Source organism: Enterobacter cloacae complex sp. 372C4 (assembly GCF_050030615.1).
Taxonomy (GTDB): Bacteria; Pseudomonadota; Gammaproteobacteria; order Enterobacterales; family Enterobacteriaceae; genus Enterobacter; species Enterobacter intestinihominis.
Map to the genome: position 1 here is coordinate 285,437 of NZ_JBLGUQ010000002.1, position 52,627 is coordinate 338,063.

The 52,627-nt window shown below is 49.6% G+C and carries 81 protein-coding genes and 1 pseudogene (2 of these 82 cut by a window edge); 27 read left to right on the forward strand and 55 right to left on the reverse strand.

The window, feature by feature from the left end; translation table 11 throughout:
- Both ACQG11_RS24485 and ACQG11_RS24490 read left to right on the forward strand, forming a co-directional pair.
- Positions 1–38 carry the end of a S49 family peptidase gene (locus tag ACQG11_RS24485; protein ID WP_032610470.1) on the forward strand. Its footprint begins 1,144 nt before the window's first position, so only the last 38 of its 1,182 coding nucleotides appear in the window; its start codon lies beyond the left edge, outside the window; its stop codon occupies positions 36–38.
- Position 39: 1 nt separating this feature from the next.
- Entirely contained in the window at positions 40–768 is a 729-nt protein-coding gene (locus tag ACQG11_RS24490; RefSeq protein WP_015063009.1) for a nuclease-related domain-containing protein, read from the forward strand.
- 32 nt (positions 769–800) lie between these two features.
- Here ACQG11_RS24490 and ACQG11_RS24495 read toward each other — a convergent pair whose 3' ends face one another.
- The 9 genes from ACQG11_RS24495 to ACQG11_RS24535 form a co-directional block, all read right to left on the reverse strand.
- A complete protein-coding gene (locus ACQG11_RS24495) occupies positions 801–1,160 on the reverse strand; it encodes a hypothetical protein (protein WP_015063010.1) in 360 nt (119 codons plus the stop codon).
- A gap of 87 nt (positions 1,161–1,247) precedes the next feature.
- Complete coding sequence (locus ACQG11_RS24500; protein WP_015063011.1) at positions 1,248–1,562, reverse strand: hypothetical protein; 315 nt, start codon at positions 1,560–1,562, stop codon at positions 1,248–1,250.
- Positions 1,563–1,828: 266 nt separating this feature from the next.
- Positions 1,829–1,969, reverse strand: coding sequence for a hypothetical protein (locus ACQG11_RS24505; protein WP_154591402.1), 141 nt, complete (start codon positions 1,967–1,969; stop codon positions 1,829–1,831).
- A gap of 537 nt (positions 1,970–2,506) precedes the next feature.
- Entirely contained in the window at positions 2,507–2,743 is a 237-nt protein-coding gene (locus ACQG11_RS24510) for a DUF905 family protein (RefSeq protein WP_032610472.1), read from the reverse strand.
- Positions 2,744–2,788: 45 nt separating this feature from the next.
- Complete coding sequence (locus ACQG11_RS24515; RefSeq protein ID WP_032610473.1) at positions 2,789–3,334, reverse strand: hypothetical protein; 546 nt, start codon at positions 3,332–3,334, stop codon at positions 2,789–2,791.
- Between the two features lie 81 nt (positions 3,335–3,415).
- Positions 3,416–3,853, reverse strand: a complete 438-nt coding sequence (locus ACQG11_RS24520; RefSeq protein ID WP_015063013.1) for a hypothetical protein — start codon at positions 3,851–3,853, stop codon at positions 3,416–3,418.
- A gap of 49 nt (positions 3,854–3,902) precedes the next feature.
- A complete protein-coding gene (locus ACQG11_RS24525) occupies positions 3,903–4,199 on the reverse strand; it encodes a hypothetical protein (RefSeq protein ID WP_032610474.1) in 297 nt (98 codons plus the stop codon).
- 378 nt (positions 4,200–4,577) lie between these two features.
- Positions 4,578–4,859, reverse strand: coding sequence for a hypothetical protein (locus tag ACQG11_RS24530; protein WP_032610475.1), 282 nt, complete (start codon positions 4,857–4,859; stop codon positions 4,578–4,580).
- Positions 4,860–4,923: 64 nt separating this feature from the next.
- Complete coding sequence (locus tag ACQG11_RS24535; protein ID WP_032610476.1) at positions 4,924–6,129, reverse strand: DNA-binding protein; 1,206 nt, start codon at positions 6,127–6,129, stop codon at positions 4,924–4,926.
- A 1,174-nt stretch (positions 6,130–7,303) separates the two neighbouring features.
- Between ACQG11_RS24535 and ACQG11_RS24540 the strand changes: the two genes are divergently transcribed.
- The 10 genes from ACQG11_RS24540 to ACQG11_RS24585 all read left to right on the forward strand — a co-directional run bounded on the left by ACQG11_RS24540 (position 7,304) and on the right by ACQG11_RS24585 (position 11,506).
- Positions 7,304–7,687, forward strand: a complete 384-nt coding sequence (locus ACQG11_RS24540; RefSeq protein WP_050596975.1) for a hypothetical protein — start codon at positions 7,304–7,306, stop codon at positions 7,685–7,687.
- A 10-nt stretch (positions 7,688–7,697) separates the two neighbouring features.
- The gene (locus ACQG11_RS24545; protein ID WP_032610479.1) at positions 7,698–7,952 is read left to right on the forward strand and encodes a hypothetical protein; all 255 of its coding nucleotides are present in this window, start codon (positions 7,698–7,700) and stop codon (positions 7,950–7,952) included.
- Positions 7,952–8,368 carry a hypothetical protein gene (locus ACQG11_RS24550; RefSeq protein WP_032610480.1) on the forward strand — a complete coding sequence of 139 codons (417 nt, stop codon included), beginning with the start codon at positions 7,952–7,954 and terminating at the stop codon, positions 8,366–8,368. The genes ACQG11_RS24545 and ACQG11_RS24550 overlap by 1 nt, the downstream gene beginning before the upstream one ends.
- Before the next feature lie 117 nt (positions 8,369–8,485).
- Positions 8,486–8,767, forward strand: a complete 282-nt coding sequence (locus ACQG11_RS24555; RefSeq protein ID WP_032610524.1) for a hypothetical protein — start codon at positions 8,486–8,488, stop codon at positions 8,765–8,767.
- A gap of 185 nt (positions 8,768–8,952) precedes the next feature.
- The gene (locus ACQG11_RS24560) at positions 8,953–9,507 is read left to right on the forward strand and encodes a hypothetical protein (protein ID WP_015063016.1); all 555 of its coding nucleotides are present in this window, start codon (positions 8,953–8,955) and stop codon (positions 9,505–9,507) included.
- Positions 9,508–9,566: 59 nt separating this feature from the next.
- Complete coding sequence (locus ACQG11_RS24565; RefSeq protein WP_050596976.1) at positions 9,567–9,815, forward strand: hypothetical protein; 249 nt, start codon at positions 9,567–9,569, stop codon at positions 9,813–9,815.
- Between the two features lie 124 nt (positions 9,816–9,939).
- Positions 9,940–10,272, forward strand: a complete 333-nt coding sequence (locus ACQG11_RS24570; protein ID WP_032610481.1) for a DUF5417 domain-containing protein — start codon at positions 9,940–9,942, stop codon at positions 10,270–10,272.
- 44 nt (positions 10,273–10,316) lie between these two features.
- Complete coding sequence (locus tag ACQG11_RS24575; RefSeq protein ID WP_032610483.1) at positions 10,317–10,886, forward strand: hypothetical protein; 570 nt, start codon at positions 10,317–10,319, stop codon at positions 10,884–10,886.
- 23 nt (positions 10,887–10,909) lie between these two features.
- Positions 10,910–11,260: a hypothetical protein gene (locus ACQG11_RS24580; protein ID WP_032610485.1), complete on the forward strand. Its 351-nt coding sequence runs from the start codon at positions 10,910–10,912 to the stop codon at positions 11,258–11,260.
- A gap of 39 nt (positions 11,261–11,299) precedes the next feature.
- On the forward strand, positions 11,300–11,506 hold the full coding sequence (locus ACQG11_RS24585; protein WP_044255297.1) for a hypothetical protein: 207 nt from the start codon (positions 11,300–11,302) through the stop codon (positions 11,504–11,506).
- 233 nt (positions 11,507–11,739) lie between these two features.
- Here the strand turns inward: ACQG11_RS24585 and ACQG11_RS24590 are convergent, their stop codons facing one another.
- The 3 genes from ACQG11_RS24590 to relB form a co-directional block, all read right to left on the reverse strand.
- Entirely contained in the window at positions 11,740–11,898 is a 159-nt protein-coding gene (locus ACQG11_RS24590) for a type I toxin-antitoxin system Hok family toxin (RefSeq protein ID WP_064758473.1), read from the reverse strand.
- Positions 11,899–11,968: 70 nt separating this feature from the next.
- Positions 11,969–12,256, reverse strand: coding sequence for a type II toxin-antitoxin system mRNA interferase RelE (relE, locus tag ACQG11_RS24595; RefSeq protein ID WP_000323025.1), 288 nt, complete (start codon positions 12,254–12,256; stop codon positions 11,969–11,971).
- On the reverse strand, positions 12,256–12,495 hold the full coding sequence (relB, locus tag ACQG11_RS24600; RefSeq protein WP_000534858.1) for a type II toxin-antitoxin system antitoxin RelB: 240 nt from the start codon (positions 12,493–12,495) through the stop codon (positions 12,256–12,258). Before relB ends, relE begins: the two co-directional genes overlap by 1 nt.
- A 24-nt stretch (positions 12,496–12,519) precedes the next feature.
- Here relB and ACQG11_RS24605 point away from each other — a divergent pair.
- Positions 12,520–12,636 (forward strand): annotated as a pseudogene (locus ACQG11_RS24605) (hypothetical protein); the annotation flags it as partial.
- Between the two features lie 121 nt (positions 12,637–12,757).
- Here the strand turns inward: ACQG11_RS24605 and ACQG11_RS24610 are convergent.
- The 40 genes from ACQG11_RS24610 to ACQG11_RS24805 form a co-directional block, all read right to left on the reverse strand.
- The gene (locus ACQG11_RS24610; protein ID WP_000167917.1) at positions 12,758–13,681 is read right to left on the reverse strand and encodes a cation diffusion facilitator family transporter; all 924 of its coding nucleotides are present in this window, start codon (positions 13,679–13,681) and stop codon (positions 12,758–12,760) included.
- 199 nt (positions 13,682–13,880) lie between these two features.
- On the reverse strand, positions 13,881–14,453 hold the full coding sequence (locus ACQG11_RS24615) for a cytochrome b/b6 domain-containing protein (protein ID WP_001515348.1): 573 nt from the start codon (positions 14,451–14,453) through the stop codon (positions 13,881–13,883).
- 475 nt (positions 14,454–14,928) lie between these two features.
- Complete coding sequence (locus ACQG11_RS24620) at positions 14,929–16,167, reverse strand: IS110 family transposase (RefSeq protein WP_003030308.1); 1,239 nt, start codon at positions 16,165–16,167, stop codon at positions 14,929–14,931.
- Between the two features lie 420 nt (positions 16,168–16,587).
- A complete protein-coding gene (locus ACQG11_RS24625; protein ID WP_000589001.1) occupies positions 16,588–17,928 on the reverse strand; it encodes an ISNCY family transposase in 1,341 nt (446 codons plus the stop codon).
- Between the two features lie 433 nt (positions 17,929–18,361).
- Entirely contained in the window at positions 18,362–18,967 is a 606-nt protein-coding gene (locus ACQG11_RS24630; RefSeq protein WP_015063019.1) for a hypothetical protein, read from the reverse strand.
- Positions 18,968–19,204: 237 nt separating this feature from the next.
- Complete coding sequence (locus tag ACQG11_RS24635; protein ID WP_022652345.1) at positions 19,205–19,486, reverse strand: hypothetical protein; 282 nt, start codon at positions 19,484–19,486, stop codon at positions 19,205–19,207.
- A gap of 120 nt (positions 19,487–19,606) precedes the next feature.
- The gene (locus tag ACQG11_RS24640; RefSeq protein WP_162859439.1) at positions 19,607–19,783 is read right to left on the reverse strand and encodes a hypothetical protein; all 177 of its coding nucleotides are present in this window, start codon (positions 19,781–19,783) and stop codon (positions 19,607–19,609) included.
- A 10-nt stretch (positions 19,784–19,793) separates the two neighbouring features.
- Entirely contained in the window at positions 19,794–20,147 is a 354-nt protein-coding gene (locus tag ACQG11_RS24645; RefSeq protein ID WP_022652347.1) for a hypothetical protein, read from the reverse strand.
- A gap of 229 nt (positions 20,148–20,376) precedes the next feature.
- Complete coding sequence (locus ACQG11_RS24650) at positions 20,377–20,583, reverse strand: hypothetical protein (RefSeq protein WP_426728918.1); 207 nt, start codon at positions 20,581–20,583, stop codon at positions 20,377–20,379.
- A gap of 34 nt (positions 20,584–20,617) precedes the next feature.
- Positions 20,618–20,842, reverse strand: a complete 225-nt coding sequence (locus tag ACQG11_RS24655; RefSeq protein WP_022652349.1) for a hypothetical protein — start codon at positions 20,840–20,842, stop codon at positions 20,618–20,620.
- 49 nt (positions 20,843–20,891) lie between these two features.
- Positions 20,892–21,095: a hypothetical protein gene (locus tag ACQG11_RS24660; RefSeq protein WP_022652350.1), complete on the reverse strand. Its 204-nt coding sequence runs from the start codon at positions 21,093–21,095 to the stop codon at positions 20,892–20,894.
- 569 nt (positions 21,096–21,664) lie between these two features.
- Positions 21,665–22,156 (reverse strand): DUF3085 domain-containing protein, encoded by a 492-nt coding sequence (locus tag ACQG11_RS24665; protein WP_015063020.1) that lies wholly within the window; start codon positions 22,154–22,156, stop codon positions 21,665–21,667.
- Positions 22,157–22,160: 4 nt separating this feature from the next.
- On the reverse strand, positions 22,161–22,472 hold the full coding sequence (locus tag ACQG11_RS24670) for a DUF957 domain-containing protein (RefSeq protein WP_022652352.1): 312 nt from the start codon (positions 22,470–22,472) through the stop codon (positions 22,161–22,163).
- 185 nt (positions 22,473–22,657) lie between these two features.
- The gene (locus ACQG11_RS24675; protein ID WP_022652353.1) at positions 22,658–23,059 is read right to left on the reverse strand and encodes a hypothetical protein; all 402 of its coding nucleotides are present in this window, start codon (positions 23,057–23,059) and stop codon (positions 22,658–22,660) included.
- A gap of 84 nt (positions 23,060–23,143) precedes the next feature.
- Positions 23,144–23,392, reverse strand: coding sequence for a hypothetical protein (locus ACQG11_RS24680; RefSeq protein ID WP_022652354.1), 249 nt, complete (start codon positions 23,390–23,392; stop codon positions 23,144–23,146).
- 33 nt (positions 23,393–23,425) lie between these two features.
- Entirely contained in the window at positions 23,426–23,662 is a 237-nt protein-coding gene (locus ACQG11_RS24685; RefSeq protein WP_022652355.1) for a hypothetical protein, read from the reverse strand.
- A gap of 155 nt (positions 23,663–23,817) precedes the next feature.
- Complete coding sequence (locus tag ACQG11_RS24690; RefSeq protein ID WP_022652356.1) at positions 23,818–24,426, reverse strand: DUF6012 family protein; 609 nt, start codon at positions 24,424–24,426, stop codon at positions 23,818–23,820.
- Positions 24,427–24,456: 30 nt separating this feature from the next.
- On the reverse strand, positions 24,457–24,981 hold the full coding sequence (locus ACQG11_RS24695) for an HNH endonuclease (RefSeq protein ID WP_022652357.1): 525 nt from the start codon (positions 24,979–24,981) through the stop codon (positions 24,457–24,459).
- A gap of 33 nt (positions 24,982–25,014) precedes the next feature.
- Entirely contained in the window at positions 25,015–25,323 is a 309-nt protein-coding gene (locus ACQG11_RS24700) for a hypothetical protein (protein ID WP_022652358.1), read from the reverse strand.
- A complete protein-coding gene (locus tag ACQG11_RS24705; RefSeq protein ID WP_022652359.1) occupies positions 25,320–26,018 on the reverse strand; it encodes a hypothetical protein in 699 nt (232 codons plus the stop codon). The genes ACQG11_RS24700 and ACQG11_RS24705 overlap by 4 nt, the downstream gene beginning before the upstream one ends.
- Positions 26,019–26,156: 138 nt before the next feature.
- Positions 26,157–26,381, reverse strand: coding sequence for a hypothetical protein (locus ACQG11_RS24710; RefSeq protein WP_022652360.1), 225 nt, complete (start codon positions 26,379–26,381; stop codon positions 26,157–26,159).
- 57 nt (positions 26,382–26,438) lie between these two features.
- Positions 26,439–26,933 (reverse strand): hypothetical protein, encoded by a 495-nt coding sequence (locus ACQG11_RS24715; RefSeq protein ID WP_015063025.1) that lies wholly within the window; start codon positions 26,931–26,933, stop codon positions 26,439–26,441.
- Between the two features lie 181 nt (positions 26,934–27,114).
- Positions 27,115–29,496, reverse strand: a complete 2,382-nt coding sequence (locus ACQG11_RS24720; RefSeq protein ID WP_044713534.1) for a phosphoadenosine phosphosulfate reductase family protein — start codon at positions 29,494–29,496, stop codon at positions 27,115–27,117.
- A 177-nt stretch (positions 29,497–29,673) separates the two neighbouring features.
- The gene (locus tag ACQG11_RS24725) at positions 29,674–30,120 is read right to left on the reverse strand and encodes a hypothetical protein (RefSeq protein WP_015063027.1); all 447 of its coding nucleotides are present in this window, start codon (positions 30,118–30,120) and stop codon (positions 29,674–29,676) included.
- Between the two features lie 46 nt (positions 30,121–30,166).
- Positions 30,167–30,973, reverse strand: a complete 807-nt coding sequence (locus ACQG11_RS24730; RefSeq protein WP_015063028.1) for a hypothetical protein — start codon at positions 30,971–30,973, stop codon at positions 30,167–30,169.
- A gap of 229 nt (positions 30,974–31,202) precedes the next feature.
- On the reverse strand, positions 31,203–31,466 hold the full coding sequence (locus ACQG11_RS24735) for a hypothetical protein (protein ID WP_032610382.1): 264 nt from the start codon (positions 31,464–31,466) through the stop codon (positions 31,203–31,205).
- Between the two features lie 56 nt (positions 31,467–31,522).
- Complete coding sequence (locus ACQG11_RS24740) at positions 31,523–31,855, reverse strand: hypothetical protein (protein ID WP_022652118.1); 333 nt, start codon at positions 31,853–31,855, stop codon at positions 31,523–31,525.
- A 334-nt stretch (positions 31,856–32,189) separates the two neighbouring features.
- Positions 32,190–32,420 carry a hypothetical protein gene (locus ACQG11_RS24745; RefSeq protein WP_022652119.1) on the reverse strand — a complete coding sequence of 77 codons (231 nt, stop codon included), beginning with the start codon at positions 32,418–32,420 and terminating at the stop codon, positions 32,190–32,192.
- Between the two features lie 37 nt (positions 32,421–32,457).
- A complete protein-coding gene (locus tag ACQG11_RS24750) occupies positions 32,458–32,916 on the reverse strand; it encodes an RES family NAD+ phosphorylase (protein WP_022652120.1) in 459 nt (152 codons plus the stop codon).
- Positions 32,913–33,353, reverse strand: coding sequence for a type II RES/Xre toxin-antitoxin system antitoxin (parS, locus tag ACQG11_RS24755; protein WP_032610495.1), 441 nt, complete (start codon positions 33,351–33,353; stop codon positions 32,913–32,915). Before parS ends, ACQG11_RS24750 begins: the two co-directional genes overlap by 4 nt.
- Positions 33,354–33,435: 82 nt before the next feature.
- On the reverse strand, positions 33,436–33,744 hold the full coding sequence (locus ACQG11_RS24760) for a hypothetical protein (protein WP_022652122.1): 309 nt from the start codon (positions 33,742–33,744) through the stop codon (positions 33,436–33,438).
- Positions 33,745–33,919: 175 nt separating this feature from the next.
- Positions 33,920–35,188, reverse strand: coding sequence for a DNA methyltransferase (locus ACQG11_RS24765; RefSeq protein WP_022652123.1), 1,269 nt, complete (start codon positions 35,186–35,188; stop codon positions 33,920–33,922).
- On the reverse strand, positions 35,175–35,786 hold the full coding sequence (locus ACQG11_RS24770; RefSeq protein ID WP_022652124.1) for a hypothetical protein: 612 nt from the start codon (positions 35,784–35,786) through the stop codon (positions 35,175–35,177). Before ACQG11_RS24770 ends, ACQG11_RS24765 begins: the two co-directional genes overlap by 14 nt.
- Positions 35,787–35,847: 61 nt before the next feature.
- Positions 35,848–36,483 carry a hypothetical protein gene (locus tag ACQG11_RS24775; RefSeq protein WP_022652125.1) on the reverse strand — a complete coding sequence of 212 codons (636 nt, stop codon included), beginning with the start codon at positions 36,481–36,483 and terminating at the stop codon, positions 35,848–35,850.
- Positions 36,484–36,598: 115 nt separating this feature from the next.
- Entirely contained in the window at positions 36,599–36,856 is a 258-nt protein-coding gene (locus ACQG11_RS24780; RefSeq protein WP_022652126.1) for a hypothetical protein, read from the reverse strand.
- A 63-nt stretch (positions 36,857–36,919) separates the two neighbouring features.
- On the reverse strand, positions 36,920–37,354 hold the full coding sequence (locus tag ACQG11_RS24785; protein WP_015063073.1) for a hypothetical protein: 435 nt from the start codon (positions 37,352–37,354) through the stop codon (positions 36,920–36,922).
- Between the two features lie 135 nt (positions 37,355–37,489).
- Positions 37,490–37,867, reverse strand: coding sequence for a hypothetical protein (locus tag ACQG11_RS24790; RefSeq protein WP_015063074.1), 378 nt, complete (start codon positions 37,865–37,867; stop codon positions 37,490–37,492).
- Positions 37,868–38,257: 390 nt separating this feature from the next.
- Positions 38,258–39,205 (reverse strand): flavin reductase, encoded by a 948-nt coding sequence (locus tag ACQG11_RS24795; RefSeq protein ID WP_224085232.1) that lies wholly within the window; start codon positions 39,203–39,205, stop codon positions 38,258–38,260.
- Positions 39,206–39,447: 242 nt separating this feature from the next.
- On the reverse strand, positions 39,448–39,744 hold the full coding sequence (locus ACQG11_RS24800; protein WP_015063076.1) for a type II toxin-antitoxin system RelE/ParE family toxin: 297 nt from the start codon (positions 39,742–39,744) through the stop codon (positions 39,448–39,450).
- A 63-nt stretch (positions 39,745–39,807) separates the two neighbouring features.
- Positions 39,808–40,275: a hypothetical protein gene (locus ACQG11_RS24805; protein ID WP_022652128.1), complete on the reverse strand. Its 468-nt coding sequence runs from the start codon at positions 40,273–40,275 to the stop codon at positions 39,808–39,810.
- Between the two features lie 813 nt (positions 40,276–41,088).
- On the opposite strand from ACQG11_RS24805, the gene ACQG11_RS24810 reads away from it, so the two are divergent.
- The 7 genes from ACQG11_RS24810 to ACQG11_RS24840 all read left to right on the forward strand — a co-directional run bounded on the left by ACQG11_RS24810 (position 41,089) and on the right by ACQG11_RS24840 (position 45,382).
- Positions 41,089–41,865, forward strand: a complete 777-nt coding sequence (locus tag ACQG11_RS24810) for a hypothetical protein (protein WP_022652129.1) — start codon at positions 41,089–41,091, stop codon at positions 41,863–41,865.
- A 148-nt stretch (positions 41,866–42,013) separates the two neighbouring features.
- Positions 42,014–42,790, forward strand: a complete 777-nt coding sequence (locus ACQG11_RS24815; RefSeq protein ID WP_022652130.1) for a hypothetical protein — start codon at positions 42,014–42,016, stop codon at positions 42,788–42,790.
- A gap of 462 nt (positions 42,791–43,252) precedes the next feature.
- Complete coding sequence (locus ACQG11_RS24820; RefSeq protein ID WP_032610383.1) at positions 43,253–43,594, forward strand: hypothetical protein; 342 nt, start codon at positions 43,253–43,255, stop codon at positions 43,592–43,594.
- Between the two features lie 100 nt (positions 43,595–43,694).
- On the forward strand, positions 43,695–43,958 hold the full coding sequence (locus ACQG11_RS24825; RefSeq protein WP_022652132.1) for a hypothetical protein: 264 nt from the start codon (positions 43,695–43,697) through the stop codon (positions 43,956–43,958).
- A gap of 51 nt (positions 43,959–44,009) precedes the next feature.
- Positions 44,010–44,264 (forward strand): hypothetical protein, encoded by a 255-nt coding sequence (locus ACQG11_RS24830; protein ID WP_022652133.1) that lies wholly within the window; start codon positions 44,010–44,012, stop codon positions 44,262–44,264.
- 35 nt (positions 44,265–44,299) lie between these two features.
- A complete protein-coding gene (locus ACQG11_RS24835; protein ID WP_032610385.1) occupies positions 44,300–44,599 on the forward strand; it encodes a hypothetical protein in 300 nt (99 codons plus the stop codon).
- An 84-nt stretch (positions 44,600–44,683) separates the two neighbouring features.
- Positions 44,684–45,382, forward strand: coding sequence for a hypothetical protein (locus ACQG11_RS24840; protein WP_022652135.1), 699 nt, complete (start codon positions 44,684–44,686; stop codon positions 45,380–45,382).
- A gap of 519 nt (positions 45,383–45,901) precedes the next feature.
- Here ACQG11_RS24840 and ACQG11_RS24845 read toward each other — a convergent pair.
- Positions 45,902–46,084 (reverse strand): hypothetical protein, encoded by a 183-nt coding sequence (locus ACQG11_RS24845; RefSeq protein ID WP_200442493.1) that lies wholly within the window; start codon positions 46,082–46,084, stop codon positions 45,902–45,904.
- 112 nt (positions 46,085–46,196) lie between these two features.
- Here ACQG11_RS24845 and ACQG11_RS24850 point away from each other — a divergent pair, with 112 nt between their 5' ends.
- From ACQG11_RS24850 to ACQG11_RS24865, 4 genes are all read left to right on the forward strand, one after another.
- Complete coding sequence (locus ACQG11_RS24850; protein ID WP_000957857.1) at positions 46,197–46,385, forward strand: hypothetical protein; 189 nt, start codon at positions 46,197–46,199, stop codon at positions 46,383–46,385.
- A 9-nt stretch (positions 46,386–46,394) separates the two neighbouring features.
- The gene (locus ACQG11_RS24855) at positions 46,395–47,594 is read left to right on the forward strand and encodes an IS91 family transposase (RefSeq protein WP_000948429.1); all 1,200 of its coding nucleotides are present in this window, start codon (positions 46,395–46,397) and stop codon (positions 47,592–47,594) included.
- 130 nt (positions 47,595–47,724) lie between these two features.
- Positions 47,725–48,756 (forward strand): Ig-like domain-containing protein, encoded by a 1,032-nt coding sequence (locus ACQG11_RS24860; RefSeq protein WP_259409762.1) that lies wholly within the window; start codon positions 47,725–47,727, stop codon positions 48,754–48,756.
- Between the two features lie 458 nt (positions 48,757–49,214).
- Entirely contained in the window at positions 49,215–50,096 is an 882-nt protein-coding gene (locus ACQG11_RS24865; RefSeq protein ID WP_015063085.1) for a RepB family plasmid replication initiator protein, read from the forward strand.
- A gap of 587 nt (positions 50,097–50,683) precedes the next feature.
- On the opposite strand, the gene ACQG11_RS24870 is transcribed toward ACQG11_RS24865, so the two are convergent.
- A complete protein-coding gene (locus ACQG11_RS24870; protein WP_015063086.1) occupies positions 50,684–51,199 on the reverse strand; it encodes a hypothetical protein in 516 nt (171 codons plus the stop codon).
- 188 nt (positions 51,200–51,387) lie between these two features.
- Between ACQG11_RS24870 and ACQG11_RS24875 the strand changes: the two genes are divergently transcribed.
- The gene (locus ACQG11_RS24875; protein ID WP_015063087.1) at positions 51,388–51,714 is read left to right on the forward strand and encodes a hypothetical protein; all 327 of its coding nucleotides are present in this window, start codon (positions 51,388–51,390) and stop codon (positions 51,712–51,714) included.
- Positions 51,715–51,760: 46 nt separating this feature from the next.
- Here ACQG11_RS24875 and ACQG11_RS24880 read toward each other — a convergent pair whose 3' ends face one another.
- On the reverse strand, positions 51,761–51,919 hold the full coding sequence (locus ACQG11_RS24880; RefSeq protein ID WP_022652137.1) for a hypothetical protein: 159 nt from the start codon (positions 51,917–51,919) through the stop codon (positions 51,761–51,763).
- A gap of 108 nt (positions 51,920–52,027) precedes the next feature.
- On the opposite strand from ACQG11_RS24880, the gene ACQG11_RS24885 reads away from it, so the two are divergent.
- Both ACQG11_RS24885 and ACQG11_RS24890 read left to right on the forward strand, forming a co-directional pair.
- Positions 52,028–52,300 carry a hypothetical protein gene (locus ACQG11_RS24885; protein ID WP_022652138.1) on the forward strand — a complete coding sequence of 91 codons (273 nt, stop codon included), beginning with the start codon at positions 52,028–52,030 and terminating at the stop codon, positions 52,298–52,300.
- Positions 52,290–52,627, forward strand: the 5' portion of a protein-coding gene (locus ACQG11_RS24890; RefSeq protein ID WP_223203170.1) for a DNA-binding protein. It continues 58 nt past the right edge of the window; only the first 338 of its 396 coding nucleotides appear in the window; it begins with the start codon at positions 52,290–52,292; its stop codon lies off the right edge, out of view. The genes ACQG11_RS24885 and ACQG11_RS24890 overlap by 11 nt, the downstream gene beginning before the upstream one ends.

Below are 52,627 nucleotides of genomic sequence, written 5' to 3' on the forward strand. Positions count from 1 at the left end.
ATTCTGTTCAGGCCACCAGCTATCCGACGGTGAAATAAGATGGACGTGATCCTGATGGCGTGGCGGGTGATAGCAATAAGTATTATTGCCCTGGTACTCATTGTGCTTTATTGCTTGATGGGATTCGTATCGTCAGCCATTGCTGAACGCAGGACGGCCAAGCAAATTGAAGCGTACCTTCCTGATGATGCAGAAGGCCTTCTGAGCGATTTAACTCTGCCGGTTAGTGCCACTGGCACCACGCAGATTGATCACGTCCTTATCGCCTCTCATGGGCTCTACGTCATCGAGCAGAAGAACTATGCTGGAAAGCTCTATGGGAAGCTGGATGAAAGCCACTGGCGAAAATGGAAATCGTCAGGGACACTAAAGTTACAAAACCCGTTCAGGCAAAACTACGGTCACATCAAGGCCATTCAGTCTACATTACGCGCCAGCGAACTGGAGTGTATCAATGTTGTCATCATTAACGGGCCCTGCAAGTTTGAAGGTGAGAAGCCAGACTGGCTTTGCATGGGTATGGGTGATTTTGTTCGGAAAGTCACTGAGCGGCGCCAGTTAACTGTATTCAAGCCTGAGGCAGTAAGTTATATCCGTGGGGAGCTGAAGTTAAAGAGAAAGCCTCCTGGCCTTTATACTGATCTGGACCATATCCACAACGTTACCACCAGATACAAAACAACTATGCGATTGGAGCAGCGTATTACCTATAACCTTTTGCGCTTTCTTCGGAATCTACCGGGTAAAATATTCGGTTCGACAAAGTAAAAAAAAGCCCTGCTAATTTATGCGGGGCTTTTTTATGGATTCAACACCGGAATATTTTGCCATGCTTCCTGCATAATTTGCATGACCTCCCCAATGGGTAGCGACGGCCATAAGACTGTGTCAGTCATGATTACGCCAACCGGCTCACATTCAATGGGAACCAGAATTAAAATCACACGAGTCCCTTTAACCTGATACGCAAGATTAACTACCGCCTGTCTGTAGGTTGCCAGAACACCAGAACCGTACTCCGCTGGTTTGCTGGCCCAGTTCCGTACCAGAGCATAAGCCTGCGGCATATAACGATTATCCAGAACGCCCTGTGGCCGACGAAAAGGCACAATATCATCGGAGCGGTAGATAGTAGTGGTGGTTACGTTGGCCGTTGTCATTATTAAACTCCTCCCGTCCAACCCTATTAAATCTGAATGAATAGGGTTCAACTAACAGTTCCTAGTCGTGAAAACTGGCTAGTGTAGCTAGAATTTTTGTTCCATTTGTTGAGCTTCAAAATCTCTCGTTGCCTTCAATAATGAAGCGCCACTGTAGTACTCCGGTTCAGTAATATCATCCTCTTTATTCAACCATTGCGAGGCTGATTCATTGCCTGTCTTAACTGTACTCACATCGCTGCCTTGGTATTTGGGCAACATTACGGCATCCACTTCTTGATAAACGCCATTGCGTTTCACCAGGATTTTAACCGCTTTCGCTTTGCTGCGTTTTTCGCGCACTTTATTAACCAGATACAGCACGACAATCCAGCCTACCAGTACGTAAAGAAAAGTATTCATAATGCCCTCCTTTGTATGTGTCCATTATACCAGGTTCCGTCCCAGCCCAAATAGGTTCGGTGCATGAAAAATAGACTTTCCCGCTTGAATCTGCAAATCACCTCCGGCGTGCCTTTGCTGCCCCGAGAGATATTTTCTTTCCGGATGCGTCTGACAGATTCAGAAAAGGTACTTTTCTGCACGACGGATTTAATTTAGATTCTCTGACTTCACGCCCCACCAGCCAGAGCCCACGGCCGCAACCTTTACGAAAAAAACCGTCAAAATTACCAATGTCGATAGCTCCCCACCAGCGGACGCCTGCGAACAGCATCAATCACCACCACCCCCACATCCGCCACCAGCGTCACCACCACCCCCACATCCACCATCACCGCCTGAGGTATCGGGGGTAAAGAAGGAACCATTTCCGTCGGCAATCCCCCCTCTCTTACTATCCTGCGTATACCGACGCCCTTCGGTCTGGGAATGGCAAAGTGCCTTTTTATTACGGGCTCTCAAAAATAGACAGCAGAAAAGACATACAACCACATAGAGGGTTAAAACAATATGGAGAATCATAAGCACCAGTGAAATCCTGTGAGTCATCGTTAATTGTCTGAGTATTTATATCAAAGTCCCTCGCGCTTAATTTTTGCTAGCACGTCCCTTTTCTCTCGATCGCGAATTAAGATGGCTCAGTTCAGTTACAGACGACACACCGCAGGCATCCGCCAGGCATATCTACACGCAGGTCGGGAGGTCACGACGATTTCTTTCCGGATGCAAGATACCTTTTCAGTTCCCCGGCGCCATCTCGGCACCGGGCGAAACCATCTGCATGCGGGTCAGACTTATACCACCAGCTGTGGGCCCCGGGCAGACCCAGACTCCCTTCCCCGTTTGCCAGCACTGACAGCTGAGTCCATAAAAAGAAACCCGGAGTTACCGGGTTCTTGTGCTGATCAGCTGGCCTTCAGTCCGTGGCTTTGCAGGTGGCTATTGAGCGCATCATAGGCATCGGGTTCATAATTCCAGTTACGCCAGATCAGCTGGCGATCGTGGTCGCGATGATTACGGATGGCAATCTGGAAATGGCCTGCTGGCTGGAGGTTTTCGATAAAGACGTTCTGGTAACCGGCGGCAACGGCGCGGGCTTGAGCCAGTGATAACGGTGATTCGTTGCTGAAAAATCCGCTCATGGGCATTTCCTTCATAATGGCCAGGCCTGAGCCTGGCACTGGGTGTCAGGCCACAAGGCGTTTCGCGAGTTTAACGAAGTGATCTTGGTTGTTGTAGAGCGGCATCTGATAGGCCCGGTCTGAAATAAACATCCGGATCTGGTCAAATGTCATGCCGCAGTTAAAGCCGGTTTCGCTGACATTAGCCCGGGGAAAATCGGCGCAAAATTCGTTTAACACCTTCTCATGGACAATGCCGATATTAAGGAGTCCGGCAGGTCCGTTATCACGGAAAGACACCACCCGGAATGCACCGTACCAGCCCGACTGGCAGAAGAAGGTAAACGCCTGGTTCGCAAGTCCGTTAAACAGCTCGTAACGCAGGCTGGCACTTAGCGATTGACTGTCCAAGCAGTACACACGGTTGATGAAGACGCCTGGGTCGATATTTGCAGGGGTCTGCCCGTAAGCAATACACGGCATAGGCATTTCCGCAGTGTCTTTGTTATCACCAATTACTTTATATTGGGTGGCGATGATATCCGCCAGCATTGATCCACCAAGTGTGTTAATTGCTGCGATGTCGTTAATCTGAATATTAAGATTTTTCATATTTCACCTCGTCGTTTTTTATTATTATTCCACAACCGGTTTCGTGGCTAATAACCTGAAGTGAAATATTTAATAAATAATTCAGTACGACAGACACAAGCCGGTTGACCGTTCAAAAATGTCCTGTAAATGAATACCACAGACATCCAGATTAAAGCGGACAAGCTCTGCTTCATTATTTGAAGTAGAAAATAAATAAAAATCAAATCCACCTGTATTATCATCTTTGAAAATTCTGAAGGAATTATTATCAACAGCGTCGGCCAGTTCAACGTGAACGCCATAGCGCACTTCACCGTCGTCAAACTGTGCAATTCGGCGCACAGATTTAAGACGGACAAATTTCGCCAGCTCCAGTTCGGGCGCCTGGGAAAACGTCAGTGCCTCGAAGATGAGATCAGCCGTTTCATGTTGCTTCCTGCGGTCGAACTCAAACAAACCGCCACCGTTGTTGCGATAGACCGGCTGAAGCGCATTGACCAGGTTGAACGACTGCCGGTTCCTGTCATATCTGTACATTTAAAGGTACTCCAGACCTGCCAGCATCCACCAGCAGGACATAATGTGATTAGTGCCAGTCGGCGATCAGTTCTTCGCACTGCAAAAAGGATAAGCACTGCTGTGCCAACACGGGCAGTACGGCAATGTTGGGTAGGCGGTTGTAACACCAGGCGTTAAACAGCATCTGCCACGGACCGGCGTAGTAACCGGCCATTTTCTTTTTTTGCTTCGGAGTACGGCACGCTGAAATAGCCTGCTGATAGAGACTTTCATTTTCGGCACCTGAGCGTTGTTGCAGTGCCTTGTAAATAAAGGAATAGAGAGCGTCGGAACAATTAGATGCGTAAGCCAGACTGGTTTTCATAATACCTCCTGTTTTTTGGTATTATATAAAATTCGACCTGCTAGCTAATAACCTACACTGAATATATTTTTAAATTCCCATAAATATTAAATATGGACGAATGTGGATTTAAGCGTTGTAAATTATTAAAACCATATCTTATTCTACCATTATGTATTCCCTACAATACGCTTGCTAATTCGTAATTTTGCAGTTATTTGAATATCACCATCCTAAAAGCTGGTAGCCACCTATTTTCCCTCGGATGTAAGTTCACAATAACTCTGTTTATTGCCTGTTCAGTGGCGGTTAAGATTTATAAATGGGTGTGCCATTCGTCAAATCGGTATCCATGGGGTTTGCAGGTACTTATTAAAACGGATCATTCACCTTTTACGTTTACTGCAAACGAGCGTAAGAATTCAGTTGCAGCTCTGCGTCCGCCTGCTGTTGCAGCACGTCCATCACCCGGCTGAGCATGGTCAGCGCCTGGGAGGGGGAGCCGCCAAAAGTCACTTTAATTTCGTTGGTGGTGTGGTGCTGCTCCAGATCGAGAATATTCACTTCCACGTCTTCGCCCTTCTCATCCTTCGCCGTACACTGAATGCTGACCCGGGTCACAGGGTCCTTAACTGTCTGCAATGGTGCCTTCGTGCTGACGTTGATCGCGATATTCTTCATTACCCTGTTTCTCCTTGACCTGTGGTGGTAACCGACCCTACCGGGTGGAGGGTCGGTCAGAAAATCATGCCTGGCCCTGTTGCTGCTTTTCGGCATGCTTACGCAGGTACTGCGTGAGATTGCCGTGGGCTTCACAGATGGCATTCATCTCATCATTGGTCAGCACTAAGGTGTACGTATCGTCGCTGAGGTTCTTAGCGGCACGTTGTTCTGCTTCTTCCGCAATACGCGAAAAAAGCGGGATTGCCGTGTCCGCAATCGTCGTCACGGTCTTTTTGTTGAGTACGCTGGAGACCGATACAGTTTTAGGCTCTGGCGTTTTGATCGGATCTTTCGCCTTCGGCTCCGGGGTGTTTTCCGGAGTTGGCTCCGGGTTGGTCCCAACATTCCCGTCCACCAGCTGCGGCGGGGTGGTCTCATCCGTAGTACCTTCGACGGATGTTTGTTCCGTCACGGTGGTTTCAGGGGTGTTTGCGTTCGTTTCCTGCACGACCGGCGCTTTCGGCTGCATGGCTGCATCAATGTTGCCAGCTTTGACGAATTTAAGGGTTTTGGCCGTAGCCTTGCCATAGACGTCGATGGCTTTGGTGATATTATTCACGGCCTTATCGCCGCTGTAGAGATATTCATCCAGCGCGACATACATGCTCACTTCCCCTGTCACCAGCATAACCTGGAGGGCTTCAGGCAGGTCCAGGACGCGAACCATCTGACGCAGGTGCTGTTCTGTTTTACCGCGACGCTTGGCCAGTTCTGCGAACGTTTTAGGTTCTTCAGCATCTTCGACCATCCGTTTGATGGAGAGCGCCTCAGCCACGACAGACAGAGCCAGATTAGAGTTACCGTCCAGCGTAAACTGTTCGGCACTGGCGCGGCTACCGCGAAACTCCTCGCAGCGAATTAACGAAATCAGTTCACGCCCTTCCTCTGCCAGCTCGATGTTTGCCATAGCGGCGGCGCGGATACGACATGCCCCCTGACGCAGAACAGGACGACCATTCAGAACCTGCACGACGATAGCTGGTACGCTTAAAGGCTCAGACTTATAGGACTCTTTAAGACTGTTCAGGTGGGCTACCACGTGGGGTAAGGAGTAGTAGCTTTCTCCCATGCCAGCGGTACGGGTGTTAAAACCTTCTTCCTCTTCGACCACTGCCGGGTTGATGACCAGACCATTGCTTTTGCGTGCGCCGTTACCGGAACGCTCCAGGTAAGTGCGCAGGCTGATATCGTTGTTAGCGGTTTTTACATCATTTTCGATAGTGGACATTGTGGCCTTCCTTTTAAATTTTCGTTTAGGGTGGTTGTTCGCTACAACACAACAATACCAGGTTCGATTCATTTCCTAATAACCTGAGGCGAAAAAAAAAGTAACTTTTTTTCCCGTGGTAATAGTACGTGATCCGTCCGTTTTAATTTTTCGCTAAGGAGGCCAAATTTAACTTTAGTGTGAAATCGGGTACCAAAAAGCCGGAATTTATCGAAAAAGTTACTTTTCCGTCTGCAAGAACCCACAATAATGCAGAACCGTCAGCATGAAAGGTGTTACATGCGCTGAAGGGAAGATGAGTAAGAGGGGAACTGCGGCGTCACAAGGCATCTAAAGTTACTTTTCCAAAATATGGAATGGCAATCTATCTATCGCTATAAAAGAATAACCGGGATCACTGTCGAACATCTCAACGCGGGGCAGGTAGAATGAGGGAATTAAAATCGGGCCAGGCTAAATCTGCCCGGCCATCGGGAAAGGATACGGCGGCATGGGTCTTACACGAGATAATGCGAATGTATGGTCTTTTCCGGTTGCGACTGTTGGGTTTCTTTCTCACCTGTGGCTAACCGTCGGTATTCGGCGTCACAAAACATCCGTAAGTTGGTAAAGACTTTCTCCATAAACTCAGCGTGAGCAAACGACTCACCCGGGGATTGTGTACGTTCTTTCATACATTCCTTTTTAATCATGTCGACACCTTCGGCACAGGTTGCAGCGGGTACGTCAGCGGGTCACCGGCTGGCGCTGATAATTCGTGAATCCGGAATAGTATTCTACCCTGTTCGCATGCCACATCTGGTCGATAAGCGGGGAATTTCAATCCTATATTGAACCCAGCGACCACCGCAGGGAGAAGGGGCACATTCTCCCCCGCTCTTCTTCCGTCTGCGGGAGGTCACACTCGGCGCGGTGTCCCCGGGCAGAATCATGCTGTGACGGCTGGCGTCCATATCAAGATGTCAGCTCCTGGATTAAACCGCCTCCATCTTCTGTAAATGCAGGGGCTAATGACTGTGTGCAACTGAATTTACCGCAGCATCCGTCCTGTATAAAAAATCCTCAAAACGTTGTTTTCTATTGTATTGACAATAGAAGTTCAGAAGATCATAGTAATCCCATGGCGCGGCATCCGCACCAACGCCCCGGCGTTTCCGGGCATAAGGTAAGCATCATGACCCACGATATCGACACCCTCATTCGTCTGTCCCAGCATAAGTCCCACATCGTCGCTGTACGCCGCCTGCAACTGGCCTTTGAGCTAGAGCTGCGCGACGCAAAAATCAACTCACGTGACGTCGCTGATGCGCTGGCTACCTTGAATGCGGCTATCAGTCTGGAAGAAGAGCTGAACGGCTCTGCGTATGACGATCTGCATTTTGACCTGACCGATGGCGCGAAAGTCGACGCAGCCGAACTGGCAGCGTACCGGGCACAGAAACCGGTGGCTTCCTGCATCGTGGCCGATGGCAGCATTGTGCCAGACGGTTTCGGTGATTACTGCGAGCCGCTGGCAGATGGGGCGCATGACTTGTTTGTCCGTCCGGTCTCGGCATAAGGAGCGATCCATGAGCAAAGAGACTCTGTCACTGGCAACCCGTTACGCAGGCAACTCCTCTGTGATTTCGGAAATGCAGACAGCGCTGGACGTAATGCCGCTGGTGACGGAAGCCGTTCAGAGCGTGTGCGAACGGGTTGAATGTGAGCCCACTGAATTTCTGGACGCGATGGCGCTTGTAAAACGTTTCCTGCTGGCAAAACAAGATGAACTCCGTGCGGAAAGCGTTTCAATCCGCAAGCAGCTGGGTGAGATGGGGGAATAATGATGATTAAGGCTACTATCAGCAACGATGCGCTTCGCACCCGTATTCAGGCGCTGCGTAAAACCAGTGCAAACACCCTTGTCAGCACGACGAAATTCGACGCTGATGCGCTGGAGGAGCTCCTGCGCCTGCGTACCGCAGTGAAGCTGAGACGAGTACGCGTGGTCCAGAGTGGCACCTGCGACTGCGAGGAGCCCTGTGAATGCATGCCCGGGCTGTATGTAACCGTCGACTCCGGCGTGGGTCACGGCCAGGCGGTCTGGACTTACCGGGACGACGGAAAATCCGGTCTGGCGTACTGGTGCGAATTTATGGGACTCGCTCCATTCTGGGCCGAAGACCAGATGAATGCCGCCGAACTGCTTCGCGAGAAGCTGGCCTGGCTGGGTGAACATGTCGAGGTGGTCCCGTGGTAATGAAGCTGTATTGCCCCGAGTGCCTGGCGTACCTTGAAGGGGGGGATGGAACGCTACAGGACTGTCACTGCGGCTGGAAACAGCCGGTCAGCTCTTCCACTGAAGAGGGCGATGATCATGACGCTGACTAACGCCCAAATTTATACTCTGCGTCGGCTGAATACCGGAACCCGCTACCTGATGCAGGGCAACGGAAAGAAAGGGATGGAGCAGCGTCCAGATTGCCTCAGTACGCTGGGATATTTTCCGGTTAATGCCCCCAGTCTGCCGCCCCTCTTCCGGCTGGGCCTGATTGAGTTCACTCTGAAAAGTGGGTTAGAACAGAGCTGTTTCTATCGCGTACGGCTGACCGGGCGTGGGCAGGAGTTAGCCACAACGGCGGTGATCTCGGTGGGCTGACTCAGCCCGCTGCTGCACTGCGCATTACAACTTTAACAGTCTGATTTAAAAAATAAATACAGCTATCAGGTGGAAAAAGCACCCGTTGTTTTGTATTGACAAAACAACTCTGATTCTGTATATTTAATCACACAGCGGCACTCTGGCCGCACGCCCCGGCGTTTCCGGGCATACAGGATAACCCCATGAAACCGATGCTTAAATCCGCTTTCTTCTCAGCTGTTAAATCACTCCTCACCAACGGCTTCAGACCAACCTTCTACACCGTTAACTGTGGCCGAATCGGCATTATCGCCTTTACCGATAAAAACGGTTCTAAGCAGGTTGAACAGGTCTATTCCTGTACCTCGCTTGCCGTGAAGACCATTGCTCCCCGTTTCGAAAAGTGGTTTGCTGCTGCCGTGGCGGAATTTCATGCGGCCGCAGCTGAGACTCTGGAGTCGGGCCAGCGGGTCCTGGACAAGGGTACTGTTCGTACCGTGACGGGATTTCGAAGTGCATTCATCCGCAGCGCTAACGGCACACCCCGTGCCCAGGCACGGACTGGCGTAGTCATGCTTGATCATCGGCACGAAGTTATGGCCGGTGATCTTGTTCGAATGGCTGACAATCCATCAGACACCGTCGTCCATAATACAGACCAACAGCCTGACCAGACAATTCATTCTAACGTGCAGAACGTTTCCGTAAACCTCGCCACAGGACTGGCCCCTGACCCGACGGTTTCAACAGCGACATGACACGGCTGCACTCTCCCCCTGGGAGCCGCACTACGCGGCTCTGTTTGACCGAGAACACTATGACCGATAACAATGAAAAGCACGTTAACGCGATCCATATGAAGGGCAACGATAACGCGAAAAAAGATGAGGCCGACAAAGCAACGGCACTGGTCCAGATGCGTATGACCCCGGAGAAAAAATCACGCTATGTCCGTGAGGCGAAGCGTAATGGCCTGACTATCTCGGCATGGATTCAGCGTCATATGGATCAGGTATGTGATGAGTCAGACGTAAACTATCTAAAGAAAAAGGCTGGCGAGCAATAGGCGACAGTCCACCAGCAGCAGCGAAAAGTTACTTTCCCGGTTGCCTGAAAAGGACCGCATACTGCAAACACAAGGTGTGAACATCACACCCCCGCCCCGGCGGCTCCGGGCAAAGGAGTATCCAATGAAACTTTCCCGCCAGACCACGAACGACACTGCTGTTATCGAAGGTACCCGCAGCCACTTCTGGGGTCGCTCGCTCTACTTCATCATTGAGAATGCGCCCAGGGCACACCTCGTCGCTATTGATGAATTGCTGGATGCAGCGGGTTGGGAAAGCGATCACTGTCCAAACTACGAAGATGACGATGCGTTTGGGCATGCCGGTTACAGCTGCGGGTACATGATTGAGATCGATGACGTGGCACGCTTCAGGGCTGACTATAAGCGCCTCAAAAAGCAGATTGCCGCCCATATCGCCGCCCAGCGTAAAGCCGCAGCCAAACAGACGGCATGAATTTTAATGCAAGCGTTGAGCCTGCATCTAAAAGGAACTGTGCAATGACCGAACAACTATCGGATGAAAAACTGCACCAGCTGGAAGGTGCTGCCGCAAATTACCGTACGACATACCAGGCGCACCTCGCTAATCCACTGGATGGCTCCGCAGTACAGGACTGGGATGAAGCGACCCGTCAACTAATGGCGGTCATCAATTACGATGAAGCCAATATTATCGCGCACCTACTGGCTCGCCGGGATGCAGATCTTGCCAGGCATGAAAGCGACATGACCCGGGCTATCGCAGCTTGGCAGACGGCATCCGTGAAGCTGTCCGAGCAGGCCAGCCAGCAACCAGAATTCCACCTCCGCCGTGTTGGTGGGGACGAGGAGCTCTATGCCCCTTGTGGAAAAGATTATCCACGGGGAAGAGCGTACTACGTTAAGCCGGTAGTGAGCCTGGTTACCGTAAATTGTCCGCCCTGCGACCAATGCTTTGATTCTGCCGACGCCGCAACGGCCTACCGGGATGAGCAGTGGAGACATGTGCTGAGTGAAGCTGGTGTGCTGGTTACGCCGGGGGAGACAGCCCCGGTTCAGCCCACTGAAGACAAGCCGCTTTCCAAATAGTGCGATTGAAAATGAAAACGAAGATGAAACAGCCCAAATCTGCACTTCAGAATGCGATGAAGGGCGAAGAGCCTGCGAGCGTACAAATTCAGATGCGTGCCACTGTAACAAGAAAAGAACGCTATAAGGCGCAGGCAATTCAGGAGGATCTGAATTTAACCGAATGGATGGCGAATCATCTGGACGCCGTCTGTGACGCCGCCGAAGGAAAGGCATCCGTCAGCATCTTTTCCCCGGTTGTACCGGAGAAGATCCCAGACAGCGTCTACCAGGTCATCTATCAGGAATGCGGCGGGTTCGTGGACTGCGATGCGAATGCCCAGACGATCTGGAATGCCTGCCGCCAGGCCATTCTGAAAAACGTGAAAGACTGAATACCCGGCGTCATTTTACCGGATGCAGCAAGGACAAACATGACCATAATTGAACGCCGTGCAGAGATGCGCCAGACGGCCATTAAAGCTCTGCTGGATGCTGAAGAAGCACTGACCGCACTGGCTATGTCCTATGAGCTACAGCCCAATGAGAAGACCAGTGCATGTCATCCACAAACCAGTACTCTCTCCACGACCAGCCAGGTTCGGAAATTGCGGCGGGTCCTCGAAAAATTGAGGCGTTGAGAATTAAACAGGACGCAGGAGGAGGTACCCAGTGCGAGCCGCAGCCGTTCTGGGGAGAATTTTAATCCGACGGTATTCCACTGAGACTGTTGAATGCCTTGGGTAATTGAGTGGCGGTCTGCCACCGAACGGAAGGAAAAAAGGGTTTCCCCGACCGGAGAAACCCTTTTCTAAAGGTGCTATTGGCTTGCTGGCCACATCTGAATCGAGGGGGGTTACCCCCCCTCTTTCAGCTACTTACCGGATTCGTAGTCCATCACAGCCGACACTTCCCGCGTACAGTCTTTCAGCCGCAGTTCGCAGAGCGAATTGCGCGTAAGCCAGGTGAATATCAACAGCGTAAGACATACTATCAATACGCACAAAACAACGGGTTGGTTCGGCAGTTTCATGGCTTCTTCTCCTGTCAACGCAAAGCAGAAGTGTCACCATCGGTGCGAAACAGAGATGTCATGCTTTGGTTCAGAGAATGCGTTTGACCGCCTCGCTATATACTTCCGAGCGTTCTCTTTTCCCAACAGAAATCACGAAAACGACAACTTTCTCGTCTATAACCTGGTATACAAGGCGATAGCCTGAAGACCGGAGCTTAATCTTGTAACAATCAGGCATACCACGGAGCTTGTTTGCTTCAATCCGGGGTGACTCAAGTACTTCAACCAGCTTCTTTTTCAACTGTTCACGTACCGTCGAGCCCAGCTTTCGCCATTCCTTTAGTGCCCGCTCGTCAAAATCCAGAAAATACGCCATCAGAGTTCATCCAGCGTCACACGTACTGGCTTAGGATTACGAAGTCGTTCTTTCACTATCTCCACAAGTTCAGCATCTTCATCACTCAGGAGTGTCTGTTTGAACGGCAAGCGTTCATTGTCAGCGATATACTCGAGCATGAGACGAAGCGCTTCAGAAGGAGTTACGCCCATTTTTTCAAGCGCGGCGTAAGAACGCGCTTTAAGTTCATCGTCAATACGTAGGTTAATGCTACCCATGTCTTACACCCCTTGTAATTACAAATGTCATTACAAGTATCGCACTACAACATGCTTAGGGCAAGTCACGAAGTAAGTCAGAAAGTAGTCGTAAGAACGGTGATCACTGTCCGCTTTGTGCCAGAAGCGGACTTTTTAAAAATATTGCGTGCCCAACAATTGGGCGCAGGTCACATCAAGTACCCTCAGAATTATAGAGAATACCTGAAATTTTTGTAGAGCGAGGTTTGTTACCCTGCCCGACCAGCGACATGTGGTTAGTTTAGTGATCAGAAATGTCGAGCGTTTGGTCGTTCATTGACGCGGGATCTTCCAACGGTTCCACATGAGTGGTGATATGGATAAAAGGCAGTGCGGTGCGGATATCATTCTCTATACGCTCGGCCCAGTCGTGCCCATATTGAACAGTCCATCGCCCAGGAACTAGGATGTGCATTGTCATAAACGCCCGCCCGCCAGCCTGGCGTGTACGTAGTGCATGGAAATCAAGCCCCTGTTCACGATATCCTGCCAGCAGTGACTCGATTTTTTTGAGTTCTTCCGTGGGTAGCGATACGTCCATCAGACCTGCAGCTGAACGACTCATAAGCTGATAACCAGTCCAAACGATGTTGGCTGCGACCAGCAATGCAACGATCGGATCGACCCAAAACCAGCCGGTCAGATAAACCAGTCCGACACCAAAAATGACACCGACCGACGTCCAGACATCGGTCAGCAGGTGATGAGCATCTGCCTCAAGAGTGATAGAGTTGTGCTGCCTGCCAGCCCTTAACAAAATGCGAGCCGTCACAAAATTAAGGATTGATGCGACTGTTGAAACCAGTAATCCGAGACCAATCTCCTCAAGCGGCTGTGGAGTTAACATCCGCTCAACTGCGGTATAGGCGATACTGGCTGCCGCCAATAGGATCAGAAATCCTTCGAAAGCACTCGAGAAATATTCGGCTTTGCCGTGCCCATATGCATGGTTCTCATCGGCCGGAAGCGCAGCCAAGGTCAGCATCCAGAGCGCCATTAGGGCTCCTGCGAGGTTAACTACGGATTCGATGGCATCAGATAGCAGACCGACCGAACCGGTCATTTTCCACGCCACACCTTTGAGTCCGATAGTGGCAATAGCCGTGGCAATGGAAAGCCAAGCGTAGTGCGTCAGCGGACGAGGTAACCCTTTTGTTTTAGTCATTATTAACTTCCTAAAATAGGACGACTAACTCACATTTCTATCCATGATAGATAATTAAACAATCATTTCGCCATGAATATTTTTTCGTTTTTATTAAATTTAATTAAAAAGTCTCTGCAAGTGCTGTTTCATCTTCTAGTAAACTAAATTTTATTTTTAGGGTTTTCTTCAACTTGAAGTAATATTATCTCACAACAGATTAGTCACTTAGGTTAACTGAGCGGCTTTTATATTTTTCAATTAAAATATGCAAAACTCCCATTGCACCATGTGCATAAAAATAGACCTCAATGAAAGTAGTAAAGAACTTATGCCAGTGGATTACTGTTTCAGCCAGATTTGACTGCATGGTATTCAACAAGAACCATAGGCCACCTGAAAGTGCTACAATTAGCAATGCTAGAACTCCAAATCCTTGGATTGTACTGGCAATACCTCCCGAATGTGCATCGGGCAGTCGGAAACTAGTCAACGTTTTTATATCTTGCTTAATACCACTAAAGTCAAGCCCTACCCATGAAAAATAATAAGTAAAACCTCTTTGAGTAAGCATCCAACTTAACATAATAAAACCACAAATAATCAGTCCTAACCCTGAAATAATGTGCATCCAGGTTATAACTCCTTCAAGACTATGTTCACCAATTGCTTCGGTCTCTGTCAGATTAGAGTTAATAATTTGTGATAATATTAGAAATGCCACAATGATGTGAAGAATACGAAAAAAAGGAGCGTAATCATGGGGTAATAGATTCCAGAGTCGCAATTTCATTAATGAGTCCTTAGTAAATTTATCGATGATCTTAATCATACAAAAGAATTATTAGGATAACCTTAATTCTTAAAATTGCAGCAGGCATTAGTTCACCTCTGATATGGCCACTTGCGAAATGGGAATGGTAACTGTTATTACTATGTGTTTACTTGCTGTTCTTGTTACGCAGCCCCTTAAACACATTACTTTCAAATATGATTTCCTGCTGGGTTTAAATATGTGTCTTTCTATAGTGCGGCAACCTATTTTTACACCAACTCATGAATTAAATAAGAATCATAAATTAAATGAGAGGTTTAATTCTCTTGCTTAACGCGATGATATTAAATGGAAATTTTAATTTTTGTAATTTATTAAACAGTTAGAATGAGACATGGTAAATACGATCTTCCTTTAGATAATTCTGATAGCACTTTTTCTACTGGGCAGTCTGCAATGTCCGCTTCACGCCCTGAGACATTCGACAAGCTTTTTATGGCTTCAGTAAGGGCGAGTGGCGCGCTTCGAGAGCCAGCAAATATTTTGCTTCATCGTACTGGGTTCTGGCCTTCCAGCAGCGGTAAATGATCCTTATCCATTTGAACGCCAGTGCCCGGATCGCAGACTGATGAGATTTGCCCTTCTCTCTGAGGCCCTGATAATACAGTCTGGCCCAGTATGATGAATTAACCGTCTTGGCAGCCCATTCAACAAAGGTTTGCCTGACGAACTTGGCACACTGCCATCGCCAGTGAACCCAGGATTTCTGGCCACTTCGTTCTGTCACCGGTGCAATACCTGCGTAGTTTTGAATTTCTTCAGCGCTGTTAAACCGGTCACGGTTATCACCAAGTGCAGCAAGCATTCGTGGGCCCATACACGGCCCCATGCCCGGAAGTGATTTGAACAGCTCCGCATCTGGCAATGTGTCAAACAACGCTTCGATTCGTTCGTCATAGGTTTTGATGATTTCACTCACGACTTTAATTTGTGTCGCCAGTGCTGTTGCCATCAAAGCATTAGCCTCTATAACGCTCGGGTCTGTAGTCAATGGGATCGCGTTATCAATACTCGCAACACGTTGCTCGGTAAGAGCCATTGCGCGGCCACCTTTGGCATTCAGAAAGTTGCGGATCGTGTCGCGCCTCGCTCGTTTCAGTTGTTGCAGACTGGGCCACCGGATAATCAGCTCACACAATAGTAAGCTACCCCGATGTGAGAACCACTCCAGTGGCTGAGGATAATACTGTTTAAGTGTGTTGATTATCCGGTTCACAAAACGGCGTTTATCTTCAACCAGCTGACGGCGCTGCTCAACCAGTTGCTGGAGTAACCGGATATCCGCATTGTCGGGTTCAATGGCTTTTATCTTTTGGGGATAACGCAGCATTAACTCTAATGCCAGCTCGGCATCCTGCGGGTCATCTTTAGCGCCGCTGGGCGAGAAGGCCTGCCGGTAACGAGCCAGGGACAAAGCGTGGACGGGGAAAACGGTGATAAATGGATATTTCTGAAGAGCATACACCACGGGACCTTTCTTCAGCTCAACGGCGATAGCGATCCTGCCTTTTACCTTCTGGTGTAACTCGGTAAGCCAGACATCAAGTGCTTCCGGCGTATGTTCAATCACATGGAATGTGCGTTCACCGTTTTTAAACTGAACACAGACATCGTGCTTTTTATCTGCCCAGTCCAGACCAACGTGCGCAGCAAATTGATTAGTCGCAGTCATCACCAACTCCTTTTTATCGGGGATTGGTATGCATTCCACGCTCTTCGAAAGAAATATAGCCAGCAGTTTATCTGCATGCCCTGAGTATTCGTTAGCGAACGTGGAGCACCCACTGGCTCGAAAGAAAAGCGGCGATCATCACGTGATTCTCGCTCAATATTCGTAACCAGTAAGCGCATACCCTGAATCACTTAAAGTGTAATTCTCAGGGTGCGAATGACTATATCTCGCTCTTAGCGGACATTAGCATAGGCTATTTACCATAACGCCGCATTACGCGTACCGCTCAGACGGCCTGAGCGCGTTTCTGACGTGTCCCCGTTAAAAACAGTAACAAACCACCCGAAAATGCACGCCAGAAACGCTACGTAAGAATCTATCCTATGACTGGATATGCACTCAACTGAATAACGCCTGGTTTCAGTCCATTTTATCGGGATCAGCCTTCTTTCTGGGTAATTTAGGGGGCTTCACTTGCTGATTACTTTGCGTGCGGCGCGTGAGCCAAGGATGGTCAGCTTTAGGTTTTACGTAGAATTTTGAGCGTAAATCAAAACGGGCATTATCCACACGTTCATGGACACTTTTTTCATCATCCAGTGGTATAGGCTCCGGGCCATCAACATATTTTTCCCATCCCAACGCTTTCCCATCATACAGAACCTTAATTTCACCGTTAAAGCTTTCGCATACCGTGACAACCGAATGCCGAAGTCGATATCCCCGGCCTTCACTGCGAATCTGAAACGCACTGCTTTTGTACTGGAAAGTGAGATTTTTGGAGAGAACGCGCTTCGCCTGGAGGCTGAAGATATAACCCAGTTCCTCTTCAGAATGGTGTACATCAAGATGGGCGTTATCAGCAATACGAGGCGGCGTAGCAAACCGGTTGTTATAGGCTTCAATAAAGGTCGGCAACCATGCGTTTGCTGTTTCAATATCACTGATACCCTGAAGCCGCATTTCTTTGACCAGCCTGTCCTGCAGTGTCTGATTGGCACGCTCTACCCGCCCTTTTGCCTGCGGGCTGTTGGCATGGATTGGCTCGATGCCCAGTGTCTTTATCGCACGTGTGAACTGAGTCAACTCTCCTTCCCGCTCCGGGTTATTTACTCTGAATATACTGTGTCTGTCAGAATAGAGAGCCAGTGGTACGCCATGATCATTAAGGTAACCCCGGAGGGTTTCCATGTAAGCCCGGGTTGTTTCTGCAGGAGCGAATCGTAGCGCCATCAGAGCGCTGGTAGCATCATCGATAAAGACTATCAGTGTGCATTTGGGGCCCCGACCTTCAAACCAGTCATGAGGCGAGCCATCAATCTGGATGAGTTCACCGTAGGATGGGCGCCGCATCCGGCGCTGATAAATTCGGGCAAACTTACGACGACGTTCGCGCCATATGCCCTCCTCTACCATCCACTTCCTGAGAGTTTCAATGGATAAACACAAGCCGTGTATCTCGCGCAATTTTTCGCACGCAAGCGTAGGTCCAAAATCAGCGTAGCGGCCTTTGAGGAGTGAAATTACTGTTGCTCTGAATTCGGTAGAAAAGGAATTATTGGGACGCTTTCCACGTCGGCGGGAAACTAGACCAGAAGGCCCTTCATTTCTATACCGTTGCACCAGACGTTTAACCTGCCGAATAGAAATGCCAATGCGTGCCGCAGCTTGTTCCTGAGTAATATGGCGATTAAGTGACTCCTGAATAATGTGAAGTCGGTCGAGTTCCTTATGACTCATCGTAACAGTCTCTTTGATCATGAAAAATCCCCCAGAGAATTGTCTGGGGACATTTTAGAATGGTTCAAAGGGGACATTACAGCTTGGTGTTAACACATGGCTTCTTCTCCTTGCATTTTTGCAGGTAAGAGGCTAACCTTTAATGTGACTAGCATCAGGGGCCTCGGGTTAATTTGAAAAAATTACTCGGGGCTTTCTGCTTTTTACCACAGTCAAACAGTGATTCTGCTGGCTGGGGCAAAAGCCTCCAGCACCGAAGCCATTATACCACCCAGCCCCCTTCAAACGAACAGGTCGACCGCCTAAATATTTAATAAGTAAGTATTTCAGGTTTTGCTGCCTCGCAGGCCGTAACAGCGGACGGCTGACGTAATCGCTGACGAAACAGACGGATGCAAATCTCTACACTCAACGCCGCCAGCCCGTCCGGTCCCCCGCTTCTTTCCGGCTGTAATCAGTCAGTCTTCGAACCCGCGATCAGTGACAAACGGTGAGCACGAACACAACTGTGCATTAGGCTATCCGGGTAATGGGCGATTTTCTCCAGTTTCTCATCGAGGCGGGTATACGTCAGTCGCCTGATTTTCGTTAGTTCCTCGTGAAGCCAGCGTTTGATAAAGGGATTGCTGGAAAGCAGCACCAAATCGGAGTCCTCCACTTCATCAAAAAGCCAGACGGGTTTTGCCGGAGTAAGACGATAGAGCCAGGGACGCGAATAGTCCCCCGTCGCAATCAGGAACCAGACAACAATGCCAAGTGCGAGCTCCATGACCAGCATCAGGGTAAACTGAATATCCCGGACGTCAGGCTCTCCGGTAAAGCTCATCAGTCGGTCGCCAGTTGCCACACGCTGGATAATACATACCAGCATCAGCAGAGCAAGCAAAAGCCCCATGAGCAGCCCGCCATTCACCTCAAAAGTAGCTTTCTGGACGCGATCAGGCGGTACCTGTCTACGGTAGCGGCCGACCACTTCGCCGATCAGTTCCCTGATGGCCATGCGTTCTTCATCGACCGTTGTTGCGGTATATCCGGACGGGTCCGATTCAGTTTGGTTCATGTACCCTCTCCTCACTCTGAAAATTAATGGTCACAGACACGCTGATCATACCCGGTGAACGGGAGCTAGTTTGCGGGTTAAGGGCTCGAAAAAAACGGGATTAAAGAGGGAAATGACAGCAGGAAGGTGGGATGCAATGAGCTGTTTTGTTTCCCTACAGTTAAGTGGGGGGGGGAAACTGCCATCACCGGAATACGCTGAGAACGGAACGGGCCAAACCGATAAGATGGACGGGCGCTATTTTGATTCCAATATTCGGGATTTTTCTTCCCGCGTCGCCAAACGGGCACTTCCGGAACGGTCGCGGATGAGTAGCGGCTTATCTTTTTTCCAGCTACTTATCGCCGTTTCCCCGAACCGACGCGGCGCATTGCGGTTCCAGCTGGCGATAACGTGGTTATCGTAAACCTCCTGAATAACGACAGAATGAAGAGTTACTGTCTTAATGGTGGTATTGCCCATTTTGGTTCGGAAGAGTGACCAAACGGTCATCCCCGCCTCCAACTGACTGAGTTTCATCTTTGCTCCGGTGATATCGGGGAAGTCGACGTGGTGACGTATTTAATCATAATCACTCACAGCGGATAATGCCGCCAGGTAACAGGGTACTGTCAGCCCAGGCATGAGCAGTCCTTACGGCTATCGTGATTCGGCCAGTGTGCGGGTAATAGTCGCACGCTGACGCTGACGCTCAGCCTTACGCTGGCTGCGGCGGTAAAGCGGTTTCGCAGCAGCATAACGGCAATCCTCCGGGTAGTACCAGCAGCAGCCACAGGGCTCAGGCTGCGGTTTTCCGGCAAGTCCAAATGGTTTCATAATGTCACCTTTAAATGGAAATATTGTTCAGTTCCCGGCCTTCAGACACGGGTTCATTAATGAAGCGGCGTTGCATAAACAGGTACAGATAACCCTCTGTCGAGAACATACAAAGATTCTCAGTAATACAGGCATCGAGATATTCTGTGTCGCTCTGGAGTCGTTTAATGACGCTCATCTGGTTAGCCGCCGACTGAATCAGCGGATAGCCATTAACAGCACGATGAATACCTGAGCGGAATAACGAACGAGCCTTTCCAATCTTTTCCCGGGCAGCGGTCATTTCCATCTCGATAACCGACTGTCGCGCAAGATTAATAGCATCGCCGGATAATTCCGCAAAGCTGACCAGAGACTTATTCATCTAAAACTCCTTTCAGAAATGTGAACTCATTATATCAATACGGCCTCTGGCCCAAATAACCCGTGGTGAAATATTTTGACGAATATCTGAAAAGTGAAAATGGCAACCGGGAAAAGGACGGGTTTTATTTTAAGTGTGCCGATGACGTCTGACAGGGGAATTAAATTTGACGGTCTTTGATTTAAAAAAAGGTAGAAGGAGGTCACCTGGACACCTCCTTCTCCGGCGCTCAGTTTGAGAATACGTTAACGCTGTAGCGTCTACCGAGCACCTCGGCAGTGGTATCCACAATTCTCTGAATATCATCGGTAATCGCGGGTTTACTGAATGCGACAGTATGCAGTTCGCCAGCTTGTTCCGCCGTCGCGCCATCATGAAAGCGGCTGGCATCGTACAGCTGGACCCGGAGCGTCCGGGTGTGATCAACATGGGGCAATGTTCTTCTCCTGTTCAGCCAGTCGCCATAAGCGTTAATAATCACTTTCTTCCGGTTGCGGCTGAGTGACAAACTGGTACTTTACTCCATTAGGGACACCAACGGCTTTTGCTACGGATTCACACAGCAGCGACAGGTCATTCAGCGTCATCGGATATTCGATGTCGACTGAATATAGGGCCCCGGCATTCTCGGCGTCTTCGATGTTTTTAAACTGGGCGCTGAAAATGGCGACGGTAGAAATTTCAATGTTGTGCATGAGTCAGTCCTTATGAAAAAAAAGCCACCGAAAGGTGGCTGAGTAAAAGTTACTGCGCCTGGCTGGCCTTGTCCGCATTTTTGGTGTAACCAACTCGGGCAATGACGACGGCAATTGCAAGGAGAGCAGCGAGACCGCCGTAGAATACAGATCGGGAAACATCGGCGAACATATCGCTCAAGTTATCAACGCCGAGGAGAAATACACAGATAATGACGATAAAGCGAACTGGTTTGCTATAAAACAATTTCATCAGTAGCTATCCTTCTGGGGTGAAATGACAACAGCATTACACCACATCAGATACCGTTTTTTTTTCGCTAACGGGCCTATTTTGACCAGAAAAAAATAGCGCCTCAGGGTTGGCAATGGCGAGGTTCTTTTCGAGGTACCTGTGGTCATCCCGTCCTGATATCAGAGAGAAAAACGGTTCCAATTGAAAAATTTAGTCGCGTTCGATGGACCTCAGGAGATCACTCCCAGTGGCGCTCAGCTTGACCTGATAATAACTTCCCGGTAAAGGCCGCTGGGACGGATTGGCCAGCTCAACCAACCCAAGCCGAAAGAGGACCGGGGTGCTACGGCATCGCACATCATCCGATGCCCCCCTATACATCCGGCATTCCCGGGCCCGACGAAATTCACCGCAGATCTCATACTGCGTTCCGCTTGCCAGACGATGCAACACATAGATTTGGGCCTGTGTAAGCGGGGAAATAGGTCGCTTTGTGTCAGCCATAATACTCCTTTTAAGGTGGGTCTGTTCGGCTGGCTGAAAGATCAGGGACAGACCATGTTAGACCGATACAGCCTGTGACTCGTTTATCCATTCACCAGCGTTATTTTTGTAGGGGATACTTTGAGACTAAAAGCCTTAAGTTTCTTTTCGATTGCGAGTTCAAACCACTCAAGCGGTACTGTAACTGTACTATCATCTCCTCCCATAATCTGATCAGACTCATAATTCCAATCTTCATCAAGCGACGGATTCATTCCACGGGCATAGATAGCTGTATCTCGGGAGACAGGACTTCCATCCAGAGAAGCATTGGTAATCAGACAGACGCCATGGCCTTTTACCAGAGTAATCTGAGGGGTCAGACGGGTCTGAACCATATGCTTTGGCGATGGCCAGAAAACTTCCCCTGCCAGGCAAGCTTCTTTTTCCGTCTTACCAGCTTCGTTAAGAGGCACCCCCCCCGGATAATTTGTTGGCTCAAAAAGCTGATCAACGGTTGCAAGGAATTGATCCGCTGACTGGATTTCTTTAAGCAGTTTTTTTACCCCTGAAATCTCGAATGTTAATCTGCTCATCTGATTATTCTCCGCAATCCGGCGCTAGCATCAAATGCTTGGTTGCCAAGAGCAGCTCTTTGACGTCAGCAGGAGAAACCTCCCCATTGCCTTCGACAGCGTCCTGTAAACGCTGACGCGTCGCCTGAATCGTATCAGACGACAGAGATGCAAGTTTGCTCAATACCGCGTTAGCTTTTTCCACTGCGGGATACAGGGCTTCTGAGGTGGTATTGTCTACATCATTATCGAAGACCAGCTCAGACTCCATATTAATATTGTCTTCAAGCCAGCTAGAAAGAATATCAAGAAAAGACATGACTTTATTAATCTGCATTTTTTTGCCCTCGGTTGGTGTAAACCCAATATAACAAACCGACTCTCCCGGCTAATAACCCAAAGAGCAAAAAAAAAAAAAATAGATAAATTAGATAGGACAGAATTTAGTTTAAAAAGGTGTAAAGACAGACCCGCTATAAATAAACTCAGCACTGAAGGAAAAAACCTTCCATATCGGAAGGCTTATGGTGCATCAGGTAAAAAATACTGCTGCTTCTGGAACGCGACGAACGTCGCGAAAACAGCTATCAACACTGCCATGAAGTAAACCAGGTATGAGCCGGATTGCCAGATATTTACGCCGAAAAAAGAAAGTAACTTTCCGTCCGGGATAATAGAAAAAGCCAGGTTCCATAATCCGGTCAGTACAACCTGAGCGATAATCATTTTTCCCAGCGCACCCAGTTCCTGAGTTGCATACATTGCAGCCATTACAAATGTCAGAACTACCACAAGGAGAGCAGACAAAGCCACAACCGAAATGCTCAGTCCGACGGACGTAAATATAATGGCTTCTTTAAAAGCCAGACCTGTAAACCCCCAGATCAGAATGACTAAAATGAAAAACAACAGGATAAATTTCATTAAAATTGCGTCCCTCTTTCAGTGGTAGAATCTGGCTACGATGTCAAAGGCCAGCCTACCACTCGCAGAATGTATAACATGAGGTTAAATACAAATCCGTTCACAGGCCCGTTTCAGTGTTTCTTTGGTATGACATTGTGTGGCCTGATTTAACTGTGTCCGGATATGCTGCTCATCATGGCCGTCAGCAACAAAGAGTTTGATTTTACTTTCAAGACGGCTCATTGCTTCGTACAATTTTGCTTCTTTATTGTTCTTCATGAAGCGAAGAACGTAATCCGCAATAATATGCACAGGCGGTGTTTTTATTTCACGGGAGCGATTGCTGGTCATGATTCTTTCCAATTTTTTGTATTGAAAATACCGTTATACGGTGCCACCACATTTAAGCCAACCTTTTCCGGTTGTATAAGAAATGCGACCGTCCTTAATTAGCGATTGCAAACGGCGGTCAAGAATCCGCAATGGTTGCGGATTGCTTTCCCTAGCGGCAATCCTGTGACACTCTGCTTTGATTTCTCCGGCAAATAATGTCGCGAACGGCTTAGGAACCGGGGTTAGAACTTCGATGAGTGCCTTGTCCAGCGCCAGATATTCATCCATGTTTATGTCCTTACACATAATAAACTAACTATGATTTAACTAATTATACCGAATCGGGGTACGAACCGAATAACCTACAGGTTGGAAAATCAACTTCCCCGGTATATCCATTGAGAGTCTGTCAGCCTGTGCAACGACATCAGGCTGATCGCCACTCACCCGCTAATAACAATGGCCTGCTCCGGTTGTGGCTGGCGATCCCCCCGCAGTGCCTCAGACTCCCTGAGACGGGCTGATGGCATCGTCATTGCCTTAAACCCCTCTTCCCGCGTACGCACCAGCATCCCCCACGAATAGGTTTCACAGACATCGTTCTCTAAATTGGGTTCGGTCGACAGCAGGGACTCCATCTTCGGTTCGATGTGTACCGGCGCAATGTTTTTATAGACAGGGTGAACACGATACTCTTCAGACGCCTGTGCCCGGTAGCTCCCTTGCGCCAGCAGCACGTCATGGGAAACCAGGTCATATTCCGTATCTTCGACAAAGGTCTTCAGGGTGTGCGTTATTTTGCCGTATCCTTCAATATTCCAGACGGAGACCATCGTAAACTCTTCTAACGCTCGGGGAATTTTGACCAGAAATCCATTCAATGCCTTGCGACCCTTCAGCATACCCACCAGGTATTGCTTGTTCGGATAAGGGCGCATCGCAACCAGGTCATTTCCTGTCAGGTGAAGCGACAGTTCCGTGACGCTCACGGAATCCAGCGTGCAGAGATTTCCCATCGGATGCAGGATTTTAGGTACCAGGTGTAAAAACATCGTCATTATCCTCGTTTATTATGGTTTCAATTATTTCGGTGTCGCTTGATACATTTCGAACCAGAAGACAATCGGCTTCTCCGTGACTTCAATTAATCCAAATCGCTCTGCGGTCCTGAAGTTGACGCTGTATGCCCTGGCGCGTTCTACCTGGCGGCTTATTTCTTTCCGCATTCCTTCAACACTCAATGCACCTTTAAAGAGATTGCAGGGGGCGCAAGCCGGAAAAAGATTTTCGATTGCATGCAGTTCAGGATGCATGACCTTACCGGTACTTCGAGCCTGGTGTGTCACTCGACTTCCAGCGGGGGCTCTGACCATTTCAAAATCCCGCCTCACCGGTTCAACATGATCGGCATGCCAGCCTTTTTCCGGCAGAGTACAGCCGCAATAGGCACACCGACCACCAAATTTCAAACGCAGTTCGGCTCGTTGCTCTTTGGATATTTTATTTTTGGGCTTTGAAAATCGCCCATCATCAGATTTAACCTTCGGGAGGAGTTCTGAAAAATTGGGTAATTCGATTACTGAGCCTTTGTTATTTAGAACTTTCACCGGACCTCCCAACCATATTAAGACGGTTTTTTATTAAATTTCCTGAATTAGTTTTCGGATTTTAATCAGGTGTGGTCGGCTTAATTTACATAGCTGTTCGGTCGCGGCATCCAGAGTGGGGAATACATGGGCCTCATTAATATCCACTGTCCAGTATTTCGCCTTCCCTTCCCCCAGATCAGATTCAAAATAATTTCGCTTTACTCCGACCTGCTTTGGTCTTCCATTTATCCTGATAATCTCGTGCCGCTCATCGAAGATAAAACCATCACCGACTAACGTCAGAAGAACAAAAGGACCTTCGGGTTTTTCCGTACCCAGCGAACTCACCTCATTATTCATGCGACTTCCCCAGCAATGCGCTCAAAATTGATTACCCACACCCACGGGTTGGCCTGCCAACTGTCTTCTCCATAGGTGTCTTTCCAAAGGCTGCGGAAGCCAAGAAAATGCTTATCGCCAATAACACAACATTCGGTTGGGGCTCCTTCAGCTTTCGCATCCTCTTCGCTGATGCTGTTTAACCGCTCTACTCGCAAATCGGTGATTTCCAGTACTATACGGCTGGCCCAGCGAGGCATATGGATAGAAGGTGTCCACGCACCTTCGAACTTCATATTTTCTGTACGGGGCTTCCAGTCGGCCTCATCAGGGATCGACCACAGCCCATAATCCCCCGAACGCTGTTCACAGCTCGCACGGTAAATGCGGGCTGCTTCAGATCTGTCCATCACAATGTTGTCATTCCAGTCCACCGCGCACGCATCTTCATTCCCGAGCAAGGAAAACGCTTCACGTACAGTAATACGGTCGCCAACTACACCGTACGGACAGGCGCGAAGCGCCGAATTTGGCTGAGTTCCTGTTGGAAGCCACCAGTCATGCGTATGCCCACGATGTCGCGGTGTTTGCGCAGGCCTTACCGACCATTCAGGTGAACTGTACTGAGGCTCTATAATCCGCCGCGTCTGTGTTTTCTGGTTTGCCAGAATTGCCCTGACCATTTCATCTTTAAAAAGCATTCCACGTGTCTTCACTGTGGTTTCTCCTTTCACACATGGTTCACACATTGAGAAGCCTATCCATCTTTATTCGCCCATCCCTGGAAACGACAGTCGTTACACGGTCGCGGGACTCTACATCCCTTCCTGAAAACGTGGTGTACACACCCCGAATTAATCTTCATCCGCTTCCACTACCGGCTCGGTCGTAATTTCATATTTCACGCAACCAGGTGCATCCAACGCTTTCGCGACAGACTCACACAGCAATGACAAATCATTCAGGGTCATCGGATATTCAACTTCCAGGCTGTAAAGTGCATTGGCGCTGGAGGCAGTGGCCTTGTCAGCGTGGCAGGCATTAAAAATGAAAACGGTATTTTTTTCTTGAATAGTCATAGTGCAATCCTCTGGATAATTAGCCCTGTTTTCAGGACGGTTTTCGATTAAAATTATCTATTCTTTTTTATTACTTACTGAAATCTGTTGAACAGGTTCTGACTGATCATTTTCTCCGACCGGTGTTTTGTCGACAAATGACCATTCTTGTTTGGGTTCTTTATATAAAGCACTAGCCTCAGTATTCATCCATGATTCAAAAGCAACATAAGTCATGCCTTCCTCACTAACGCGGGCCTTAAAAACCTCCCAAGCTTGCAGATCAAGCGGCTGGTACTCTTTCAGCGACTGGTCAAGCCATCCCTTCCAGATTTCCTTACGATGTTTAAAATGAGGTATAGCCAGGTATGCATAACTACCCGCAACACAAATTAAATACAGGAAGCCGCTCCATAGAGAGGAATTGAAAAAAATCTGACTAGGGAAAATACATGCCACTATGGCAATAATTAATAGCAGGTGTTCCTTACCAGTGGGCTTATTAAATTCCCAGTTGATTGAAATGCCCCTTATCTTCCTTAAGTTCCTTTTTTTATCCTCTTTATCGGTCATATATCAGTCCCTAATAGTTTTAAAATGGATGTTGTTAGTCTGATGAAAAAAGTTACTTTTCAAACCCGCACCGTAACGGACTTCACCCCTGCGAGCATTACACCACACACATTTCATCTATTTTTCCGTTAACGGGGCTATTTTCACGCTTTTTTAGGTCTGTCTGATTGTGCTAATTGCCTCACGCCAGCAGGCGGACCAGACGATTCAGCAGAGGCCTTAACAGTGCCGCAGTACTCTCCCGGCAATCATCCACATGCCGGAATCCCGTCTTTTTCGAAGACTGGGGACCGGACAGCATCCTCAGCGCCCAAATAACCTCCCGTAAGGTTTCGTCGTACTCCTGGGAAATACACCTGGCTAACGTCGTCAGAAAGCGTTTTCTGACAGCCCGGTAATACAACCGTTCCTCCGGTTGCATTGATTGAGGCTTAATCCGCAGGTTACAGAGAGTCAGTACAGCGTCGAGCAGACCGGCTTTCAGTTCGTCACCCGTCCGGGCCAGATGTTGCTGGCGTTCGTTCTCCAGTTGCGTCGTGATCCATGCCCCAAGAGGCGTTCGGTTGTGGGTGTGCAGCGCCACACAGGCCGCAACACAGCACCAGAAGCGCAGTTTCTGCCGCTGCCCCCGCAGTTTACGGGCAACGAGCAGGCGGTAATCGCAGTCGGTCAGGATCTTGAAACGGTGGCTGACGAGCAGGGACGGCAGCGGCGTCTGGTCGTTAATGCCAAGACGTGAAAAGGCCTGCCCGCGTTGAGCGAGGCGGTGGTACACCGCACCTTTCCCCCGGGAAATTCGGACGGCGCCGTATCTAAGCAGGTACTGTGCCGCCGCCACGGGGGTAAACTCACCGTCAGACACACGCTGGCGTAATCCGTCATATTCATGCCAGATAATCCAGGACGCAGTGTCTTCATCGACCGTCAGCTCATCCTCTTCTTCGAATGCAACGATGTTCAGGCTTTCCCCGCTGCTCAGCAGGCTGCGGGAAGCACGGTCATCCTCCCGACCGTCAAAATAGGCCATTTCGGCAGACGGATCAGACAGCCCGTCAAATGACGTCCCGATACGGCCTTCCGGCAACTTCATCCAGCGTGGTGCTGGCATCGGCGTGCGGGGTACGGGTTGCATAGCTGGCTCATCGTCGAGCAGATCCAGTGCCCCCCCTTCCCACACCTGGCGGTAAAGTTCGATGGCGCGAAATGGTCGCGGGTTAAAGCAATGCAGTGACCAGAGAAAGTCGATATGCAGCACGTTGGCTTCCTGCACCAGTCGAAACTGCGGCTCCGCCATGCGGCGGTTATGCGCCGTATCTTCGACCTCGCCAGAAAGTAACTTTTCCCGCACCGCTGCGGCCCGCTGGGCCTCCACGTAATCGAGGCTGCAACAGATATGGAACAGTCGTTCGGTCAGGGACGACGAGAAAACATTGGGCTGAAGACGCACATACCCGCCCTCAAACACTTTGCGGCCGATATAATCCCGAAGGCTCCAGTCGTACTGGATTTTGGTCAGGAAACGCTGAAGGCGGTTTAGACCAGCCTGGTAGCCGTACTTCTCAGGATCAGTGCGGAGTAAGGTTTCCATCGAGTGGTCAATGCCGACGGCGCAGCATAGCGAGCATCCATAGCGAGCGCCGCAGGCAGAAGACCGGGCCGTGTATTTCTCCGGCGTCCAGATACATTCCCCGGTCGCGTCTTTGTAAAGCGTGGCGAGGCTGAAGTTGTCCGGCAAAAAGCTTGGCAGCGGAAATCGCGCCAGCGAACCACAGGCCATCAGAAATGACCAGATATCCTGTGTCCGCCACTCTTTCACCGGGTACAGTTCGCCGCCGAGCTCCGTGAGCGAGACGCTGTCCGACTGCCCGCCCATTCTGAGGATGTTGCCTGCCCGACGGGCGCTCTCATCATCGCGGGAACCCAGCATCAGGCACACTTTGTTGCGGACGGAAGCTGGTGCATTTTTTAAATAACGGGCTTTGGCCTGGCGCAGTGGAGAGCGTTTGAGATCTGTAGAGCATTGACGCGTATTGGAATTTGTCCAGGTCGGAAGTCCGCGCCCGGTCAGAATGCGTCCGACCCAGCTCTGGGTCATGGACGGGTGGGCCACCAGGACGGTCACGGGCAGTTGCTGTTCGGCAATAAAGGCTCGGAGCTGGCTGAGAACCTGCGTGGACTGATGATGCATCTCAGGGTTTTCAATCAGGGTGTTGGAGATCTGAATGAAGTGGTGCTGGCTGACGTTCGACCCGTTCCGTACGGCACGGATCAGGGCCATGAGGAACAGGTGCAGTAGCGAGTGGGAGTCTTTCCCGCCGCTGTAGCCGACGCACATGGTCCAGCCTTCGGTAATCGCATGATAAATGGCACTGGTTGCCGTCGTCACGCGCGATGCGAGACTGACCGGCTCACCGGCATCGGTATAATTCAGATCCGCATCGGTCTTCAGTGTTTGCCAGACATCGCCCCATTTATCCTGCGTCAGAATGGCAGCGTTAGCCGCCTCAGAAAATTGAATTTCTGAGGGTAATTCAAGGAATGTTTCTTTTATTTCGATATACATATTATTTCCTGAATTTTGGCTTTCGCTGCATTATCGCGTTATTTATTAAACCCATCTAATATCTTCAGTGCAATATGTGAAGATAAATTTAGTTAAATTGGAATTATGCCAATTTAACTAAATAGCACTGAATAAATAGAATTACGCGGCAATAAATATATTATCTTTACCACGCTCTCACGAATACTGCTGGGTAATTAAAACCGTCGTATTTGATTCCAGCTCTGCCAACGGAATTCTGGGGGTATTGAGCATCATGTCATCACCGCAATGGCGGGGTACAGCCGTCAGTTGAAATGATTCTTTCATGACCCGGATGGAAGTTGTTTCCGTGCGAGAGGACGGCATGACGTCCCGGAGCATGGTTTCCTGCCCGTTACTGTCACTTTCAATAAATGCAGCCTTCGCCATGAGTTCCTCAATGTCCTCTTCCGATGTTTCGGACCAGAGGCAGTCATAGAAGAAAAACTCTGCAACGTACAAATCATTCTCTTTCACGTATGCCGCCAGTTCACGGATACGCTGAGCCAGCGATGTATCAATGGAAAAGAAGACGCTTTGCGGGACTTCACTCGCAAATTCATTGATGCAGCTAGCGGACGCAATCAAAAGTTTATTGAACATTTCAGCTCTCCATGCCACCGGCTGTCCCGGTGGCAATCTAGGGTTATCAGGCAGTCACGGGGCACAATACGTCCAGCGAAGGCAGCAATTTGCTCAGGCTGTCGTACACGACGGGCGTCAGTTCGGTGACGCTGTGAAGCGCCATGCTGGTGTTGTCTTCTTCGCTGAGAATGATGACTCCATCCTCATCAGGATCGTCAGAAGTACTCTCGTCCGAGGCCAGGCGGTGGCGTGCAACGTCATAAGGCGATTCAGACGCTTTGCAGCTCATCAGATAGCATTCTGTGTATGTGTTTTCGTGGTTATACTGGTTCACTTTCACCAACGCATACTGAACACCGGCATCATGGGCTTCGTTCATCAGGCGGGAAAAATTAAAGCCTTCCTCATAGTGGTGTGTATCTTTAGTCACCACGATTGTCGCACCGCCGAACTCGTTTTCGCGTGGTCGGTCGCAGACGAAAGCGGCATTGATTGTGACCATTTCAGGCAGGTTAAACACCGACAACACGGCAGTTGTTACCGCGATTGCGTGGTCGAGGTTAATGCTTTCATCATGGCTGATTGCCAGACCGCTACCGGTGATTTCCGCTTTGAGTTCCAGCTCGTAATTGTCTTCTGGTGACTCCGGCTGACCAAAAGTCGGCTCAAACGGATCGCACTCCGGGTGGTTCTGAATAATACCCAGGACCAGCAGTTCAGTGAGGGAACACTCTGAAGCAGGTTTAGACAGCAGGTGATCACCTTCCGACACATCCGTGTCCGTAACATACGCAATCGCGTCCAGAGCCATCTGAGCCTGTTCCTGTGAACAGAGAATTGTGAAGGATGCCTGAGTGTAATTATTTGCCATTGCATAACTCCTTATTTAATTAAGTGTGATTGCTGTCTGTGAATAGATAATATCAAAACAGATACCCGCACCTAATAACCCGAAATGAAATATTTTCGAAGTTTTTATAGAGAAGACAGGCGCCATATTTATTAATCCAGCCATTATTTAGAGGGCGGCATTAAGTAATTATGCGGAAAAAATAAAAAACCGCCACAAGGGCGGCATTTATTAAATGGGAAAGATTCAGTTATAAGGTATGTGTCAGGGCGGAAACAATGATCCGGTCTGGTAACAGTGATTGAAGGGACGCCGACGAAATGACAAGTGCCTTTTCAATGTGTGCCTCTCTGTCGGCGATATGTCGCCGGAATGCCGCTTCTGCTTCACCGGAGGAGTCGGCTTCAACCAGCATCACTTCTTCCTCATCATCAAACATCATGCGGCCTGAGATAATATACAGTCGGCTTAAGTCCGGGAGATTTACAGCGTTGCCCTGTTTGTTAATCATCATTTTTCTCCGTCTGCAATTTTTAAATTTGTCAGTTCTGCTACGGGTAAAATACACCATCAGCCCTGTAAACCCGGACAGGTATCAACGTAGCTCATCGGTTTGCCAATCGCGGCGCTTAGGCGAAGGATTTCGCCGATGGAGACGTACCGCAGCATTTCAGAACGCCCGTGTTTCTGGTATTCATCCACCGACATGGTGCGCCAGTCCTTGTGCGGTGTGTTTTTGCACAACTGCCAGTTGTCGACAGTGGTCGGGCGACGCAGGACATACACACCCAGCGAAGGCGTGAGGCCTAAGCCAAATGACTGCTGCACCACAATACGCACTTCAGAGCCGTCGGGGCGTTTCAGTGTCTGAGTAATTTTAGTGATGAGCTGTTCGGATTCCATACTATTAACCTCGACCGTCAGTTGGGTTGCTGTAGGGATATTTTAGCAAAGTCGGTTCACTGGCTAATAAGTACAAAGCGAAATTTTTAAAAATAGAGGAATAAAACAGGAAGAGAACAAATCTGGAAACAGCAAAATCACATTATCCGATTGCAATTCATTTCACATTTGACATATTCGGAATTAAGTACGCAACGAACCTGCATCGTCTGGTATAAAAGTATATTTCAAATATTCAGGTTATTATCTGAAGTAAAATACTCTCTGCCCCGGTTGCAATACCAGACGGAACACAAGACGTTATGAAGAGCCTGTCCCGGTTCAAAAGCTGCGGCTAATTTTTTCTGACCCACTTAACGAGAATGCCAGCCAGAGTCACAGTCAGCATCAATGCCCATACTGAAGAAATAAAGTTAAGCAATGGAATACGCTCAGAATAATCACAGGTACTGGATGGGTCACTGGCAAATTTACAGATAAATTCGGGATCAAGCCCCCAGTAAACGAAAGAAAATAACACAACGAGCGATACACTGATTTTAAAGATTTTTTCGCTTGTCATCATTTATCATCTCAATCCAGGAGGTTATATAAACCTGAAACTATTTCAGCCGTGTGTCGTACTGGTAAGGAATTTTCTGGACGGTTTTCATCAGATCAAAAATCGCCGGATGAGCCGGATTTAAAAGGTAGTTAAACTCCACCGGAGATAATGCACTGGGAATACGCAGGGCAACAGAAGAGCCACTTTCAGCCCAGTTATCGCCATACAGGGCAAGTTCTGCGGGCGCATCTTCACTTGCCCAGCCCGGCGGCAGCAGGTTCAAGTCAAAGGCCTGGATCTGGTCATCCGGGACATCAATGCTCAGCAGCGTGTAAGCGTCCAGAAGCTGCGGGGCATTGATATGCACCAGCGTCTCCAGCATGGTCAGAGAGGCCGTCTCGGACAGATAGACAAGTGCTGTGCCGACACTGTTCCAGCGGCCTCCCGCTTCTTTCGCACCTAATCCCGACCATGCAGTCGTAATATAGCGGGTCTTGGTCATCCGATACAGGATCACGAATAGACTCCGTGTTCAATACGGGTGATCAGGCGCATCACTTCGAGTGCGCCGGTTTCCGAAGAGACAACATCTGCCGGAGTCTTCCAGCTCAAGCCACGGTTTGGCTCGTTCATCCATTTCTGTGCTGCCTCTTTGTCGCCTTCGAACAGCTCTACAGCCCGTTCAATGACGCGAATAATACGCACCAGACGTTCGCTCTGATCCGCAGTGAAACGGGCTTTTACGCTGCGATTGAAGGTGGTGTTCGGAATGCCGGACATTTTGCGCAGTTCCGACGGCGTGATGTTCGCCCATTCAGAAATGGAATGAGCGACTTTACCTTCCAGTCCGTGGCTAATTTTGTCCATCAGCGCAATGCCGTCATTATCCAGACCCACCACCTGCCATAAGCCGTGCGGGTTCATTTTGGATAAATCTGGAGAAAAAACTTTCATAGTCATAACCGACCCTCCCATTTGGTATGTCAATTATACCATATGGGTGACTACTGGCAATATTTTCACCTTTCTCATAACGTCAGTTCGTCACCCGGCTGACTCTGGCATGGGCATTGCCCTGAATGTTCCAGTACAGCCCAGCCGGAAGCTCTGCGGCCCAGGTTGCCCCCCGTTCCGACATTTGTTCGGGCGTTTCCAGCCATCCACGCGGAATAGTACCGGTGGTGTCACCGATAACCCGCGAGACGCAGGCGGCAACGCGGACGCCGCCGGGGACATCACAGCCGGATTCAACGATGTGCATCACTTCCATTAATGCGCCGTACGCTTCAACACGGTCGCCCTTTTGCAGTTCAATGGGGGAAACCTGTTCAGTCAAATTCTTCATGCTCACACTCCCTTCAGTGATTAAAATTGTCGCCGTCGTTTTTAAGGCATCCGGGAGAAGAATCCTGGTGGCCATTACGCCGGTATGTTGCTGAATCATTTTCTGTCAGCGCCGTCGCCGCAGGACATCCCCGCTGGCGTCACTTCCGGCTGCTGGCCAGGCTAAACCGCCCAGCTCATCCCCCTTCCCGCAGTTCATCACGGTAAAGGGCAACCAGGTCATCGAGTATCGGGCTGCTCTGGTATCCCGGCATTTCTGTAAACAGGCTGCGCGAGATCCCGAGCCATTCCATTATTTTGTCCGTTGCATACCAACGTCTGCCGAGCCGCTCAGCGGCAACCGGTACTTTGTGCAGACCGGCAAATGGCTCAACTACCAGATCACCAGGCCTGGTGAGGAACTCGATCAGGAATGCGGCGAGTCGAGTGGGTGACGTTGCACCGTGCAGCGGAAACCCCAGTTCGCGGGCGATGCGATGGCAGAGCCGCGTATCCGGGCAGGCATTGCCAAACATAAGCGTATTTTTGGAGATAGTCCCTTCTGTCTTATTGCCGAAGGCGCCATTTTTAAGCTGGTAAGCGCCATCCCCGTAAAATGTAGTGCGGTTTTCGCCGCCGGACGCCTGCAATTTCTGATGCTGCTCTGAATGAGGCTGGAGAACGCGCATGTTGTTCGAACGAACCTTTTGCGCGTCATTAGTAAACCACAGCACCGGCTCGTAAGACGAACAGAGCTGAACACGCTGTTTACACGCCCAGTGAGTCGGCGACGGGGGTTTCGCTCGGTTCACCCAGTTCAGTCTGTCCATCAGCTCAAGACCCAGCTTATCGCACAGCGCCAGTGTCAGTCTTTCCAGATACAGAGAGCGCGATGGCCTGCCTGGATTAAAGCTGTCCTGCGTCACATTGAGCGCCACGCTGCCCCCCGGCACGAGCTGCTTCACGATAGGCTCAAGAATCCGCAGCAGCCAGTCAATATACGCCTGCTCACCGCGTCCGCCGCCGTGCCCGTAATTTCGGGCATTACGCAGCAGGAACGGGGGCGACGTAAGGCAGAGATGGATTTGCTCATTGATGTTGCTGAAGAACGCGTACGCATTCCCGAAGACCGATGCCCCGAGCGAAGTTGAGAAGCCAACGACGCACAGTTTGTCCCAGGACTCATGCAGCTTCTTGTCATTTTTGAAGGCATAGCGCCAGACGCCCCGCTTTTCCGGGACACGCTCGATCACCCCGGCCTGCCGCAGCGTCTGCTGATACCAGCGAACCTGATGCTTGACGCCGCTGGTTCGCATTTTGTCCGAGCCGAACGCCTTCATTTTCTGTAGTTCTGCATCCGACATCCCCGTTTCGCGTTGTACCTCGCGATACAGCTCTTCGTTCGTTAACGGGGTGTCTGACGCGGCATAGATCCGCGCAATCAAATCGCTGTTAAGGTTGCTCATCAGCCATCCTTGAAAAACGGACCAGGGCGGCTTCACACTGCTCTTTACCCCACGAGTCCTGCCAGTCGCACAGGTGGAGATATTTGCGTTCGAGTGCTTCCATTTCATCGAGATTTGAACTCGATAATCCCGCCCAGACGTCGTGCCAGCACACATCGTAAGTAACGCCTGCCGGTGGGCAGTATTCCAGAGCATCCGCATGGATGATTTCAACACGGGGATCGTGGGCAAAGGCCTCGGCAACTAGGTTAATCACATCCTGCGACTTCTCAATGACAGTCACGTTGTTAACTTCCGGCTTCTGAAGAATGGCGTGCAGCACCATCCCCAGCCCCAGTCCGTTGATCAGGACGTGCCCTGTCGCTCGCTTTATGAACTCCTGACAGAGTTGGATTTCGTATGGCAAATTGGTCATCACCACATTTCTGCCATTTGAAAGGCGGCGATAGTTACCGGGCTGTAAAACCGCGTCGATATCCTCCGTAGCGGCACGGAGGAAAAGGCTAACCGCCTTATCTTTGGAGATTTCGAAGCTGTCCAGTGTCCAGGCACCGGATGTTCCATCTTTAACAGGTAAATTAGAAAAGCAACTCTTCATCAGTCATCCTTAAAATGGATTCAGTTCAACGTAAGTGGGCGCAGGAAGACGGTGAAGCAGGTCACTTCCCTTTCTGCATCAGGGACTCCAGTGACGATTCCAGCGCCGCGAAACGAATCAGGGCAGCTTCACACTGCTCTTTACCCCACGAGTCCTGCCAGTCGCACAGGTGGAGATATTTGCGTTCGAGCGCTTCCATTTCATCAAGATTTGATCTCGAAAAATCTGGCCAGATATCATGCCAGCACACATTGAAGGTAACGCCTGCCGGTGGGCAGTATTTCAGAGCATCCGCAAGGATAATTTCAACGCGGGGATCGTGAGCAAATGCTTTGGAAACCAGGTTCATCACATCCTGAGACTTCTCAATGACGGTCACGTGGGTCACGTCAGGCTTCTGAAGAATGGCGTGCAGCACCATTCCCAGCCCCAGTCCGTTAATCAGGATGCGTCCAGTTGCTCGCTCAATGAAAGCTTCACAGGTACGGATCTCCATCGGCGTATTGGACATCACCACTTCGTTATCACAGGACAAACGCCGGTAGACGCCTGCCGGGATATATTCATCCTGATCCTTTGTATATTCGGCGCGAAGCTTCAGGGTCTGCGCTTTTTCTGGCGTAATCACAAAGGAGTCCAGCGTCCAGTTACCGGATTTCCCGTTTTTCACCGGCAGCTCAGCAAATTTACTTTTCATACTGATAACCTTAATTTCGAATCATTCTGTTGCCGGGAAATTACCACATAACCCTCGGGCTGGGCAGGCAAGATCGCGTTACAACGGACGGCGGCTGACGCAACCGTCCACGGGTTCACAGGTAACGAAGTAGGATCTCCGCATCCTCCGGTGGCAGCTGTTGGCAGCTCTTCACTTGATAGAAGAATTCCCCGCCAAGATCATACACTCCGCCGTCTTCAAAACTCAGTGCTTCGACCTCGTCGCGACACTCATTCAGTAATGCCGTCTGGCTGGCGTTTGCCTCAGTATCGCTGGCGACAAGCTTCACGCTGGAATGCTCATACTCGCCATTCCGGCATACAATTTTGACAATGAAGTTTTTTTCAGGCATCTGCGCCTCCCGGCTGGTTAGGGGTTTATTCAGCGTTGCCCCGGCGTCCGGGGCAAGACTCAATCAACCCTTGATGAAACTCTGGCCGAAAGAAGGATTGGCTTTAAACTGGTGCTCCTTTATGATTTTTTTCATCATCTGAGAGCATTTCTTGATCGATTTGGTGCTGGCATCCGTGACTTCAGCCATCTTGCGGATAAAGCGATTCACCTGATACTGCGCCTCAGCATCTTGGCTGAGGGCTTCACTGTGGATGCGGTCTTCATGCTGCGCAATCAACAGCACATAGCAGCGGAGACCTGTGGCGGTGCTCACGCGCTGGCTGATCGTGATTTCCGCCGAGCGGGTAGACTGGACGACAGAGAGAGAGACTCTCGATAATTCGCCGTCCCGGAAAATAGCCGGAGTAAGACCATTAATATCCTCGCGGGAATAATTCAGAGAGTCCAGAATGGAAAATAAATCACAGGTGGTAAAATCGAATTCCTGAATGCTCATATCGCCTCCGACGCTTCATTATTTGTTGGCATTGCCTGTAGATATATAATACCAGGTTGGGTTCAAAACCTAATAACCCGGAAGAGAATATTTTGAAGAAAATCTCAGGCATCCATGCCGTGAATTAAGCTGGCACTATTCTGAAATAATATCACCAAGGCTGGTGGTAAATTCTCTTTTGACGGATTCAGTAAACGGCACTCGCTCAATATATTTATAATTCGTGGCATAGGTGTTGGTGTCTAAAGTCCGGGAGATCTCATCATCAATCGGGTCTTCAAACATATCAATGCGCACATCGATATGCTGCGTGCCTTCTGCGGTAGGATGTGACAGGCTGCACGACACTTCGATATAGCGATCTTTCTGCTCCGCGACAAACGTCCAGAAACCTGCATTAAAGTCGGTTGATGCACCGTGACGTTTAAATACAACATCAGATACGGAATAACCGACAGCATTAAGAAGGGAAATGAAATTAAGCTGACTGGAAATGATATCTAATTTATTCATGATGTCTCCTGTTGGTATGTGGCAATTATACCAGGACGCGCTCGACGGCTAATAACCTGCGGCAAAATTTTTCCGAATAGTTGATGATGTGATTGATAGCTTTAAAAATTAGGAGGATTGTTTATAAGAAGGAATATAACCAGAGGATTTGAAATTTAATACACCATGCCGACTGACCACGTCTAATTTTTCAAAAGTTACTTTTCCCGGCTGCCCTGATCCCACGTCGCTAAGACCCGGTATACTCAGGCATTCTGCCCGGAAGGCAATTGGCTTCGGTGATCGGGTATTAAAATAGGGCCAGTCTGTTTTTCTGCGAGTTTCGCGCTCTGTTGATGGCGTGAAATCACCTTTTCCGGATGCCCTCCCTGGCTGTCCGGTGCGCTGGCGCTACGCCCAGCGGTATGGGGTAAAATAGGTCTCGTTAACTTCAAGAAATTCGGTCAGGGAATTCATCGCTCTCGTGTCGTATGCAGTCACAATAAAACGGTAACCGTCCACCGTTTCGATGTAACTGATCCCCCGTGGCGTGCTGCTGGCATTCACCACTTCCGCCGTCATCATAAACTGGCCTTGCGGGAATTCCTGTGACAGGTAGATAAATCCGGTGGTTGCTGATGACGGGGTGGCATTCATCAGCACACCGTTAAATTGCTGGCCGTGTCGCGCCGGGATCAATGTGCTGTCCGCCGTCGCCTGATTCAGCAGCTGCCGGATCAGGGTTTCCTCTTTATATGAGCTGTAAGCGCGGACATCGTCTTCAGCCCCGGAGCGTGAGCAAACACCTACATGTGCAAGCCGCCGGTATTCGTTACGCATGTAGGCATGACAGGATGCACCCGCTCGCCCCTGAAGGGTGACACCAAAATCTTCACACAGCATCAGAACCTGGCGCAGATTGTTGTCATATACCGTCGCAGTAAGGGCCAGGTTATAACTGACGAATGTCAGCTCAAAAACCCGTGTATGCATGTCACTAACGTGTGCCTCCATCCGGATCAGCGGCTTTTCAGTCAGCGGATATGGAGTGCCGTTCACGCAGTACGGGGTAACGCCGCTAAAACACTCGCCGATCACGCTTGCAATGACTACGTCGGCGTCAATGACAGCCGGTGCCGGGACATAGATCTGAAACTGTCCTTCCGTGCCAGATTGGGTAAGGACGGGGAACAAACGCGGGGAATTAAGCTGCTCAAGGTCAGCATTGATCAGTTCTGTCCAGCTGGGTTTCCCGGTGGGTGCATCGAGGCGCAGGCCCAGGTTATCGCAGAAGTCGACGATCTGCCGGGAGTGTTCCACCATCACTGCCCCGGAGAGAGTCAGACCGTGCGTCGTCATCTTCAGCTCACTCGTCCGTGTCTGGGTATTCTGGGACCAGGGCTGTAAAGAAAGTGTCGTCCGGCTTAGTGAAGGTATAATTGTTTCATTCAGTGGGTCGATCAGTTGGCAATGCGCATTCAGCCGGGGGACAAGGGCATCAAATATGAAGCTTGCCTGTTGTTTAGTGCTGGTCTGAATATAAAACATCGCATCCGTGCCTGCATCCCTGGATAAAATACCGAAAAGTTTCATTTTTTACCTTAATGGATTAGCGATTTATAATCATGCGCCGACAGGTGAACGTTATGTACGCCATCATTCCACACAAAGAATAACCGATATTTTGAATTAACTCGAATGGAAGAGTACCGGTTTGCGGTCATCCTTAAGCGTTCGTAACGCAAACTACTTGATAACAATTCGCGTTCGTTTTTTACATTATTTAACGTTTTCAGTCTGCATGAAATCGCATTTAACAGATCAGCAGGAATACCTGCTGTGGACTTTCCATTACGGAAAAAGCTTTCCAGCCGTCTGTCTTTAAATGAATGGATCATATCTTCCTCCGTAATGGAATGAGTAAAATTAAATAAGAATTATAAAAGCCTGAAGCTGATTTATTAAATCCCGAGAATTCTGGCTGCGACCGTTAGTTGTTTATCACTTAATGGATATTTCCGTGATAACGTCGATTTCAGACTGTTCAGAAAGCTGTTCTCCCCGTCTTGCTGTGTGATGGCGTCAACCAGTTCCTGATTGCTCTTACACCACAGATTGAACGCGGAAGTCTTTGATTGTACAGCACGCTGACGCACTACTGCCTGAGCTGCTGAAATCTTGCGTGCCGCTTCCGGGTATGTGCGATATAACGCGGAAAGGGTGTAACATGTACGGGTTGTGACCAGGCTATAGCCCGTACCATTACATGCCATGCAGCGGCTCCTATAAAAGTGTTTACGCTCACCACGGCCTTTGCATTTATTGCAAGTGACCCGATAAATATATTCCCCGGTGCCTTTTACTGAATCAATACACTGAATCTTAGCGTTGTCGATTTCAATTCCGCTCTGGTCAAAGTATTTATCCATTTTTGATTCCTCAGGTTTGGTCTGAAGTAATCATGACAGATTGGTCTCGCTGGCTAATAACCTGAATGAAAGATTTTTAAAAATAATTTTGCAGCACTGCTAAAGGCAGTTTATATATGCAGGATTCAATTTTACTGAGAAATATTTTCGGAATTGTCTGTTTACAAATACCAAAAAAAAACCAATGAGGTCTTAATTACATCCTTAATGGGCATGGTTATTTTACATCCTTATGAGTAGCAATGCTTATGTGTTAATTTAAAAACACCATATGCGTCTAAGGAACTTCCTATCCGCCTTCATGAAGCTTTTTTCCGGTTACCAGTAAGGGCCATATGACTGGCAAATATTCCGCTCGCGGTATACCGAAGTTCCGAGAGGATGGCGAAACGGCAGAATGCTACAGTAAAGGAGAAATGTTAGCTATAAAACGGTGGCACAGGGTCGGGATACTCGCGGGCTGAAATGGCAGATTCAGTTTGTCTTCCGGCTGTAGCGTCCCTTCCCCACTCACAAGACCCATCTTAACCGAAGGTGTCGCAGCCTTTCTCCCAGACGCTCGACGATTCCTGGGTTTAAGGTCACGAAACAATGGTCATGCACACCGGCTTTCAACTGGCACAAATGTGATTACGAAACACTCGTTAATGCCCTCCCGGTAAGCCTTTAGAAAAGTTACTTTTCTGAGATTAAAATGGACTATTTTAATTATAGTTTGGATATGAATTTTTAAAAAAATAAATGCCTTCAACTTATTTGGAAAATAAGCCGGAATGTTAGAGTGTTCTCATTCAAAAAAGAGGAGAACCAACCATGCCAAAATGTCTATTACCTGCCGAGCTTGCGGAAATTGTCTGTGGATTACTGGTGCAACCCACATTAATGAATGAATTAAAAACACCGGAGTCGCATAAAGCATTTATGCAGGATATCGCTGAGCTGGTGGCGAAACATTGCGGAGGAGAGATTGACGGTGTGATCATGCCGGTGGATCGCGATGAATCAAGCCAGGCCGATTATCTGACCTCTCCGGATGTAACCCCTTATCTCGTCGTATCTCCCGGCGCGGACATGCACTCCCTCACCGATAATGTCTGGCGTCACCATGCCCGAGATGGCTGGCTTGACCATATCAAAGGCAGCGACGAAGAAAGCCCTGATGAATTGCCGACGCATAAAGAGTGCTCAGTTCGCCGCTACGCCCTCCAGCGGATGCTCCTTCAGACACAAACCAACCATGCTAATCTTCCCTCGCAGGTGGTACGAATGCGTGATTACTGCAACCTCGACGACGAACAGCCCGGGTCTTCAGCAGAGTTTATCGTTACTATGGCGCTCGGCGGTCATGCCCAGCTGGCAGTACAGGATGTGGAATCACGCCTGGTAATGGCCCTGACGTTGTTAATTGAAAATGGTGTTCCCTCGGTCCATGTAAACGCGGGTGACACTGATCCTTCAGTTCTGCACGTCCAGGCTGCTCACGGCGGCATGGTCCTTTCAACTGACTCCCTGAATCATGAATTCGGTATTTCGCCGCCTGACAGGTATACCAACGGTCGCCCTGGCTTATTAGTTAAAGCAGCCTCCTGATTCATTAATTACAAATTTGTCCTTTTTTAATTCCATTGTTCGCTCTTTGTTTAAAGGGCGAATATATTTTTAAAAAACTTCACGCCGGGTTATTAGCCAGCAAACCGAAACTGTTAGAATTAACACATCAGATGAAAGGATGACTATCATGGCTAAATTAATTTCAACTCGTGAACTGGCAACAATTATTACTGCATTACTGGTAAAACCGGAATTATTGGGCGAGCTGGATTCTCCAGAAAAACATCGCGCACTGATGGAGGATCTGGGGCGTGTTGTGGCAGAGCATTGCGGCGGCAATGTCACGGAAATCGCATTGCCGGAAACCGATGGTACGGCAGTTGATGAAGCTTTGCTGGATGGCCAGCCTGTCCGCTATCTGGAAACAAAAGAAAGCTCCCCATATCTCATCGTACACCCTGACGACTCACTACCGTCTCTGACGCATAACGTTTGGATGCACGCTGATCCTGATGGCTGGGAAGAACATTTCGATGGCGAGGACAATCCCCTGATGGAGGAGTTGAGCCAGCAGTTCCGCCAGCAGGTGTATGCGCTTCTGACGCCGGAATCGCAGGCAACGCCTTCAGAGATTATCCGGACGTTACAGGACTGGCAACTGGGTGAAACCCAGCTGCCAGAAGAAGACTGTCAGTCCTATCAGGTGAAGGTGTTGTTAGAAGAGAAAAACATTCAGTGTGAAGTGGTGAATGAATCCGGCACGACTTGTTTCGGCCTCATTTTTGAGATCGATCGGGGTGTACCGACGCTGCACATCGACACGGGCAGTGATTCACTGCTGCATATTCACGCGGCACATGACGGCCTTGTTCTGACACCAGATGCGCCGAACCACGGATTTGAAGATGCTCCAGTAGACCGCTTTTCTTATAACAGCCCGTCCCTGTTGGTGCCAGGGGTGTAACCTGGCAAACAACACAGCGGTATTTTGGCCCCGAGTGAAATAATTCAGGACAGGAGTCAGGCAGATGGGCGATGTTGCCACACTACCACCGAAAATTAACGATGGCGTACTTCGACGCTGGAATGCTCAGCGCGGGCAACGAAATGGCCGAGGCGGAAGGTATAAGCGCCTTCCGTCACAAAGCAACCTAAGTAACTGGGTTGTAAGACGTCTGATTGAAGAAATCATAATGGAGGACCGACGAAGAGCAGCATCAGGTTGAGCAGTATGTTGATCAAGTTACCACTACTGGCGCAGGAGAAGTGGAAGGTATGACCCGCGTCCCGGTAGTTCCCACGATGGAACAGCTAATTGCAGGCCGGAAGCAGATAACTTCGGCCACTGGAAAAATGTCTCGATTAATGAGCCAGCGTCTTGCAGATGTTTACCGTGCAATGGTCGCAACTGCAAAGGGGGAGTGAGATGCGTGAATTACTTGGAAAGACAGGGGCAGAACATCAAGCCTCCGTAATGTATCAAACGTTTGGACACCTCGATGCGAAGCCAGGCGAAAAGCATAAAGGTCACTTCGTTTTTATCAACGGTCAGCACGGCGATCTGTGTGTTGTGCATAGTGAATTTTCATCCTTTGACGAAGGTCCTGGCTATTTCAGTGACCGTGCCGATTTCATCTGGGAATTGGTTAAAGACGGAGGACCCTGCTCTAAGGTCGGCATCTACCGGTTTGACGGCGAATACTCGCTTCCTAAACGCCGGAACGGGAAAAGGTTTTCGGGAAGCGTGACGTGCCTTCAATCATTCTAATTTCGTAGTGCATGAGCACCGACAGGTTATCAGTAAAACGGGGAGCGCCACAGTTCGCGTGCAACCTTCCCTATCCATCAACTCGAATGAGTACATAATAATGACGAACGCTGACGCATCTAACGTTAAGACCAGTCCAGAATTACCAACTCTCGAACGTGTCTATGCTCTGCTCAAGGACAACTATAAACCCGCAAGATTTGCTGATCGGGATGGGGAAATCTGGGGGCATGAGTATTCATGGAATCTGGCAAAATCAAGCCTGCAAGACCTGGAGAAGTACGGGAAATCGTATGTATCGAAGCATTCCGACCGGATGGGCGATGGATTCAGTTTTGGTCCTGACCTGGTCATTATTCGCTGACATGCGCACGGAAGTGAGTAAGATGGCTGGCTGCACCGGAGGACAAGAGTGATGAAGGGTAAAAATATCGTGGCTCGTGTCGTGCGGGAAGCGACCTATAAGTGGGAAACCCGCCACAAGTTAACGCCAGAACAATGCTCTGAAATTAATCAACTGATGCGTCGGCTTTCAGAACACCTTGCCTGCCCCGTTTGCAAAGCAATGTCCTTAAAGCAACTCAGGCACGCAGAATACATTTTGAAATGCGGAACGTGCGGTGAAGAGTTTCTTATCAATAAACGTAAAGAATCGGCTCACGCGAGTTAAGCGCGGTGAATGAGCACAACAGTAAGGTGACAACCATGAAAGAACTGATTTCGGTAGCTCAGGCGGCTCTGGACTATATCGATGCCTTACCCAGCGACATGGTGGCATCACTCCATACGATGCCTGGCTTTGATCGCGATTGGGCAACAGAAGTCATTGCCGATGCTATCGTCGAAAGTAACGAGTCCCGGGAACAGATACAGCAGCAGTCGCAGGCAATTCAGTTGCCCGAGACCTGTTTCTTTGATGGCCCGGGCAACACAACAGAAACGTATTTCCTGGCAGACGATGTCAGAGAGTTACTCCGGTCAGCGGGCGTCCAATTTAGCGAGTGATACGGGTAAAGTTCCCAGGCAGTCCGGTCTCACATCGGTATTACGCCAGACGCTGTCAACATTAATTCGATTCAGGGCATGACAATGGAAAACACAGTAATACCGACGGTAACAGAAAACGAGATGGAAGAGGTGATCACCCGTCACACGGCATACGGGCAGGTATCGGTAAGCCGCACGACAACGACGGGGCAGCGCTTGTATGCCTCCGACCTCATTCATAAAGAGGTGATTACGCTGACCTTCAGTGAATCAGAGCAGGTTGAGCGCGATGGAGTGATCCGTCATCGGCTGGCGGAAGGCAGACGCCGTTCCCCACTTCTGAAAGTCAGTCTGTCTCCGGCTCAGTGGGCCTCAATGATCACATCGTTCGGAATGAGTGACGGCGTGCCGTGTACCATTAACAGTTTGATTCGCGGCGACTATGAGCGCCAGCCGGAGATTGGCTATATTGAGTCGACACGCGAACGTTATGAGCGTCAGATCCGGGAAGCCTCTGAGCGCGAGATGGCGAAAGTGAATGAAAAGCTGAAAGCACTGGCTTTGCTGGTGGCAAAAGGCAAGGCAGGAAAGCGCGAGCTTGAAGAAGTATATCAGTCTCTGTCCGGCGCAATCGCCAACCTGCCGGTTAATCTGGCCTTCAGCACCCAGTTGATGCAGGAATCCATGGACAAAATCGTCTCACACGGCAAGGCCGAACTCGAAGCCTCCGCCATGGGCGTGGCCGCTCGTCTCGGTATGAAAGAAATTAGCCGCTTGGCCTCGTTGGAAGACAAGAAGTAACCGGTACGATCACCCATAAGCATACCTGCTGCACACATAAGCGGCACAAAGCTCAGTGGCCAATTCATAGCGTGTTGACATAAACCGTACACACAAATGTGCTTCGTCGTGGCGGGTGCCTGATATGCGGTTCCCGACGCGGCCCCCTTCTCTCTTTAGCGGTCCACAGGACTCCAGGTAATGCCGGTGGGCTGTATCCAGGACGTTTTCCAGTAGCCGACAGTGGTCGGCGTCATACCCCTTAAGAAGGTGTTCCAGTTCTGCCATGGCGAGTGCGGGTGGTAACCAGGTGACGCCAAGACGCAAAAATTGGAGCTGCATTTGAATTTGATGGCGATCGGGCGTGAGACCCTGCACCCGGGGAGCGCGATAGCAAATTCTCTCCAGTGGAGCGAAATGCGTGATAAACGTTTTCTCAGCAATCTCTGACATTCGACTAAATCAGCCTGTTCCGTTTCTTTCTGGCTACGTTAAGACACCATGAAAAGGCCCCGTATGACGGGGCCGGTTCTGTGGTGTTTATTGGATTTGCGGCAGCTCGATCATGAAGCGGGATTCGCCAACTTTGCCGCTGGTGGCCGGGAAGATCGGGATCAGGATGCCATCCCCTTGACCGAAGTCTATTGTGATGTCTTTCGAATCTCCGGGAATGACAGTCGCCCCATTCATACTGACCGCAAAGGCCGCATCTTTACGAACCACGGCAGCCTGGCGGCTGCAAATTGAAAACCGCCCCGGTTCGTCCTGTTGTTGCCGCACGCCCCGCAGAATATGTATGCTCTGAGGACCTGTTTTATTAAGGACTCATCCCCTTATGTTGACCCGCAAAAGTATCGATACAGTTCTGCTCTCTGTTGGTGCTGAGAAGCTCTCACAACGAGAATGGGACTGGATGAAAATGCTCAAACCCATGGACCCACCACCTGCGATGGTGACGACCTCCATCCTGAAGCGCCGTGGCGATACAGCAGCCCTTACCCTGCTACAGGATACCGGGGTTTAATCCATCCTCATGTTGTCCGGTTTTACTCCCCGCCCTCTGAAACGTCTGTTCACAGCCAACCAGTGCTGGACGTCCTTCCTGGATGCGGGCGGTCTGCGCGATATCGAGGTTGAAGCCGTCACCAAAATGCTGGCCTGCGGCACACGGATACTGGGTGTAAAAGAGTTCGGGTGTGATAACCCGGACTGTCAGCACGTAAAGTACCTGACCAACTCATGCGGCAGCCGTGCCTGCCCGTCCTGCGGAAAGAAGGCCACAGACCTGTGGACAGCAACACAGCTGAATCGTCTTCCTGACTGCGACTGGGTACATCTGGTCTTCACCCTGCCGGACACGCTGTGGCCGGTGTTCGAAAGCAACCGCTGGCTGCTGAATGACGTGTGCCGTCTGGCGGTGGAGAATCTGCTGTATGCCGCCCGAAAACGGGGGCTGGAACCCGGTATCTTCTGCGCCATCCACACGTATGGCCGTCGTCTCAACTGGCATCCGCATGTACATGTGTCTGTAACCTGTGGAGGTCTGAATAAGCATGGTCAGTGGAAAAAGCTGAGCTTCCTGAAAGACGCGATGCGTTCACGGTGGATGTGGAATATGCGGCAGCTGCTTCTGAAAGCGTGGTCAGAGGGGATGGCAATGCCGGAGTCGTTGTCACATATCACGACGGAATCACAGTGGAGAAGCCTGGTGCTGAAATCCGGCGGAAAATACTGGCATGTGTACATGTCGAAGAAGACAGCCGGAGGGCGGAATACGGCACGCTACCTGGGTCGTTATCTGAAGAAGCCACCAATAGCGGCTTCCCGACTGGCTCATTACAACGGAGGGGCAAGCCTGAGCTTCCGTTACCTGGACCACAAAACGGGAGAAACGGCGACGGAAACGCTGACACAGCGTGAGCTGGTCGCGAGGCTGAAACAGCACATCCCGGAGAAGTTTTTTAAGATGGTGAGGTACTTCGGGTTCCTTGCCAACCGTGTGTGTGGAGAGAAGCTGCCGCAGGTGTACCGTGCACTGGGGATGGATAAACCGGAACCAGTGGCGAAAGTGTGCTATGCACAAATGGTGAAACAGTTCCTGAGTCGTGACCCGTTCGAATGCGTGCTGTGTGGCTGCCGGATGGTATACCGCCGGGCCATTGCGGGGCTGAATGTATCAGGGCTGAAGAAAAACGCGCGGGATATCAGTCTACTGAGGTATATGCCGGCCTGACACAGGCTAAGTGTGCCCGGGAATCGGTGAAAGTATAAAAAACAGCCTGTTACGGTATAAAAATCGACCATACAGAGAGGGAAACCACCGGAGTGGTGGGAAAAGCAGAAAGGCTCACGTGGCATAAGGCGTGGACAATGGTATCGACTGGTTTTTCAATTTCCTATACGTCGAGCAGTGGGTTATGACACGCTGGAACAATCAAATCGTCCCAGAAATTGGTGAGATCACCTACAGCCCGACATCTAAGATACTGACTGTTGAAGCTCATCTCAACAGAGATAATGATTGGTTCGACGGATTCAGACTCCTCGGATTCTATCTTACCGATAAGAACTCCAAACAGCGCATGACGCCTGTGGGAGTCGAAAAGTCCAGAAACGCGGGTAACTACACGATTGAGTATGACCTTTCCCGGCAGTCTGAAGGGCAATACAACGTTGAAGTGAATATTCAGGATCGTTTCGGTAACCAGACAAACAAAACCTATGGCGTGATAGCTCTCGATGCCACACCCCCAACGGTTGCTATTACCTTCGAAGGGAAGCCGGTAAAGGATGACACCGTCGTCTATGGTCTGGAAAATCTGCGCATTGCACTGAGCGATAACCTGACCACACCTCGCATTACTCGTCTCCAGCTAACTGGCGGACCGACATCAGACAATGTTGAACTCAGTTGGTCACCTGCTGGTAAAGACATATACTCGCCGGAATATCCGCGCATATTCCCGAATTTCGAGCCCTCTGAAAACTATGCTCTCAGTGTGACAGTGTCGGACAGCCAGTCCAACACAAAAACTTACACACAGAAGTTCAGTTATCTCCCGAATAACTTGGTACAGCTGCATAACCTTCGAACCCTTGCAGTAAAGTCGGCGCTCAAAACCTCTGATAACGTGCCACTTGCCTATCTGTCTACAAACATGCTCCGCAAGACTAACGGTGAAATAGCCAAAGGCTTACAGAACGCGACCCTCTCAGTACGTAAGGATGCCAACTTCGGGATAGTGTTTAATGGAGCGGAGGCAGCTCCTGGGGAGTCTGTAAATGTTAATATCGACATGGGTATGGGTGATAATCTTCTCATGCCGGTTTATCCATCAGAGAACGGCAAGACCGGAGCCGCTGAGTTTATGATCCAAATTGATGAGCTGAAGTAACCATAAAAAGCCGTCAGTCACTCTGGCGGCTTTTTTTCGTGACGCCATTTCCTGCATTTTCTCCGCTCTCTCTCCTCATAACTCTGTAGCCGCTTGCGTCAAAAAAGTAACTTTTTCTACAAGGGAAGAAGTGTGCTAGTGCGGTTCTTAGAACGGATCGGAATTTACTCACATTTCGATCGTAATGCTTCATGACGTCTCTGTGCATAGTTATCAACAGGATAGAATAATAATAAAGATCAATATAGGATCAATAGCAGATCAAAAAGGAATAACGATCCTCGCAGGCCAGTAATATCGGGGCTCTCAGCGGATCGCCATCCACTGTACAGGGGGCGAAATACACTATGTCGGGTAATCCATCCACTATACAGGGTGCATAATCCACTATACCGGGTGGATTCGATACACTATACCGGGTAGGATGTAGATCTTATGCACAAAACGGATCTTTCTATATGTCTAGTAATAACAACAAGTTATCTCTTGTCATTGAAGAGTCCCTAAAAGATTCCGGGGAAGTTATCCAACTGCTTCCCACGCTAAGACAGACCATTCAGCCGAAAGTTTTACTCCGTCTGGGTGTGTTTGTGCCAACACTGAAATCCACGGATAAGGGTGGCCGGAAGAGTCACCGCATCGATGCCACCGAACCCCTTTCGAGACTATCCATTGTCGAGGGTGAAGGCTACAGCCAGATCCAAATTTATGGCCCGCGCCTCGACATGGACTCTGACTTCAAATCATGGTGTGGGATCGTTTATGCATTGTCTAACCGTCCGCTCGACTCGGAAGGTCAGCTGGAGCTGAATTTCCCGGAGTTTGCTAAGTTCTGCGGTTTTGACACTAAGCGCATTGATAGGCAATTGAAAGAGCGTTTTGATGCTTCATTGACGCGTATTGCCCGAACCAGTATCTCGTTCATTAAGAAAATACCCGGTACAGACGATCAGATAACGATAAACATGCACCTCGTGGAATCCACGTACTACGACAGTTCCACCGGGAAAATCGTCATCAAGCCAAATTCGAAGCTCAATACGCTGTATCGCGTCGACGGTAAAACCCGACTCTACCTGAAGACGTTGCAGAAACTGGCCCGTAAGGAGTCCGCACAGGCCCTGTATCTGTATCTGGCTGAGTTACCGAGCACCTTTTACCGTATCGGATTTGACCGGCTGCGTGAACGCCTGCAACTGTCCTCACATCTTGGCAACCAGAATGCCACAGTTAAAAAGGCGCTGGGCCAGCTTAAAGAGATCGGTTTTCTGGAATACTCCATAGACAAAGAAAACGGCGATTATGTACTGAATATTCTGAAAAGAAACATGAAGCCATGATAGATGCCGGATAATGCAGCTGCCTGCCGCGTGGGTGGCTGCATTACCCGGAATAGTGGATATTCTTCTCCTTTCCGCTCTGTTTTTACCCGGTACAGTGGATCTCCACTACACCGGGTAATGTCAGCCCTAAAACTCCGATGCAGCCCTTTCTCTTCAGCCTTACCCTGACGATTCTGTGTGTTTTTCAACCAAAATGTGAACTATACCCGGTACAGTGGAGCCACGAAAATGTGATCCATACCCGGTATAGTGGATAAGGCCCCTTGCGAACCAGGCACCGGAAATGTGGCGGCACTGGTTGGCAAGTTTTACCCGGTATAGTGGAGCCCGTTACTGCCTCCGCCCCGGATGGCGTGATGTCACGGGAAGGAAGATATACCCGATAAAGTGGTTCGTGAAGGGTGAACGGCCCTGATAGCACGATGAGGCTGAAGTGGAAACTGTACCCGGTATAGTGGAGCCACTAAGATTGCGTACCCGGTGGCTGAGAGGGGAATCTTTTCCCGCCACAGTGGAGTAGCTGATATCGTCGAAAATGTCTTAACCACAATACGGCCATTCTGTTGCTGCACTAAAGAAATGCATCATCGAGTCTCAGGTGTTTTAAGTTGGTAAACCCCCTTCCACCAGGTGTCGAAAGAGACGCTATCATCGCAGCGCATAAACATGCCGTTATGCCTTGCGACAACGCTGAGAGAACCTTTATTTTTACCGCAGGTCTTCTCAAAAGACTCTGTAGCTTTAATAAAAGTTTCACCATCCGTGATGGTCGGGGAATCCAGTTCCTTCGCCAGCCATGACGGATAGCTGTCAGCATTAACCCATACAAGGCGTTCCACAACTGAAAAGAGTACGCCGACAAGGCCAACCGCCCAGAGCGTAATAACCAGTAAACGTAAAATTCGCAGGACTATGAATTTTGAATGCTGTAAAGGCGAGACAAGAAATGGCAACGATATCATGACTGTGAGCATGACTGATGACGCCAGCAACGTGTATAACAATGCCCATGATTTCACATAGGCCGAAAACGCGATCATCAAGCCAATAAGAACAAAGAGCGGTGCAGCGCTTTTCAGACTACCCATGTTTATTTTCATTATTTTGATGCTCCATTTTGTACGAGTTTAGAGATACTACGTTTAAAATCATCTACGGCCTCAAAAAAGGTTCGTGGATGACGTTATTGGTTTTTTATATTGTACCATTGGTGAGCGTTTACCTTTTTACCCTTTAATTAAGGCACCAGGATTCGCCCCTGAAAAAGCGAATTCCATGAGGTTAATGTATGTCACACAATATTTTTATAGCTGAGTTTGATGATGGACTTCGGATGTACGGTATCAATGACGGTACAGCCTGCCATATGCATGCTTTTTTGTTTCAGACCCAGGCGCAAGTAGAACACTGGCTGGGAAGCGGTGATCGTGATACCCGCAAGTTACCTGTAATGCCAGAAAACGCCTCATTGACGGAGGAAAACGTCACTATCGGCCCTGACGAAACATGGGCTTTTCGCTCCCGAGCTTCACGCACCGCACAATGGATCACCGGCCCCCTTGAACATGACAGTGAGTCATGGGAAGACCAGTCTGTATATGGCCACAGCACGTGAACTTCACGCCTCCAGTCCTGCTGACCGACATAGGCAGGACAGGGGTTTACAGTACCCGGTACAGTGTATCGCCTTGCTGAACCCGTGTTTGCTGCTGCTGGCCCAGCGGACGGATGCTGGGAAAGTCAAAGATGATCAGTTTTAGATCCGCGTTCGCGGGGATAATTATTCCTACTGGAATGTTAGCTACAGCGTTAGAATCCATTTTGTTGCCTCACCTTACAAGGGCGATTAACCGTCTTAATGGCAGCATTCGCCCGATCAGGCCGCAGGGGTAACAACTTGTGGTCTTTTTCGTACACAAGGAGTGTTTATGCCTTACATCCCCGAAACACTGGAAGGAACGTTTTTCCGCAAGACTATTGAAACATCACCGGAAGGTGAAAGCCTGTACTGGTTTCGCCGTGCAGATGGCATAGAATTCGCCGTCATTGAGTCGGCTCGCTACCCAGGCAATGATGCCGTGGTAATTTGCGGGGACGGGCGCCCAACAGGCAACACGATTTCAGAATCGCTTTTTGTCATTACTGATGACATGCGGGCGCTTCCCCGTGGCGTGTATGAACAGGAGGCGCATGATGCCTAACCAGATCCCGAACAACCCTACACTTCCGAAGAATTTCGACATTACGCCTAACGAGAAGCGCAGCAAGGCCCAGCTCGATGCCTGGTGGGATCATCCTTACTGCGTCACCCATAACGAGAAATTTCACGTGTACTGTCTGAACGGCGGGGCGTGGGATAGGCCGACATGGCTGGCTCAGGCTGACACGTATGATGAGGCCTGTGAACTGGCAGAACGGAAACAAGCTGAGTGGGTGGCACGCCGGGAACAGCCTATTTACTATATGACCTTTGAGCCGCCTTTTCAGATGGTGCGACAGCCGCAACGCCCTGATCATGATGCTGTAGT

Bases quoted from the DNA above. Each gene is read 5' to 3' on its own strand.
- ACQG11_RS24490 (WP_015063009.1), top strand. From the start codon at position 40: ATGGACGTGATCCTGATGGCGTGGCGGGTGATAGCAATAAGTATTATT.
- ACQG11_RS24495 (WP_015063010.1), bottom strand. From the start codon at position 1,160: ATGACAACGGCCAACGTAACCACCACTACTATCTACCGCTCCGATGAT.
- ACQG11_RS24500 (WP_015063011.1), bottom strand. From the start codon at position 1,562: ATGAATACTTTTCTTTACGTACTGGTAGGCTGGATTGTCGTGCTGTAT.
- ACQG11_RS24505 (WP_154591402.1), bottom strand. From the start codon at position 1,969: ATGGTTCCTTCTTTACCCCCGATACCTCAGGCGGTGATGGTGGATGTG.
- ACQG11_RS24510 (WP_032610472.1), bottom strand. From the start codon at position 2,743: ATGAGCGGATTTTTCAGCAACGAATCACCGTTATCACTGGCTCAAGCC.
- ACQG11_RS24515 (WP_032610473.1), bottom strand. From the start codon at position 3,334: ATGAAAAATCTTAATATTCAGATTAACGACATCGCAGCAATTAACACA.
- ACQG11_RS24520 (WP_015063013.1), bottom strand. From the start codon at position 3,853: ATGTACAGATATGACAGGAACCGGCAGTCGTTCAACCTGGTCAATGCG.
- ACQG11_RS24525 (WP_032610474.1), bottom strand. From the start codon at position 4,199: ATGAAAACCAGTCTGGCTTACGCATCTAATTGTTCCGACGCTCTCTAT.
- ACQG11_RS24530 (WP_032610475.1), bottom strand. From the start codon at position 4,859: ATGAAGAATATCGCGATCAACGTCAGCACGAAGGCACCATTGCAGACA.
- ACQG11_RS24535 (WP_032610476.1), bottom strand. From the start codon at position 6,129: ATGTCCACTATCGAAAATGATGTAAAAACCGCTAACAACGATATCAGC.
- ACQG11_RS24540 (WP_050596975.1), top strand. From the start codon at position 7,304: ATGACCCACGATATCGACACCCTCATTCGTCTGTCCCAGCATAAGTCC.
- ACQG11_RS24545 (WP_032610479.1), top strand. From the start codon at position 7,698: ATGAGCAAAGAGACTCTGTCACTGGCAACCCGTTACGCAGGCAACTCC.
- ACQG11_RS24550 (WP_032610480.1), top strand. From the start codon at position 7,952: ATGATGATTAAGGCTACTATCAGCAACGATGCGCTTCGCACCCGTATT.
- ACQG11_RS24555 (WP_032610524.1), top strand. From the start codon at position 8,486: ATGACGCTGACTAACGCCCAAATTTATACTCTGCGTCGGCTGAATACC.
- ACQG11_RS24560 (WP_015063016.1), top strand. From the start codon at position 8,953: ATGAAACCGATGCTTAAATCCGCTTTCTTCTCAGCTGTTAAATCACTC.
- ACQG11_RS24565 (WP_050596976.1), top strand. From the start codon at position 9,567: ATGACCGATAACAATGAAAAGCACGTTAACGCGATCCATATGAAGGGC.
- ACQG11_RS24570 (WP_032610481.1), top strand. From the start codon at position 9,940: ATGAAACTTTCCCGCCAGACCACGAACGACACTGCTGTTATCGAAGGT.
- ACQG11_RS24575 (WP_032610483.1), top strand. From the start codon at position 10,317: ATGACCGAACAACTATCGGATGAAAAACTGCACCAGCTGGAAGGTGCT.
- ACQG11_RS24580 (WP_032610485.1), top strand. From the start codon at position 10,910: ATGAAACAGCCCAAATCTGCACTTCAGAATGCGATGAAGGGCGAAGAG.
- ACQG11_RS24585 (WP_044255297.1), top strand. From the start codon at position 11,300: ATGACCATAATTGAACGCCGTGCAGAGATGCGCCAGACGGCCATTAAA.
- ACQG11_RS24590 (WP_064758473.1), bottom strand. From the start codon at position 11,898: ATGAAACTGCCGAACCAACCCGTTGTTTTGTGCGTATTGATAGTATGT.
- relE (WP_000323025.1), bottom strand. From the start codon at position 12,256: ATGGCGTATTTTCTGGATTTTGACGAGCGGGCACTAAAGGAATGGCGA.
- relB (WP_000534858.1), bottom strand. From the start codon at position 12,495: ATGGGTAGCATTAACCTACGTATTGACGATGAACTTAAAGCGCGTTCT.
- ACQG11_RS24610 (WP_000167917.1), bottom strand. From the start codon at position 13,681: ATGACTAAAACAAAAGGGTTACCTCGTCCGCTGACGCACTACGCTTGG.
- ACQG11_RS24615 (WP_001515348.1), bottom strand. From the start codon at position 14,453: ATGAAATTGCGACTCTGGAATCTATTACCCCATGATTACGCTCCTTTT.
- ACQG11_RS24620 (WP_003030308.1), bottom strand. From the start codon at position 16,167: ATGACTGCGACTAATCAATTTGCTGCGCACGTTGGTCTGGACTGGGCA.
- ACQG11_RS24625 (WP_000589001.1), bottom strand. From the start codon at position 17,928: ATGATCAAAGAGACTGTTACGATGAGTCATAAGGAACTCGACCGACTT.
- ACQG11_RS24630 (WP_015063019.1), bottom strand. From the start codon at position 18,967: ATGAACCAAACTGAATCGGACCCGTCCGGATATACCGCAACAACGGTC.
- ACQG11_RS24635 (WP_022652345.1), bottom strand. From the start codon at position 19,486: ATGAAACTCAGTCAGTTGGAGGCGGGGATGACCGTTTGGTCACTCTTC.
- ACQG11_RS24640 (WP_162859439.1), bottom strand. From the start codon at position 19,783: ATGAAACCATTTGGACTTGCCGGAAAACCGCAGCCTGAGCCCTGTGGC.
- ACQG11_RS24645 (WP_022652347.1), bottom strand. From the start codon at position 20,147: ATGAATAAGTCTCTGGTCAGCTTTGCGGAATTATCCGGCGATGCTATT.
- ACQG11_RS24655 (WP_022652349.1), bottom strand. From the start codon at position 20,842: ATGCACAACATTGAAATTTCTACCGTCGCCATTTTCAGCGCCCAGTTT.
- ACQG11_RS24660 (WP_022652350.1), bottom strand. From the start codon at position 21,095: ATGAAATTGTTTTATAGCAAACCAGTTCGCTTTATCGTCATTATCTGT.
- ACQG11_RS24665 (WP_015063020.1), bottom strand. From the start codon at position 22,156: ATGAGCAGATTAACATTCGAGATTTCAGGGGTAAAAAAACTGCTTAAA.
- ACQG11_RS24670 (WP_022652352.1), bottom strand. From the start codon at position 22,472: ATGCAGATTAATAAAGTCATGTCTTTTCTTGATATTCTTTCTAGCTGG.
- ACQG11_RS24675 (WP_022652353.1), bottom strand. From the start codon at position 23,059: ATGAAATTTATCCTGTTGTTTTTCATTTTAGTCATTCTGATCTGGGGG.
- ACQG11_RS24680 (WP_022652354.1), bottom strand. From the start codon at position 23,392: ATGACCAGCAATCGCTCCCGTGAAATAAAAACACCGCCTGTGCATATT.
- ACQG11_RS24685 (WP_022652355.1), bottom strand. From the start codon at position 23,662: ATGGATGAATATCTGGCGCTGGACAAGGCACTCATCGAAGTTCTAACC.
- ACQG11_RS24690 (WP_022652356.1), bottom strand. From the start codon at position 24,426: ATGTTTTTACACCTGGTACCTAAAATCCTGCATCCGATGGGAAATCTC.
- ACQG11_RS24700 (WP_022652358.1), bottom strand. From the start codon at position 25,323: ATGAATAATGAGGTGAGTTCGCTGGGTACGGAAAAACCCGAAGGTCCT.
- ACQG11_RS24710 (WP_022652360.1), bottom strand. From the start codon at position 26,381: ATGACTATTCAAGAAAAAAATACCGTTTTCATTTTTAATGCCTGCCAC.
- ACQG11_RS24715 (WP_015063025.1), bottom strand. From the start codon at position 26,933: ATGACCGATAAAGAGGATAAAAAAAGGAACTTAAGGAAGATAAGGGGC.
- ACQG11_RS24720 (WP_044713534.1), bottom strand. From the start codon at position 29,496: ATGTATATCGAAATAAAAGAAACATTCCTTGAATTACCCTCAGAAATT.
- ACQG11_RS24725 (WP_015063027.1), bottom strand. From the start codon at position 30,120: ATGTTCAATAAACTTTTGATTGCGTCCGCTAGCTGCATCAATGAATTT.
- ACQG11_RS24730 (WP_015063028.1), bottom strand. From the start codon at position 30,973: ATGGCAAATAATTACACTCAGGCATCCTTCACAATTCTCTGTTCACAG.
- ACQG11_RS24735 (WP_032610382.1), bottom strand. From the start codon at position 31,466: ATGATGATTAACAAACAGGGCAACGCTGTAAATCTCCCGGACTTAAGC.
- ACQG11_RS24740 (WP_022652118.1), bottom strand. From the start codon at position 31,855: ATGGAATCCGAACAGCTCATCACTAAAATTACTCAGACACTGAAACGC.
- ACQG11_RS24745 (WP_022652119.1), bottom strand. From the start codon at position 32,420: ATGATGACAAGCGAAAAAATCTTTAAAATCAGTGTATCGCTCGTTGTG.
- parS (WP_032610495.1), bottom strand. From the start codon at position 33,353: ATGAAAGTTTTTTCTCCAGATTTATCCAAAATGAACCCGCACGGCTTA.
- ACQG11_RS24760 (WP_022652122.1), bottom strand. From the start codon at position 33,744: ATGAAGAATTTGACTGAACAGGTTTCCCCCATTGAACTGCAAAAGGGC.
- ACQG11_RS24765 (WP_022652123.1), bottom strand. From the start codon at position 35,188: ATGAGCAACCTTAACAGCGATTTGATTGCGCGGATCTATGCCGCGTCA.
- ACQG11_RS24770 (WP_022652124.1), bottom strand. From the start codon at position 35,786: ATGAAGAGTTGCTTTTCTAATTTACCTGTTAAAGATGGAACATCCGGT.
- ACQG11_RS24775 (WP_022652125.1), bottom strand. From the start codon at position 36,483: ATGAAAAGTAAATTTGCTGAGCTGCCGGTGAAAAACGGGAAATCCGGT.
- ACQG11_RS24780 (WP_022652126.1), bottom strand. From the start codon at position 36,856: ATGCCTGAAAAAAACTTCATTGTCAAAATTGTATGCCGGAATGGCGAG.
- ACQG11_RS24785 (WP_015063073.1), bottom strand. From the start codon at position 37,354: ATGAGCATTCAGGAATTCGATTTTACCACCTGTGATTTATTTTCCATT.
- ACQG11_RS24790 (WP_015063074.1), bottom strand. From the start codon at position 37,867: ATGAATAAATTAGATATCATTTCCAGTCAGCTTAATTTCATTTCCCTT.
- ACQG11_RS24795 (WP_224085232.1), bottom strand. From the start codon at position 39,205: ATGACGACGCACGGTCTGACTCTCTCCGGGGCAGTGATGGTGGAACAC.
- ACQG11_RS24800 (WP_015063076.1), bottom strand. From the start codon at position 39,744: ATGATCCATTCATTTAAAGACAGACGGCTGGAAAGCTTTTTCCGTAAT.
- ACQG11_RS24805 (WP_022652128.1), bottom strand. From the start codon at position 40,275: ATGGATAAATACTTTGACCAGAGCGGAATTGAAATCGACAACGCTAAG.
- ACQG11_RS24810 (WP_022652129.1), top strand. From the start codon at position 41,089: ATGCCAAAATGTCTATTACCTGCCGAGCTTGCGGAAATTGTCTGTGGA.
- ACQG11_RS24815 (WP_022652130.1), top strand. From the start codon at position 42,014: ATGGCTAAATTAATTTCAACTCGTGAACTGGCAACAATTATTACTGCA.
- ACQG11_RS24820 (WP_032610383.1), top strand. From the start codon at position 43,253: ATGCGTGAATTACTTGGAAAGACAGGGGCAGAACATCAAGCCTCCGTA.
- ACQG11_RS24825 (WP_022652132.1), top strand. From the start codon at position 43,695: ATGACGAACGCTGACGCATCTAACGTTAAGACCAGTCCAGAATTACCA.
- ACQG11_RS24830 (WP_022652133.1), top strand. From the start codon at position 44,010: ATGAAGGGTAAAAATATCGTGGCTCGTGTCGTGCGGGAAGCGACCTAT.
- ACQG11_RS24835 (WP_032610385.1), top strand. From the start codon at position 44,300: ATGAAAGAACTGATTTCGGTAGCTCAGGCGGCTCTGGACTATATCGAT.
- ACQG11_RS24840 (WP_022652135.1), top strand. From the start codon at position 44,684: ATGGAAAACACAGTAATACCGACGGTAACAGAAAACGAGATGGAAGAG.
- ACQG11_RS24850 (WP_000957857.1), top strand. From the start codon at position 46,197: ATGTTGACCCGCAAAAGTATCGATACAGTTCTGCTCTCTGTTGGTGCT.
- ACQG11_RS24855 (WP_000948429.1), top strand. From the start codon at position 46,395: ATGTTGTCCGGTTTTACTCCCCGCCCTCTGAAACGTCTGTTCACAGCC.
- ACQG11_RS24865 (WP_015063085.1), top strand. From the start codon at position 49,215: ATGTCTAGTAATAACAACAAGTTATCTCTTGTCATTGAAGAGTCCCTA.
- ACQG11_RS24870 (WP_015063086.1), bottom strand. From the start codon at position 51,199: ATGAAAATAAACATGGGTAGTCTGAAAAGCGCTGCACCGCTCTTTGTT.
- ACQG11_RS24875 (WP_015063087.1), top strand. From the start codon at position 51,388: ATGTCACACAATATTTTTATAGCTGAGTTTGATGATGGACTTCGGATG.
- ACQG11_RS24880 (WP_022652137.1), bottom strand. From the start codon at position 51,919: ATGGATTCTAACGCTGTAGCTAACATTCCAGTAGGAATAATTATCCCC.
- ACQG11_RS24885 (WP_022652138.1), top strand. From the start codon at position 52,028: ATGCCTTACATCCCCGAAACACTGGAAGGAACGTTTTTCCGCAAGACT.